This window comes from Candidatus Enterococcus testudinis, assembly GCF_002140915.1.
GTDB lineage: Bacteria > Bacillota > Bacilli > Lactobacillales > Enterococcaceae > Enterococcus_D > Enterococcus_D testudinis.
In genome coordinates this window covers 480,868-535,263 of record NZ_NGKU01000001.1, presented here as the reverse complement: position 1 = coordinate 535,263, position 54,396 = coordinate 480,868, and the positions used below count along the sequence as shown (strand labels likewise).

At 39.9% G+C, this 54,396-nt stretch carries 57 protein-coding genes and 1 pseudogene (1 of these 58 only partly in view); 7 read left to right on the top strand and 51 right to left on the bottom strand.

All coding sequences use genetic code 11. The annotated features are described in order from the left end of the window. Positions 1 to 433: 433 nt before the first annotated feature. The 19 genes from A5886_RS02675 to A5886_RS02590 all read right to left on the bottom strand — a co-directional run bounded on the left by A5886_RS02675 (position 434) and on the right by A5886_RS02590 (position 12,255). Positions 434 to 1,510 carry a PDDEXK family nuclease gene (locus A5886_RS02675; RefSeq protein WP_086273518.1) on the bottom strand — a complete coding sequence of 359 codons (1,077 nt, stop codon included), beginning with the start codon at positions 1,508 to 1,510 and terminating at the stop codon, positions 434 to 436. A 39-nt stretch (positions 1,511 to 1,549) separates the two neighbouring features. Further along, entirely contained in the window at positions 1,550 to 1,750 is a 201-nt protein-coding gene (locus A5886_RS02670; RefSeq protein ID WP_086273517.1) for a hypothetical protein, read from the bottom strand. Between the two features lie 121 nt (positions 1,751 to 1,871). Then, positions 1,872 to 4,253, bottom strand: a complete 2,382-nt coding sequence (locus tag A5886_RS02665) for a phage tail tape measure protein (RefSeq protein ID WP_086273516.1) — start codon at positions 4,251 to 4,253, stop codon at positions 1,872 to 1,874. Further along, positions 4,237 to 4,611 (bottom strand): hypothetical protein, encoded by a 375-nt coding sequence (locus A5886_RS02660; protein ID WP_086273515.1) that lies wholly within the window; start codon positions 4,609 to 4,611, stop codon positions 4,237 to 4,239. The genes A5886_RS02665 and A5886_RS02660 overlap by 17 nt, the downstream gene beginning before the upstream one ends. Before the next feature lie 13 nt (positions 4,612 to 4,624). Then, positions 4,625 to 4,984: a hypothetical protein gene (locus A5886_RS02655; protein ID WP_256926121.1), complete on the bottom strand. Its 360-nt coding sequence runs from the start codon at positions 4,982 to 4,984 to the stop codon at positions 4,625 to 4,627. A gap of 126 nt (positions 4,985 to 5,110) precedes the next feature. Then, entirely contained in the window at positions 5,111 to 5,740 is a 630-nt protein-coding gene (locus A5886_RS02650; protein WP_086273514.1) for a hypothetical protein, read from the bottom strand. Next, positions 5,737 to 6,021, bottom strand: coding sequence for a hypothetical protein (locus A5886_RS02645; protein ID WP_086273513.1), 285 nt, complete (start codon positions 6,019 to 6,021; stop codon positions 5,737 to 5,739). Before A5886_RS02645 ends, A5886_RS02650 begins: the two co-directional genes overlap by 4 nt. Next, a complete protein-coding gene (locus tag A5886_RS02640; RefSeq protein WP_010749674.1) occupies positions 6,005 to 6,277 on the bottom strand; it encodes a hypothetical protein in 273 nt (90 codons plus the stop codon). Before A5886_RS02640 ends, A5886_RS02645 begins: the two co-directional genes overlap by 17 nt. 22 nt (positions 6,278 to 6,299) lie before the next feature. Beyond that, on the bottom strand, positions 6,300 to 6,899 hold the full coding sequence (locus A5886_RS02635; RefSeq protein ID WP_086273512.1) for a hypothetical protein: 600 nt from the start codon (positions 6,897 to 6,899) through the stop codon (positions 6,300 to 6,302). Further along, entirely contained in the window at positions 6,899 to 7,357 is a 459-nt protein-coding gene (locus tag A5886_RS02630; protein ID WP_086273511.1) for a hypothetical protein, read from the bottom strand. Before A5886_RS02630 ends, A5886_RS02635 begins: the two co-directional genes overlap by 1 nt. A 290-nt stretch (positions 7,358 to 7,647) precedes the next feature. Next, positions 7,648 to 7,788, bottom strand: coding sequence for a hypothetical protein (locus tag A5886_RS15725; protein ID WP_086273510.1), 141 nt, complete (start codon positions 7,786 to 7,788; stop codon positions 7,648 to 7,650). Between the two features lie 12 nt (positions 7,789 to 7,800). After that, positions 7,801 to 8,130 (bottom strand): hypothetical protein, encoded by a 330-nt coding sequence (locus A5886_RS02620; protein WP_086273509.1) that lies wholly within the window; start codon positions 8,128 to 8,130, stop codon positions 7,801 to 7,803. 20 nt (positions 8,131 to 8,150) lie between these two features. Next, positions 8,151 to 8,420 carry a hypothetical protein gene (locus A5886_RS02615; protein ID WP_245791022.1) on the bottom strand — a complete coding sequence of 90 codons (270 nt, stop codon included), beginning with the start codon at positions 8,418 to 8,420 and terminating at the stop codon, positions 8,151 to 8,153. Positions 8,421 to 8,710: 290 nt separating this feature from the next. Then, positions 8,711 to 10,114: a DNA primase family protein gene (locus A5886_RS02610; protein WP_086273508.1), complete on the bottom strand. Its 1,404-nt coding sequence runs from the start codon at positions 10,112 to 10,114 to the stop codon at positions 8,711 to 8,713. Next, positions 10,111 to 11,016, bottom strand: a complete 906-nt coding sequence (locus A5886_RS02605; protein WP_086273507.1) for a primase alpha helix C-terminal domain-containing protein — start codon at positions 11,014 to 11,016, stop codon at positions 10,111 to 10,113. The genes A5886_RS02610 and A5886_RS02605 overlap by 4 nt, the downstream gene beginning before the upstream one ends. After that, positions 11,013 to 11,369, bottom strand: a complete 357-nt coding sequence (locus tag A5886_RS02600; protein ID WP_086273506.1) for a hypothetical protein — start codon at positions 11,367 to 11,369, stop codon at positions 11,013 to 11,015. Before A5886_RS02600 ends, A5886_RS02605 begins: the two co-directional genes overlap by 4 nt. Then, the gene (locus tag A5886_RS15720; protein ID WP_179189955.1) at positions 11,369 to 11,524 is read right to left on the bottom strand and encodes a hypothetical protein; all 156 of its coding nucleotides are present in this window, start codon (positions 11,522 to 11,524) and stop codon (positions 11,369 to 11,371) included. Before A5886_RS15720 ends, A5886_RS02600 begins: the two co-directional genes overlap by 1 nt. A gap of 138 nt (positions 11,525 to 11,662) precedes the next feature. Beyond that, positions 11,663 to 11,908: a hypothetical protein gene (locus A5886_RS02595; protein WP_010776730.1), complete on the bottom strand. Its 246-nt coding sequence runs from the start codon at positions 11,906 to 11,908 to the stop codon at positions 11,663 to 11,665. Positions 11,909 to 11,982: 74 nt separating this feature from the next. Beyond that, a complete protein-coding gene (locus A5886_RS02590; RefSeq protein ID WP_086273505.1) occupies positions 11,983 to 12,255 on the bottom strand; it encodes a helix-turn-helix domain-containing protein in 273 nt (90 codons plus the stop codon). 154 nt (positions 12,256 to 12,409) lie between these two features. Between A5886_RS02590 and A5886_RS02585 the strand changes: the two genes are divergently transcribed. Then, positions 12,410 to 13,243, top strand: coding sequence for a helix-turn-helix domain-containing protein (locus A5886_RS02585; RefSeq protein WP_086273504.1), 834 nt, complete (start codon positions 12,410 to 12,412; stop codon positions 13,241 to 13,243). Positions 13,244 to 13,284: 41 nt separating this feature from the next. Beyond that, the gene (locus A5886_RS02580) at positions 13,285 to 14,436 is read left to right on the top strand and encodes a tyrosine-type recombinase/integrase (protein WP_086273503.1); all 1,152 of its coding nucleotides are present in this window, start codon (positions 13,285 to 13,287) and stop codon (positions 14,434 to 14,436) included. A 96-nt stretch (positions 14,437 to 14,532) separates the two neighbouring features. Here the strand turns inward: A5886_RS02580 and sufB are convergent, their stop codons facing one another. The 21 genes and pseudogenes from sufB to A5886_RS02475 form a co-directional block, all read right to left on the bottom strand. Further along, on the bottom strand, positions 14,533 to 15,924 hold the full coding sequence (gene sufB / locus A5886_RS02575) for a Fe-S cluster assembly protein SufB (RefSeq protein ID WP_086273502.1): 1,392 nt from the start codon (positions 15,922 to 15,924) through the stop codon (positions 14,533 to 14,535). A 40-nt stretch (positions 15,925 to 15,964) separates the two neighbouring features. Then, positions 15,965 to 16,468 (bottom strand): Fe-S cluster assembly sulfur transfer protein SufU, encoded by a 504-nt coding sequence (sufU, locus tag A5886_RS02570; RefSeq protein WP_086273501.1) that lies wholly within the window; start codon positions 16,466 to 16,468, stop codon positions 15,965 to 15,967. Next, the gene (locus tag A5886_RS02565) at positions 16,446 to 17,690 is read right to left on the bottom strand and encodes a cysteine desulfurase (RefSeq protein ID WP_086273500.1); all 1,245 of its coding nucleotides are present in this window, start codon (positions 17,688 to 17,690) and stop codon (positions 16,446 to 16,448) included. The genes sufU and A5886_RS02565 overlap by 23 nt, the downstream gene beginning before the upstream one ends. After that, complete coding sequence (gene sufD, locus A5886_RS02560; protein WP_086273499.1) at positions 17,687 to 18,979, bottom strand: Fe-S cluster assembly protein SufD; 1,293 nt, start codon at positions 18,977 to 18,979, stop codon at positions 17,687 to 17,689. The genes A5886_RS02565 and sufD overlap by 4 nt, the downstream gene beginning before the upstream one ends. 13 nt (positions 18,980 to 18,992) lie before the next feature. Continuing rightward, the gene (gene sufC / locus A5886_RS02555) at positions 18,993 to 19,766 is read right to left on the bottom strand and encodes a Fe-S cluster assembly ATPase SufC (RefSeq protein WP_086273498.1); all 774 of its coding nucleotides are present in this window, start codon (positions 19,764 to 19,766) and stop codon (positions 18,993 to 18,995) included. Between the two features lie 232 nt (positions 19,767 to 19,998). After that, entirely contained in the window at positions 19,999 to 21,258 is a 1,260-nt protein-coding gene (locus A5886_RS02550; RefSeq protein ID WP_086273497.1) for a serine hydrolase domain-containing protein, read from the bottom strand. Between the two features lie 37 nt (positions 21,259 to 21,295). Continuing rightward, positions 21,296 to 22,555 carry a D-alanyl-lipoteichoic acid biosynthesis protein DltD gene (gene dltD / locus A5886_RS02545; protein ID WP_086273496.1) on the bottom strand — a complete coding sequence of 420 codons (1,260 nt, stop codon included), beginning with the start codon at positions 22,553 to 22,555 and terminating at the stop codon, positions 21,296 to 21,298. Beyond that, entirely contained in the window at positions 22,552 to 22,794 is a 243-nt protein-coding gene (gene dltC / locus A5886_RS02540; protein WP_086273495.1) for a D-alanine--poly(phosphoribitol) ligase subunit DltC, read from the bottom strand. The genes dltD and dltC overlap by 4 nt, the downstream gene beginning before the upstream one ends. A gap of 24 nt (positions 22,795 to 22,818) precedes the next feature. Then, positions 22,819 to 24,021: a D-alanyl-lipoteichoic acid biosynthesis protein DltB gene (gene dltB / locus A5886_RS02535; RefSeq protein WP_086273494.1), complete on the bottom strand. Its 1,203-nt coding sequence runs from the start codon at positions 24,019 to 24,021 to the stop codon at positions 22,819 to 22,821. Beyond that, positions 24,018 to 25,535 carry a D-alanine--poly(phosphoribitol) ligase subunit DltA gene (dltA, locus tag A5886_RS02530; RefSeq protein WP_086273493.1) on the bottom strand — a complete coding sequence of 506 codons (1,518 nt, stop codon included), beginning with the start codon at positions 25,533 to 25,535 and terminating at the stop codon, positions 24,018 to 24,020. Before dltA ends, dltB begins: the two co-directional genes overlap by 4 nt. A gap of 11 nt (positions 25,536 to 25,546) precedes the next feature. Beyond that, positions 25,547 to 25,651: pseudogene (locus A5886_RS02525) on the bottom strand (teichoic acid D-Ala incorporation-associated protein DltX); the annotation flags it as partial. A 297-nt stretch (positions 25,652 to 25,948) separates the two neighbouring features. Next, positions 25,949 to 26,650, bottom strand: a complete 702-nt coding sequence (locus A5886_RS02520) for a response regulator transcription factor (protein ID WP_086273491.1) — start codon at positions 26,648 to 26,650, stop codon at positions 25,949 to 25,951. Position 26,651: 1 nt separating this feature from the next. Continuing rightward, positions 26,652 to 28,112, bottom strand: coding sequence for a sensor histidine kinase (locus A5886_RS02515; RefSeq protein WP_086273490.1), 1,461 nt, complete (start codon positions 28,110 to 28,112; stop codon positions 26,652 to 26,654). 191 nt (positions 28,113 to 28,303) lie between these two features. Continuing rightward, positions 28,304 to 28,843: a GNAT family N-acetyltransferase gene (locus A5886_RS02510; protein WP_086273489.1), complete on the bottom strand. Its 540-nt coding sequence runs from the start codon at positions 28,841 to 28,843 to the stop codon at positions 28,304 to 28,306. Positions 28,844 to 29,027: 184 nt separating this feature from the next. Then, positions 29,028 to 29,693: a hypothetical protein gene (locus A5886_RS02505; RefSeq protein WP_086273488.1), complete on the bottom strand. Its 666-nt coding sequence runs from the start codon at positions 29,691 to 29,693 to the stop codon at positions 29,028 to 29,030. An 11-nt stretch (positions 29,694 to 29,704) separates the two neighbouring features. Next, a complete protein-coding gene (locus tag A5886_RS02500) occupies positions 29,705 to 30,577 on the bottom strand; it encodes a carbohydrate ABC transporter permease (RefSeq protein WP_086273487.1) in 873 nt (290 codons plus the stop codon). Between the two features lie 12 nt (positions 30,578 to 30,589). Further along, a complete protein-coding gene (locus A5886_RS02495; RefSeq protein WP_086273486.1) occupies positions 30,590 to 31,492 on the bottom strand; it encodes a carbohydrate ABC transporter permease in 903 nt (300 codons plus the stop codon). A gap of 88 nt (positions 31,493 to 31,580) precedes the next feature. Then, a complete protein-coding gene (locus A5886_RS02490; protein WP_086273485.1) occupies positions 31,581 to 32,852 on the bottom strand; it encodes an ABC transporter substrate-binding protein in 1,272 nt (423 codons plus the stop codon). Between the two features lie 45 nt (positions 32,853 to 32,897). Next, a complete protein-coding gene (locus A5886_RS02485) occupies positions 32,898 to 34,052 on the bottom strand; it encodes a glycoside hydrolase family 88 protein (RefSeq protein ID WP_086275961.1) in 1,155 nt (384 codons plus the stop codon). Next, complete coding sequence (locus A5886_RS02480) at positions 34,033 to 35,871, bottom strand: DUF2264 domain-containing protein (protein WP_086273484.1); 1,839 nt, start codon at positions 35,869 to 35,871, stop codon at positions 34,033 to 34,035. Before A5886_RS02480 ends, A5886_RS02485 begins: the two co-directional genes overlap by 20 nt. Further along, positions 35,868 to 36,254, bottom strand: a complete 387-nt coding sequence (locus A5886_RS02475; RefSeq protein WP_086275960.1) for a hypothetical protein — start codon at positions 36,252 to 36,254, stop codon at positions 35,868 to 35,870. The genes A5886_RS02480 and A5886_RS02475 overlap by 4 nt, the downstream gene beginning before the upstream one ends. Positions 36,255 to 36,503: 249 nt before the next feature. On the opposite strand from A5886_RS02475, the gene A5886_RS02470 reads away from it, so the two are divergent. Then, a complete protein-coding gene (locus A5886_RS02470) occupies positions 36,504 to 37,547 on the top strand; it encodes a LacI family DNA-binding transcriptional regulator (RefSeq protein WP_086273483.1) in 1,044 nt (347 codons plus the stop codon). Between the two features lie 84 nt (positions 37,548 to 37,631). Here the strand turns inward: A5886_RS02470 and A5886_RS02465 are convergent, their stop codons facing one another. The 10 genes from A5886_RS02465 to tgt all read right to left on the bottom strand — a co-directional run bounded on the left by A5886_RS02465 (position 37,632) and on the right by tgt (position 49,205). Continuing rightward, positions 37,632 to 39,308, bottom strand: coding sequence for a heparinase II/III family protein (locus A5886_RS02465; protein ID WP_256926120.1), 1,677 nt, complete (start codon positions 39,306 to 39,308; stop codon positions 37,632 to 37,634). Next, a complete protein-coding gene (locus A5886_RS02460; protein ID WP_086273482.1) occupies positions 39,298 to 40,134 on the bottom strand; it encodes a hypothetical protein in 837 nt (278 codons plus the stop codon). The genes A5886_RS02465 and A5886_RS02460 overlap by 11 nt, the downstream gene beginning before the upstream one ends. A 324-nt stretch (positions 40,135 to 40,458) precedes the next feature. Continuing rightward, positions 40,459 to 40,941 carry a hypothetical protein gene (locus tag A5886_RS02455; protein WP_086273481.1) on the bottom strand — a complete coding sequence of 161 codons (483 nt, stop codon included), beginning with the start codon at positions 40,939 to 40,941 and terminating at the stop codon, positions 40,459 to 40,461. Between the two features lie 118 nt (positions 40,942 to 41,059). Continuing rightward, a complete protein-coding gene (adhE, locus tag A5886_RS02450) occupies positions 41,060 to 43,651 on the bottom strand; it encodes a bifunctional acetaldehyde-CoA/alcohol dehydrogenase (RefSeq protein WP_086273480.1) in 2,592 nt (863 codons plus the stop codon). Between the two features lie 252 nt (positions 43,652 to 43,903). Next, positions 43,904 to 44,392: an NUDIX hydrolase gene (locus A5886_RS02445; protein WP_086273479.1), complete on the bottom strand. Its 489-nt coding sequence runs from the start codon at positions 44,390 to 44,392 to the stop codon at positions 43,904 to 43,906. Positions 44,393 to 44,504: 112 nt separating this feature from the next. Then, positions 44,505 to 45,425 carry a glycosylasparaginase gene (locus tag A5886_RS02440; RefSeq protein WP_086273478.1) on the bottom strand — a complete coding sequence of 307 codons (921 nt, stop codon included), beginning with the start codon at positions 45,423 to 45,425 and terminating at the stop codon, positions 44,505 to 44,507. 23 nt (positions 45,426 to 45,448) lie between these two features. Beyond that, on the bottom strand, positions 45,449 to 46,777 hold the full coding sequence (locus tag A5886_RS02435; protein WP_086273477.1) for a Sapep family Mn(2+)-dependent dipeptidase: 1,329 nt from the start codon (positions 46,775 to 46,777) through the stop codon (positions 45,449 to 45,451). 12 nt (positions 46,778 to 46,789) lie between these two features. Continuing rightward, positions 46,790 to 47,506 (bottom strand): GntR family transcriptional regulator, LSA1692 subfamily, encoded by a 717-nt coding sequence (locus tag A5886_RS02430; RefSeq protein ID WP_086273476.1) that lies wholly within the window; start codon positions 47,504 to 47,506, stop codon positions 46,790 to 46,792. A gap of 126 nt (positions 47,507 to 47,632) precedes the next feature. After that, the gene (gene yajC, locus A5886_RS02425) at positions 47,633 to 47,977 is read right to left on the bottom strand and encodes a preprotein translocase subunit YajC (RefSeq protein WP_086273475.1); all 345 of its coding nucleotides are present in this window, start codon (positions 47,975 to 47,977) and stop codon (positions 47,633 to 47,635) included. Positions 47,978 to 48,059: 82 nt separating this feature from the next. After that, positions 48,060 to 49,205 carry a tRNA guanosine(34) transglycosylase Tgt gene (gene tgt / locus A5886_RS02420; RefSeq protein WP_086273474.1) on the bottom strand — a complete coding sequence of 382 codons (1,146 nt, stop codon included), beginning with the start codon at positions 49,203 to 49,205 and terminating at the stop codon, positions 48,060 to 48,062. 196 nt (positions 49,206 to 49,401) lie between these two features. On the opposite strand from tgt, the gene A5886_RS02415 reads away from it, so the two are divergent. Further along, a complete protein-coding gene (locus A5886_RS02415) occupies positions 49,402 to 50,109 on the top strand; it encodes a DUF975 family protein (protein ID WP_086273473.1) in 708 nt (235 codons plus the stop codon). A 431-nt stretch (positions 50,110 to 50,540) separates the two neighbouring features. Here the strand turns inward: A5886_RS02415 and queA are convergent, their stop codons facing one another. Next, positions 50,541 to 51,572: a tRNA preQ1(34) S-adenosylmethionine ribosyltransferase-isomerase QueA gene (queA, locus tag A5886_RS02410; RefSeq protein ID WP_086273472.1), complete on the bottom strand. Its 1,032-nt coding sequence runs from the start codon at positions 51,570 to 51,572 to the stop codon at positions 50,541 to 50,543. 291 nt (positions 51,573 to 51,863) lie between these two features. On the opposite strand from queA, the gene A5886_RS02405 reads away from it, so the two are divergent. The 3 genes in view from A5886_RS02405 to A5886_RS02395 are tightly spaced (at most 3 nt apart) and all read left to right on the top strand, a layout consistent with a single transcriptional unit that may run on beyond the window. Next, the gene (locus A5886_RS02405) at positions 51,864 to 53,039 is read left to right on the top strand and encodes a betaine/proline/choline family ABC transporter ATP-binding protein (protein ID WP_086273471.1); all 1,176 of its coding nucleotides are present in this window, start codon (positions 51,864 to 51,866) and stop codon (positions 53,037 to 53,039) included. A 3-nt stretch (positions 53,040 to 53,042) separates the two neighbouring features. After that, positions 53,043 to 53,678, top strand: a complete 636-nt coding sequence (locus A5886_RS02400) for an ABC transporter permease (RefSeq protein WP_086273470.1) — start codon at positions 53,043 to 53,045, stop codon at positions 53,676 to 53,678. Continuing rightward, a protein-coding gene (locus A5886_RS02395; protein ID WP_086273469.1) for an osmoprotectant ABC transporter substrate-binding protein crosses the window boundary here: on the top strand, positions 53,678 to 54,396 show its 5' portion. 202 nt of this gene lie beyond the right edge of the window; only the first 719 of its 921 coding nucleotides appear in the window; its start codon is at positions 53,678 to 53,680; its stop codon lies off the right edge, out of view. The genes A5886_RS02400 and A5886_RS02395 overlap by 1 nt, the downstream gene beginning before the upstream one ends.

Here is a 54,396-nt window from a genome sequence, read left to right as displayed (position 1 = left end):
GAGCTAAAGCCTATGTTGTGTTATAGACTTTAGCTTATATTATTCAAAAAATAATTACTCTCTTATTGAATAGAGTTATTAGATTTATTTCTCAAAAAATAAATCTAGCAGGAGACAACAAATATGAATATACAAAGAACCAAAGCAATTGCTCTGTTTAGTAGCTCTACAACATTTAGTGTTGGTGAGCTCATTTCTTTTAACTAAAAAGCGCATGAAATGAACGGTTTTTCGTCATTTCATACGCTTTTTGGTTAGGGACTTATGTCACAACCCCTTTAAATTTATTACCCCACTGACCCTTCCATTTAACGATTTTCTATCTTAATACGCACAAATGCTGTTATATCAACAAAAAAACTCTAAAAGTTATCTTCTAAAATCCATATATTCACAACTATTTTTACAAATAGATAGTTTTTAGATAGCTTTTTTAGCTGGGGGCAATCAATTGTTTTATAAATCTTTTAGTTAACGGATCGTAATAATTGACTTTAATTAACTTAACTCCGTTATCATTGCAAATTTTTTCTTTCTTCTTATCGTTGGCACGTTGAATATTGAAACTACTTTCACCACCAAAGAAGTTTACAGGCTCAAAATGCTGCTTTCCTTGATATTCAAAACCTAATTTTAATCTAGGAATATAGACATCGATTTCTAAGTACGATAGCCATTCCGACCTATAGTGGAAAATAACTTCTTCTTCTGGAAATATTTCTTTGATAAGTGTATACATTTTAGTTTCGCTTATCCATTTCTCCCCGATTTTATGGTATCCATAATTTTCCCTAACTTCATTTTCTACTTCTCTCAAGCCCTCATTATCACACCATGGATTTATTCCTTTCTCGTAAGCTCTGCTATATACGTACCACCCATAATCTTGTAAAAATCTAGAACCATACATTCGGTTACAAAAACTTCTAATAGATGAACTACCATTGCAAGTAAAACAAAGATTTTTTTTGAATTTCCCGTCAAAAAAATTCTCTTTTCTATCAGATATTTCATAATCTTTACACACAAAATCAGGGAAATTTAGTCTCATATTATCAAATAATCTCATGCTTTCCATAACGGCATTTTTTTGGCAATCACAAAAATAATATGCTGAAGTATCTTTTTTATCCATAAAAACAAAAAAACAAGCCCACCAATCGTAGAAAACATATTTCATGGGAAGATTATCCTCAATTGTAAAATCCGACGACGGTAAGAAAGCATAGTTATTTCTTACATAAGATTCCAACTCTCTAAAATATATTTTATATCTAAAAGGGATCTCTTTTCCAAATATTGTAATTCTGACATCTTTCCATTTTACTAACGTATCATATAACATTTCTATTTCTTGATAGTTTTTCCAAAAATCATCGAAATCAATTATCTCGAAATAGATATATTTTCCTAGTTGTTCTTGAAAATTCGGCATCATTCTAAAAGTCTGTTCTATTTTATTAAAATGCCTGCTTTTTCTTTTTTTTACACTCATAGAAATTAAAGTCATAATTAACTCCGTTTTTTTGACTAGACTTTTTACACTAATTCACTTAAACAAATCCCAAAAACTAAATGTAGTTTTCTTATAAATTTTGTTCTTTACCGATTTGGTAGGTGATTTAACAAACCCCATCCCTTTTTTGCCGTACAATGGATTGACAGACTTTTTCACTGCTCTTTTTGCTTTCCCTGTAGTCCTTGCGGAAATTGATTTCTTTATGCTTGGTTTTCTCATGCCAATCTTCATAAAAATCCCTCCTTGTACTTCTTTACTTTCTCAATTACATAATACATCTTTACACATACGAAATTCAAACTTTATTTGCAACAAAAAAAGGCACCCAGCCGATAAGCTAGGTGCCTTGTATTTATCCTCCTATTCCGCCAAGCGCTTGTTTGCTGGCTCTAGATATATTCCTATTCAATTTATTCAGTTCACTTGGGTTATTCGCATCGACATGGCCAAAGTGATTATGTTGCTCAACGGTGATATTGCCTTTGTATTTTCCACTAATTCCCTCACGTTTCTCAGCATCTGATAGTGGCGTAACAGTTGTCTTACCGTTTTTGTTCGTAAGCAATTCTGGTCCAGCTTCACCAACGATCGCTTGGCCATTTAATACATGACCGCCTTTCGCTAGATAAGGTAATTCTCCAATACTGAAGGTTTTACCACCAACACCAGGTACCCATTTAGGAACCTTGATTTTATTCAGCCCTCGAATAAATCCGTTGATCAGTCCGATCATGTTGTTTAGTGGCATTTTCGCAATCGCAACAATTCCATCGAAGATACCACCAAAAATGTTTACAACGCCATTCCAAGCTTTTCCCCAATCCCCTGTGAAAACTCCAGTGATAAAATCAATAAAACCAGTGAATATGCGTTTCCCAGCTTCGAATACGTTGGAAATATTTGTCCAAATCCCTTCGAATACTCCACTAATGTATCCCCCAATAAATTTGAATACCTCAACTGCGACATCCGATATACCTTGAAACGCTGCGTTCACACCGTTCCTAAACCATTCTACGTTGTTATAAGCATGAACCAAGCCTGTTATAAGCAAGGCAATACCAGCGACAACTAATGTAAAAGCTCCGCCAGAAAGGCTCAACATTTCAGCACCTTTCATCCATACGCCAAAGAATCCACTAGCCGCTGAAGCTATTTTCGTGATAGATCCAGCGATAGTTCCAAAGGCAATCAATGTAGGACCAACAACTGCAGCTATACCCGCAATAGTCATAATAGTTTTCTTTGTATCTTCATCTAAACCTCTAAACCATTGTGCTGCTTCTTTGACTGCATCTGCCACCCTACTAATTGTTGGTGCCAGCTCCTCACCGACATCTTTAGCCGCCATCATCAACTCATTCATGGCTGATTGATACGTGACAGATTTTTCCACACCGTCAGACAATTCTTTTGCTGCACCGTTTGCGTTTTCGTAAGCTTCCTTGTTAGCTTCAAGCGCTCCATTAGCTTGACCCATTGCCTCTACAACTTTTATGCCAGCGTCTTCACCTTGAGAGCCAAATAGTGCAGCGATCGCTGTAGCTTTTTCTTGGTCGCTGTTTAGATTACTGATTTCACCAGCTAATAGTTGGAACGCATCTTTTGAAGAAAGATTTCCGTCTTGAATCTGTTTATACAGATTAACAAAATTACCACCAAGACTTTCAACTGCTGTCTGTACATCTCCACCAACTAATCGATTGCCAAACTCTTTTACTAGGTCATTCACCTTATCAAGGTTGTATGCGCCCGAATCTAGTCCTGTTTCTAAGATTGCAAACATGTCTTCTGCTGAATACCCAGCATCTTTGAAGTTAGTCGCATACTCGGCCAGATTATCTCCTAGTTCATCAGTCTTATCCAGACCATTCTGTCCAGCTTTTGCGATTAAATCAATTGCTTCTTCGCTTGATAAACCAAATTGCTCCATTAAACCATTCACACCACGCATAGTTTCAGTCATATCGGAATCTAAGGTTGTTTGAATAGCCAAAAACTTCTTGGTCATATCAGTGATAGTCTCAGCGCTCGCATTGCGTAAATCTGGAAACTGATTCGCCAATTCCATTACTGCTGTTTTTGATTCGTCAATGCTTGTAACCATGCCAGAAGTAAAAACATCTTCAATCGATTGGTTCAAGCTTTCCGCTTCTTTCTTTGTTAGACCAAAAGCCGCTTGTACTTGGGATTGTGCGGTAGATAGATCGCTATACATTTTTGCGCCAGCCGTTGCGATACCTACAACTGGTGCAGTAAATGCAGCGCTCAATCCTTTGCCGGCGGTTTTTATTTTCTCGCCAGCTTTTTCAATTTTTTCTAGTTTCTCGGCAGTCGTTAATGCCTTATCTCCTTGCGCATCCAATGCATCATTAGTGCTTTCTAATGCCTTACGAAGATTATTTTCGCTAGTTTCAGACTTTAATAACATCTCGTATAACTTTCTAGTCTTTTCCGAATTCTCGCCTGTTTCCTCAGCGGCTTTTTTGTACTCTTCTCGCAAACCTTCCGTTTTAGCAGTTGAAATATCGAGTTGTTTTTCAAGTTTTTGTTTAGCTGCTGCTAACTTTTCGGTAGCACTCGCATTCTTGTCCATAGCAGATACTTGATTTTGATATTCAAGTTTTGCCAGCTTCATATCATTATTGATCTCTTTGATCGTCTTTGAATAAGCAACTTCACCATTCATCCTAAAATTGAGGACTACATCAGATTCTTTAGTATTTTTTGCCATGGTTCAAATTCATCTCCTGTCTCCTAATCAGAACAAAATCATTTTGCTTTACTTTCATTTCCTGTATTAGTTTATCGTATTTATCTGCATCAACTTTTATACTTATTTGAAGCTCACTGATTAAAAATTTACAAATTTCCATCCTTTTAGAAAGCAATGAACAATAGCTATTAATATACTTTCGATTAGAAATTTTGTTTTTCTGAATCAATCTTATCTCTCGTTCGATTGGTTTTAATTTCCGAAGCAACTCTTTATAATTTAAAATTGAATCAAAAGAGTTTCCCAAGTCTGTTTTTAATGTGTGTTGATACCAAATGTTATCCGCCTTATCCCGCAAATATTCTAATCTATCCATTTTTTTCCCCCGATCATTCTCTTTTTGATAGAAAGTTCATAAATTCATCCATATCAGGATCGCCTTGTCTTCCACGGTCGTTTTCAATTACCAATCTAAGCAATTCTTTAACTGCGGCAGTATATCTATTGATCATCGTGTTATATGTCTTGACTGAAGCCGATTCTTTGTAAAATTCTTGGCTGCCATTCTTGAAAAGTTCAATAGACCCATTTTTATTGATATCTTCTTCAAGTTCTGACAAAGTAACATTCATAAATGAAACTCGCTCAATCAAACCTTTGACTACTTCAGCGCTACTACTGGGTACTCCGTCCATCAATGTTGTTAGTCTTTCTTTCTCAGCCGCTATTCTTGCTTCTTTCTTTTTCAATGTTTGCCCCCCTCCCGTGTATGGTCCTGTGTGTTTTTCGGAGTTCCATCCCCGATTCCTAACCAATTTATTTTTTATAAAAATAACGGGGGGGATAAATCAATCCCACACCGTTAATCATTTAATTTATTTTTTAATTTCAAATTTATTATTTGGCATGCCATTCAGTCTAATGATTTCATCTAAGTAGTTACTCACTAATCGTTTAACATTATGGAAATAAGAACCCAAGGCTGAGGAGTAACCATATCCTCCTTTATAGTATTCTCGTTGAACTCTCTCCAATATGTTTTTGTTCTTAATGCCCAACACATCTATAAGTTGTTTCATTGAGCTGTTATGCGATTTGATTAACTGACCACTTAATTGAAGCAGTCTAGTGGTTTCTGTTCCCAATAAAACAGTTACTTCAGCGAATCCCTTATTGTCAAATAGTTCTTTTGTTTCAGATAACAGCGCTGCTTCTTTTCGGTTTGTTTCATTTCTCAACTGATTGATATAATTCAGATAGATACTATCGGCAATCTCTGCACGCTCTTGATACGCCTCGGCAATAACCTTCTCAAGATCTTCAATATCCTTATTCGCTTCTTTGTTAGCCTTGAATGTTTCTAGACTATACTTACCTTTTGCTGAAGCATTCTTCTCTCTCTTTTCAACCAGACTATCTAACTCTTTCTCCAACTCATTGATATTGATATCGATCTCTTTTAATTCTTTTACCTCTGGTGTGGTTACTGTGTACTCTACTGTCATGCTTGATTCGCTCCTTTGATTTTTTCTTTGAGTTTACTTACAACTGTTTTCTTAGGTTCTTTGATTTGTGTTACTCGTTCTTTCTTATATTGAGCCAACAACTCTCTGCGGCGCTCGATGGCAATTTCATTTGTACTGTCTTCCTCGATCAACTTATTTAATTCGAATAACGATAGCTTTTTAATTTCATCTGGGTTTTCTTCCAGCTCTTGCTTCATTTGTTGTTCTTCAAGGTATTTCTCCCATTCTCTATAGCTAAAGAAATCATCTTCTGTTTTCATTTGCCAACTCCTCTACTTTCTTACGAGTACCAGGATCTAACCCGTTTGTATTCTTTGCTACCAAGGTGAGCATTGCTTTGCGTTTAAACTCAGCGGTACAAATGCCTTTAAGCAAAACCAACTTCTTCTTATCAGATAACAGTCCATCCCGATCCTCATTTAGAGCATTCTCCACTTGTTCAGGACTTAACCCTGTGACTTCACACAAATGCTTCTGTTTGATTTTGCGTGTCTTCATAATCTCTACAATAGTCATTTACACTTTCCTTTCTGCTTAATCAGTCAAACCATATATCAATAAATTTTATATACTCGTCTCGAGGTTCCATTTTCTTTAATCGAAGGTACATCTTTAGCTGGCGACCCTGTGTAGAGTCCTGTTTGAATCTTTTCGCTTTGGACCTATCTTGCGTGAAGATATAAGAATCTGGATCCGCACGCTTTCCCTCGATAATTTGATAATCCTTCAAATAAATAGTCCCAACGCCTAGAATGTATTCCTCAAGTTCGTCAGCATCAATTTCAATAAACTCTTTTCTCAACCGATTGAGAATAGCCTGTAATTTCGCCTCTGACTTGCTCCTGATTTTTCGATATTCAAGAACAGATATTCCTCTTCGGTCAGCCAATACCTTATCTGTTATAGGTATATAAGTTCGATAACCGTTATGCATATAACTAAAGTTGGCACCTTGTTCAGTTTCGTAATACTTCTCAGAAAGAATTAAAACATCTTCTTTTGGCAGCTCTTTTAAAGCAGTAAATAGCAAACGAGCATATCCTGCTGTATTCCCTTCTTTTAAATGATTTCTATTTACCACAAAGGCCTTCCATTGAGTGAGTATCCATTTTGGGCGAATGTCATAATCATAAACCACTATCCAAACACCTCCGCCATTAGTGCAATATTCGAAAACAAATCGTCTGTTAATTCAACCTTTTCTTGCGGAACTTCCCATTCATATCTGAACGCCATAGCTGTTTCTATCTCGTATATTTCATCGAGTGCTTTCTGTTTCAAAGATAGGCTTTCAACCCCTTTTAAAAGGCTCTCACGTTCAGTTACAGGCAATTCATCTAAGAAGTGCATAAAATGCTTGTGCCTAAATTTCCACCGCTCTATCCGCTTGTCAATGAGCATACACGCTTCTACGTTATCTGCTACTAAATAATCAATCTTGGGAGCTTTTGCATGGATAGCAATTTCATCATAGGCAATTCCTGTGCATAGGCTTTGACAATAAAGTTCTTGCCTGATTAATCGTTTTTCTTGTTCCAGCTTTCTGATATAAGCCTCTATGTTCAAATAGCGGTTTAAATTGTATTCACTATCCATGCTTCCCTCCTAAAAAACAGTATTCTATTATGTTGCGGTTTTGATCGTTGGTCTAGCTTGGGATTGTCATCATCTAGGACGGCTTTTTCAGCAACCGCAGTATAAAGTTTTCAAAGGACAACTAATAATAAAAAACGGACACGAGACGTCTGCCATATTACTGGCTTTTTTCGTCTCATATCCGTTGGTTCTTCCTAATCAGACATTATTATTTAGTTGTCTTTATTATACCATATTTGAGCGATAAAATCTTTATAAAACGTTGATATATCAGCTTTTAACACACTTTTTCATTCTAATTTATTTGTTGTTTTCGTCTCATATCTGACTACTTGACCATCTTTTACGATCAGGATAACTTCGCCATATTCTGGTAGTGTAAGTTCTACCGTTTTCGTTGGTTTGTTAACGTATACTTTGTCTGTGTTCATCGTTCCATCTCCTTAGTTAGCAATTTTTATTGTTTCTTGCCAGTTTTTTAGATCTGCTTGTTCGATATTCGTGATTGTTTGTTCCATACTCTTAAATTGGTTTCTAAACGCTTTAAGGCCAATAGTCCGTTCAGCTTCATTAGTAGCAATGAACATGCCGCCTTCATATCCTCTGACAGAAACAATAGGCACTCCTTTTGCTCGCAGCATTTGAATAACTGCTTTTACGTCTCGTTCGTCCAGATCAATAATAGAGCATATATCAGGCACTTTAATTTTCCTTTCAAACCCTCTCGGAATTAATTCAAGTACCGATTGTTCAATAATCGTAAGTTCTTCCATTACATGCCTCCGCTCATTTTTTATTTTTCCTCAAACATTGGATAGTCATTTGGATAGAGATTATGACTTTTGAAATCCAAATCATTTCTTGTGGCCAGCTTGATAATATAACCAGTTTTTTTAAACGGTGAGTGTGGGTTAGTGCAATGCGCCACCCTCATTCCATCTTTCTTTCCGTGAAAATGCCATTTCGAACAATACGGACACCAAACTGCATATTGTGATCCTGTATCATAAGCGATTAAAATTGGGTATTTTCTTTCATTTTTATTGGTTTTCAGTGTTTTCACTCCTATCTTCTTTGCGTGTGTATTCCTTAGATAAATATAGCCGAACCGTCCGAACCGTTAGTACAAAACCCTGATTTATCAACATTTCCACTGCTGTTTATTATCGAACCACTAAGTACCTAAACCGAACCATACCGAACCATTAAGTACCTATTCATTTGTTCGAAAATTCTGGTTCGGGTTGGTTCGATTTTTTTTTTGGTTGGTTCGACTTCAGAACACTGCTATACCAACGTTTTCCAAAACAGGTTCGGATGGTTCGGTATTTTTCACTTCTTCCAGACACACACTCAGTCTTCGATCGAAATATATTGCTTCAAAAACAAATGAATGTAACGTTTCATTCGCTGATTTTCTACTCTTGGGTTCTTTTTATAAATCCCTATTTTTTCAAGTTGCTTAGTAAACTTCGGTTGAGATAGTTCTTTGAGGTTTTCCCTGAAACAAAAATTTCTATATTCTTCGTATATCATTTTAGAAGAATCTCCCTCACTTGATTCCATGTCAACCTCGCACACTTCTTCAATGAACCTCATGATATGATTCGATTCTTTCAACCATTTATCTTTCGCTTGATTCATCTTGTCTGATACAGTCAGTTCTTTGCGGTCTAGCGCTTCTTTAAACATACTTATGCAATAGGTGGCGAATAGTGGAATCTCTTTCTCAATGGCCTTCAAGTCGTGCTTAGTTTTAAAGCTTTCGTCTATCACGCAATCAAAAGGAACTACATATAAGCGCCTCTCAAAGCCGTGTGTGAAGTCATTAAACGCTGGCAACTCATTGGCTGAAAATATCAACTTCGCAAAATTCACAAACATAAAGTGATCTTTTCCTTTAAACTCAGCAGATAAACGATCCCCACCAGTTAGGGCTTTGAGTAATCCTGTTGACTTGAGAAACTCGGAATCAACATCCGCAAATAGATTGGCTTCTTTCTGAAATAGGTTGGCACCAGCAAAACGATTCTGTTTGTTCCCTAATTCTTGAAGCGTCATATTGCTGGTATTGTCCTTTCCGATGACTTTTGTTAGAAAATCTAAGAAAGTGGATTTACCATTCTCGCCGCTCCCTTGCAAAATCGTTATGGTTTGAAAAGGTGCATAACTTCGATAGAAACAGTATCCTATGATTTCCATTAAATGCTGTGCGCTTTTTTCATCACCAGTCAAATCTCGCAGCCATTCGATTGCCTTCTCTGGCTTCAAATTTGATTTCGGATCTACAACATAATCATGACTTTGAAGAATATAGTCTTTAGTATCGTGCGGTTTCAATTCGGCAGTTTTAATGTTGTAAGTTCCATTTTTAAAATTGGCCAGATACGGCTTGCTATTGTTAAAGGGATTTTCTTTCATAGTCGGGTCAAAAATCTTAATCATGATAAACTTTTTTGTTTCGCCTAGTTTTTGCTGGCTCCACTTATTGAAAGATTCCAATTTGTCAGTGATATAACCGTCTAAAAAGTCGCTTAAACTATCAATTCGCCATGATCCTGTTTTTTTATCAAACCTCGCACCGTAGAGCAAACCATTTGTTCGGATCATTGGTATCTCGTTCATAATTTCATAACCTAACTTAGAAGCATTTACTTTAGTGTTTCCTTTTTCATCTGTGTAAATCCAATAAGGCAGTTTCTTTTCTTCGCCAATCTTCTTTTTTTGTAATTCTTGTAACTCAATAATTTCACTCAATTGGCTCCCAACTCCTTTTTCGCTATCGAATAGAATGTTTCCTCCACTTCTTTTTCGGATAGTGGTTCTGTAAAATATTGATTGGCGACTTTAACTAATTCGAATACTGCCTTTACATCTACTGCTCTTGCCAACAACCCCCCTGTGATTTGTGCAATGCGATTATTGCGATTTCCCTCTTCACATCCGCACACAATGCTTTCGAAAAGTTCAGTAGTTGTATTCCTATATCTTGACCCGCCTTTTTTGAATTGGCTTGTGTTTTTGTACAATTTTCTTGAAGTTACGCCTCCTGTGTCTTGCTTGTAGTCTTTCAGCCAACGTTTTGCGGCATCTAAGCCATCAGATATAGGAAATAATTTTTCTCCGCCATGGACAATAATTTGTTCTTGCTTAGAATATTGTGTCAACACTGGTAGTAACTGTATTTGCGACCAAGTGAGGTTTGATTGATCCGCATTGTGGATAATGCCATCCAGTATTTTATTTGAAAAAAAGTAAATCAGTAGCTTGTACTCTTGTTCATTCACTGGTTTATCCAGTGGAATTACTAACCGATAGCGTACGCCTTTTAACCCATGACTAACACTTGGATAAAGAACATAAGCAAACTTGGCTAGTTTTTGTTTGATGGCAGCTATCAAATCAATTTCAGATACGGTCACATCATCTAAATCTAAAATTAGGCAATCTCGATTGATTAAATTTTCATTTTTTCGTATCAAGGCCTTCATTTCACCAGCTATGAACCCATCAATTACAATCGTTTTTAATTTCTTCTGTTCTTCAGGATTATCAGAAACATTAACTTTAATCGGTGTATATTCTGAAAAGAATTGAATAATGCTTTTATCAATTGGTGGTTCCATGATGGATGGTCGGACTTTTCCTATATAAATCATTGCGTCACTTCCCCATATAGTTCTTTTAACAACGCATCCCTTACAAAAACTTGCCCTTTGCCTTTGTTGTGGTAAAAGACCCAAATATTGTAAAGCTTAGCACTAGCGCAAGCATGGTCCATATTTTTTTTATATTTATCAATTAGCGCTTGTTTTAAATCATGGACTTCTTTATCAAGTAATTTTTTTTCGGCGTTTTCTGCTAAAATATATAAAACTTGCTGAAGGTTATCGCAACTTTTTCCAAACCACACACGTCCTTTTTGCGTGTTCACTTCTTCAATAGCTTGCTGAATATCTTCCAAACTAAAAGAATCTAATGTTTTAAGTACATCCGATTTTAAATTATCCATTATTCCATGCCTCCAAATTTGTTTTTATAATCGTATTCATCAAATTCGATTACAAGTGCTGCAACGATCGGTAGCGCAATGAGTGCCTTCACCATCGAAGGAAGTGCTGACACAGTGACACATAGCGCAATGATTAATTTTAATTTTCTGTTCATTTTTCTTTATCTCCAATCCAATTATTGATATAATAGAGAAAAGAAATAATAGGGAATATCCTATCGTGTAGCCATTTGCTGAACTCGCCAAAGTTCTTTACAGCAAAGGCTTTTTTCCTTTTCTCCATCCATAGTTTTTTACTCCACTTCTTTTAAACTTGGAAACTGACTTTCTAGCCATGGGATCATGACCGCTAAATTTTTTCTTGCTTGTTCTTCGGTTAAATTAGCTATTTGATTTTGAAGAACAATTAGATCAGCGTAAAGTCGTGCATTCTCTTTTTCAGCTTCTTTACACTCTTTCAAAATACTTTCTGCTTCTTCTACAATTTCACGTACAGAAAAATTCTTGTACTTCTTAGGTATCCAAACTAATTTCAGCATTTCTATCCTCCTTTAAAAATCCTATTGCGACTACCATTTGACTAACCTACCTTCTTTTTGCCCCCAGCAACTAATTAAATTTCAAATTGTGCCATCCATTCATCTACTCTTTTTCGATTGCAACGCTTCGTCTGATTAATGGTAGAAACTGGAAAATCCAATTCTTTAATAAATTTAGATAAGTTGGATCGTGATACTTGTAAATAATCACAAGTCGTCTCCAAGTCCATCCACTCACCATAATTCCGTTTCTCAACTTCACGCTGCATTGTTTCCGCCCATACACGACTAGCAACTTCCGTTAGTTGTTGCTCGATAGTCGGGCTTAAATCTACTTCTAGCTTCATTAACATTTACTCCTTCTTTTGAACATTTAGTTTACACATATAATTTTATATTGTAAACTATACATACATAGTAAAACAGAAACGAATACCTGTCAACTATATATTCTATTTTTAGAAAAAAACTGCAATGTAGACATTCAGAAAGGGGAAAATAATGCTCTATTTCAAACTAGATAAAATAATGGATAAAAGAAAATTAAGTATTAATAAAGTTTCTTCAGAAACGAAAATTTCCAGACCAGCTCTTACCGCTATGTATAATAATGAATCTAGAGGTGTACAGTTTGAAACTCTTGAGAAACTGATGGAATATTTCAAAGTACCTTTAGAAGAGTTAATAGGCGACAAAATTAATAAAAATTTGTTTATATTTAAAACTATCACTTCAAAGGAAAACTTAGTCAAAGCAGAAAATGGGGAGCTCGAATCTAGAGATGATGGTTTTGTCGAGGTGAAGCCTTCTCAAACTTTGCCCTACGATGCAGTTTTGATGGAAAATGAAAAAATAGGGGATAAGTTTAGCTTCGTTGTGTACCCAATTGATAATTTAGGACAATCTTCTCCCCTGCTTTTTAAACAGGAGAAAAGAATAACAACTTTATTGATTGCATTTTATAGAGCTGATGAGAATGGGAAAAAAGTTGAAATTAGCGACATAAATACTTTCCTAGGTAATCTGAATACAGAAGCTGCAATCACTTTAGCGCAAAATATATTCAATTCTTGGTTCTCAATATACAGACTATTGAAAAAGGAATCTGAAATTGCATTCTCAGATTTTTTACTTTTCGATATTGGGCTCATGGGAAGAAAAACTAGGATTCCTTTAATTGCTAAAGTTGAAAAGAAAAACAAAGGATTCGGTATATTATTGAATTTTGATACTTTTAAAAAAGAATCTAAAATTCAAGGAAACGATAAATATTCTTCTTCATTAGAATTCAAAGAGATACCAGGCGACATGCAAATACCAAAAATAGAAAACTAACCTCCACCACTTGCCCCCAGCAGTACCAGGAGGGAATAATATTGGCAAAATTTGAACAATACAAAGATAAAAACAATAAAAGAAAATGGTTATTCAGTGGATATGTTGCTACTGATCCTATTACAGAAAAAAAGATTGTCACCACTCGTAAGGGTTTTGACACCAAAGCAGAAGCAAGTCTTGAGTTTGATAAATTGAAAGCAAGCATTCTAAAAGGTTCTAAAAAGAAACGTACAATCACATTCCAAGAGCTGTATGACGATTGGTTGGAACAACACCGAAAAAGCGTTAAATCTTCTACAGTCGCCACCAATAGACGGTTTATTGAAGGTCATGTATTGCCAAAATTCGGCAAGTTAACACTAGACCAAATAACCGTTTCTTTTTGTCAAAAATGTGTGAACGAATGGCACGACAAATACAAGCAATATCACTATATAAGACGTGCTACTGCTCAGGTCATGAATTATGGCGTATCCATGGAATTAATGGAAAGTAACCCCATGAAAAAGACGATTCTTCCACGCAAAAAAGAAGAGGAAAAGAAACCTAACTTTTATAGTAAAGATGAATTACACGAGTTTATGACATTCGTTAAAACACTTGATAACTATAAATACTATGCGTTCTTCCGTTTGCTTGCTATTACTGGCATGCGTAAATCAGAAGCGTTAGGGCTGTATATTAAAGACTTGAACATATTCAACAAAACACTAACAATCGGTAAAACAATAGCCATTGATGAATACGATCAAGTTGTTTTACAGACCCCCAAAACAAAAAATTCATACCGCACCATCAGCTTAGATGATGAAACGATACGAATTTTACAAAAATGGTTCAGTATTCAAAAAGAAGATTATTTTAAACTTGGGTTTAATACTTCAAAGGCAAAGCAGCTCATGTTTAGTAATATGAGTAATGATTTATATTATCCGCAAGTGGTAAACGATTGGCTTGATTGGATTTATGACAAAGCAGAAAAAGAAGGCTTAACTCTAAAAAGAATAAGTCCTCATGGTTTCCGCCATACTGCTTGTTCGCTTATGTTTGAATCTGGCGCAACGATTAATGAGGTTCAGAAGCGCTTAGGTCATAAGGATGTAAAAGCCACAATGAATATTTACGCTCATGTTTCACCACAACAAGCAGAAAACACCAGTCAGAAGTTAGCAAACTATTTAGGTTTCTGACAAATAGATAGTTTTTCGGATAGTATTTATGAGATTGAAGGCAAATAAAAAGCCAAGAACGCTATAATATCAACGTTCTTAGCCTATAGTTAGGTTTTAACCTACACTGCCTTCCATCTCATAACTAATCAACCGATTCAACTCAACCGCATATTCCATCGGCAGTTCTTTCGTAAATGGTTCGACGAAGCCCATGACGATCATTTCGGTTGCTTCTCCTTCTGTTAAGCCGCGGCTCATCAGATAGTAGAGTTGTTCTTCTGAGATTTTGGAGACTTTGGCTTCGTGTTCTAAGGACACTTGGCTGTTGTGGATTTCATTAAATGGAATCGTATCGGATTTCGATAGGTCATCCATGATGATGGTGTCACATTCGATATGCGAGATGGAGCCTGCGCTCTTCTTGCCGAAGGTGACTTGTCCGCGATAGTTCACTGCGCCGCCGTCTTTTGAAATTGATTTTGAGACGATCGAGCTAGATGTATTGGGTGCGTTGTGGATCATTTTGGCACCGGTATCTTGGACTTGGTTGGCGCCTGCAAAGGCGATTGACAACATCGTGCCGCGGGCACCTTTGCCGTCTAAGTAGACACTTGGGTATTTCATAGTGGTTTTGGCACCTAGGTTGCCATCGATCCATTCTACGGTTGCGCCTTCTAATGCTTTCGCGCGTTTGGTGACAAGGTTGTAGACATTGTCTGACCAGTTTTGGATCGTGGTGTAGCGGCAGTAGGCATCTTTCAAGGTAAAGATTTCTACGATGGCCGCATGTAGACTATTGGTTGAATACGTTGGAGCGGTACAGCCTTCCACATAATGGACGCTGGCGCCTTCGTCTACAACGATCAAGGTCCGCTCGAATTGACCTGTGTTTTCGGCATTGATCCGGAAATAGGTTTGCAATGGCACATCGACCCGTACACCTTTTGGTACATAGATAAAGGTACCGCCAGACCATACGGCTGAGTTCAACGCTGCCAATTTATTATCGGTTGGCGGCACAAGTTTAGAAAAGTATTGTTTGAAGATTTCAGGATATTCTTTCAATGCGGAATCCGTATCGGTAAAGATGATACCCAATTTCTCAAACTCTTCTTTCATGTTGTGATAAACCACCTCTGATTCGTATTGCGCAGAAGCACCGGCTAGATAAGCACGCTCAGCTTCAGGAATCCCGATCCGTTCGAAGGTTTCTTTGATTTTATCTGGTACGTCATCCCAATCCCGGGCGGGACGATCACTTGATTTTTGGTAGTATTTGATGGCATCGAAGTCGATGTCAGATAGATCTGGTCCCCAGTTTTGCATGGGCATCTTGTTGAATGCTTCTAATGATTTCAAACGGAAATCCAGCATCCATTCAGGTTCTTCTTTGACCCGTGAGATTTCACGAACGATGTCTTCAGTCAAGCCTTTCCCAGTACTAAATACTGGTTGTACGTCATCGTGGAAGCCAAATTTATATTCTTCTAATTCAGGTACACCCATGATTCTCACTCCTTTGATTTGTGACTAGGTGATTATTTGTCTATTGGTCTAGTGATTGGCTCGTGTCATTGGTGTCATTGGGATGGTGCAGTTGACCGGCAGTTGCTTGGCCTTGGTCATCTTTGATGGCTTTTTCCAATGCTTTCCATGCCAAGGTCGCACATTTGATTCGTGCAGGAAATTTGGCTACGCCGCCTAACATGGATGCATCGCCGAGGCGGTCGCTTGTTGCGACTTCTTGCCCTTGCACCAGTGCAGAGAACAGTTGTGACAACTCTCCGGCTTCGGTCAGTGTCTTGCCAATGACCGCATCACCCATCATGGATGCACTGGCCGTGCTGATGGAGCAGCCTTCACCTGTGAAGGCGAGATCTTTGATGGTTTCTCCTTCAACCGCCAGCTCCAAATGGATCACGTCGCCGCAGGTTGGGTTGTTCAATTCGACTTTATACGTAGATGCTCCTAGCGTTCCTCGATGATGGGGATGACTGGAATGATCTAGAATGACTTGTCGATATAAATTATCTAATCGTGTCAGTGCCATGTTGAAAAAACTCCTTCGTTAGCTTGATGGCGTCAACCAAGCGATCGGCGTCCTCTCTTGTATTATACAGGTAAAAGCTCGCCCGTGCAGTCGCCGGCACTTGCAAGTACTGCAAGAGGGGCTGCGCACAGTGGTGCCCCGCTCTTACGGCGATGCCTTCCATGTCTAAAGCAGTTGCGACATCATGGGGATGGATGCCGTCGATATTGAAGGCAATCACACCCGTACGTTTGGCGGCTTCTTGTGGACCGTAAATCGTCAATCCATCAATGGCTTGCAATTTGGGCAACGCATAAGAAACAATATCCGCTTCGTGCTGATGGATCTCATCTAAGCCGATTTCTTGCAAATAATCCACCGCAGCACCTAAACCAATCGCGCCGGCGATATTCGGTGTGCCTGCTTCAAATTTCCAAGGCAACTCTTTCCATGTGCTTTCTTGCAAGTGGACAAAATCAATCATTTCGCCACCAAACTCGACAGGCTCCATCTTTTCAAGCCATGTCCGTTTGCCGTATAAGACACCGGTCCCGGTCGGCCCACACATTTTGTGTCCAGAAAAGGCATAGAAATCGCAATCCAATGCTTGGACATCAACAGACATATGCGGCACCGCTTGGGCACCATCCACTACCATCACTGCTTGGTTGGCATGTGCCAAAGCGGTTAGTTCAGCGATTGGGTTGATCACACCTAAGACATTCGACACGTGGGCAATCGAAACAATCGCTGTTTTTTCGGTGATTTGTTTTTTGGCATCTGCCATATCCAATGTACCTTCTGGCGTCAATTGAATATATTTTAAAGTCGCCTGTTTGCGTTTGGCCAATTGTTGCCAGGGGATGATGTTAGAGTGATGTTCCATATAGGAAATCACGATTTCATCGCCTTCATGCACAAATTGATCCCCGAAACTACGGGCGATCCAATTCAAACCGGTAGTTGTTCCTCTCGTAAAAAGGACTTCTGCCGTTTTTTTGGCGTGGATAAATTGGCGGACTTTTTCTCTGGCTGCTTCATAAGACTGTGTGGCCCGTTCTGCTAAGGTATGCACCCCGCGGTGGACATTGGCATTGTCTTGATGATAATAAGCGGCCACTGCGTCTAAAACGACCTCTGGTTTTTGTGTGGTTGCCGCATTGTCTAGATAAACCAACGGTTCATCGTTGACGATTTGATCCAAGATGGGAAACGCGTGTTTCACTTTATGGCTATCGATCATGCAAGCAACTTCCCTTCAATAACGTCCACCAATTCTTGTTGGACTTCTTTGACTGGAATGGCTGTCAAAACAGACCCTAGGAAACCGCGGATCACCAAACGTTCCGCATCTTCTTTACGCAAGCCACGGCTCATCAAATAGTACATTTCTTCTGGGTCGACCCGGCCAACACTGGCAGCATGACCAGCTGTGACTTCATGCTCATCGATCAAAAGAATCGGATTGGCATCGCCGCGGGCTTGGTCAGACAGCATCAAGACACGACTTTCTTGTTGTGCATCGGCACCTTTCGCCCCTTTTAGGATGTGGCCGATTCCGTTGAAGGTCAAGACTCCTCGTTCACGAATGACCCCATGTTGCAAGATATGCCCGATAGAATGCGGTGCTTTATTGGTCACACGGGTATCGATTCCTTGGGTTTGACGGCCAGCACTGATGGCCACGGCTTTAACTTCAGAGTGGGCGCCTTCGCCGACTAGATCAGAATCAAAGTCTGCTACGACATCGCCATCATTCATCACGCCAATCGCCCAATCTACCATCGCATCCCGTAAGACATAGCCACGACGATTCATGTAGGTGGTGATATTGACACCTAATTGATCGATCGCTGAAAACTTGACTTTCGCCCCTGCTTTAGCGATGACTTCTACAACGATATTGCCTGATATTTTTTTGGCTTGATCGCCCTTGGTTTGGAAACGTTCCAAGTAGCTGAACTCGCTATGCTCATCAGCGACAATCAAAACATGTTTGAAGAAATGCGCTTGGCTGTTGCCATTATGATAGAAAATAGCCTCCAATGGTTCTTCAATGACCACATTCTTCGGTACATAGAGGAACAATCCGCTGTTCATAAAAGCAGCATGAGCGGCCGTCATTTTGTCTTCGTCGACTGCGACGGCTTTCGACATATAGTATTGGTTGACCAATTCAGGTACTTCTTGCATCGCAGTAAATAAATCGGTGAAGATGACCCCTTGATCTGCCAAATGCTGCGGCAATTGTTCAAACACCGTTGTTTGATCGTACTGAACGACCGTTGGATGGCTGTTCATTGCATCAAAGGCGGGCACAGCATTTAACGCTTCTGCTGCTTCGCCTGCAAGTGTTGCTTCATCGATATTAAATAATGGCCAACGTTCATAACGGACGCGCTCGATTTTTGGAAATGGCAGCTCATCGACTTTTGCCAATGCTGCTTGACGCATCTCCAACATCCATTCTGGTTCTTCTTTCAATGCAGAAAAAACGTTGACTTGTTCAAGATAATCATGTAATTTTGCCATTTACCTTGCCCCCTTACGCTTCTTCTTCTTTGTAGTCGATCCCTAGTTCTTTACTGATTCCTGCATAGCCTTCTGCTTCTAAACGTTTCGCTAAATCAGCAGAACCTGTCATCACAACACGGCCTTCCATCATGATATGCACCACATCAGGGGTGATATAATTCAACAAACGTTGGTAATGGGTAATGATCAACGCACCAAAACCTTCGCCGCGCATTTCATTGACCCCTTTCGCCACAACTTTCAAGGCATCGATATCTAATCCCGAATCGATCTCATCCAAAATGGCAAAAGTTGGTTCTAACATCAACAATTGCAAAATTTCATTCCGTTTCTTTTCACCGCCAGAGAAGCCTTCGTTCAAATAGCGTTCTGCCATTTCTTCCGGCATGTTCAAGAGATCCATTTTTTGGTCTAATTTTTTCAAGAAATCCATGACAGATATTTTGTCATCTTCCTCACGTTTGGCATTGATGGCTGCCCGCATGAATTCAGCATTGGTGATACCTGGAATTTCACTTGGATATTGCATCGCTAAGAATAAGCCAAGACGTGCCCGTTCATCTACTTCCATCTCAAGCACATTTTCACCGTCGAATAAAATTTCGCCTTCGGTTACTTCATAGTTGGGGTTTCCCATGATGGCAGCAGATAAAGTAGATTTCCCTGTTCCATTTGGTCCCATGATGGCATGGATTTCTCCGGTTTTCAGTACTAAGTCAACGCCTTTTAAAATCTTTTTGTCTTCGATTTGAACATGTAGATTTTTGATTTCTAAAACTGACATTCTATTCCCTCCATTATCTTTTCTTTCTCACTATTCTAGACTAGTTGAGAATGAACTTCAAACGCTATTCTCGTCTTTGATCAATTTATTCTAATCCTTACATTAGAATTATTATAAACTATTGCCCATAAATTTGAAAGCCTCGGATTTGATCCCACAGATCCACAAATAAATAAAAAAACATGCGTGATATAGAAAATTTTCTATATCACGCATGTTTTTTGCGTATTTCTTAAAAGGCTGTTTCGACACCTGTCACCATGTGATAGAGGGTGTCCATAAGTTGGGCGTCAGATTTGCGGCCACGGTTGGATAGTAAAATCACACTTGATTGATTGTCTTTACTAAACAAACCATATGACTCAAATCCCCCTTTGCCGCCATGGGCACGGATATAATTTCCTTTGTCATAGAAGCCTGCAGCATACGTACTGCCAGAAACGGGGGTCCATAATTGTGTCAACTGCTCCTTGTTCAGTAGTTTTTCATGGAGCAAACAATCGAAATAATGGTATAGATCCCCCACAGACATATAGACATTGCCCGTACCAATCTCTGAAGCAAGCGTTGCGTAACTCAGGGTATTTTCCTGCGCATAAGGATCCGCTTCACCCTCTGTTTTATAATTGGCTGTGGGTAGCTTTTCTTGCAGATACGTTGTGAAGAGTTGTGTTTGGCTGAATCCTTGCTGCTGGATAAAGTAATCCGAAAACAAGGAGGCATAGCTCTGACCCGTGACTTTGGTCAAGATGCCTGCCAAAAGATTGTAATTGATGGGGCTATAATGAAAAACCCCTTGGCTTTGGTCCATTGCGGTATGGGCCACATCCCAGGTCAGGACATCCGTTTCTGTGCTAAGATCGCTAGGATTCTCAGTCAATTTCAATCCTGAAGCCATTTGCAGCATCTGTTGCAGCGTAATATTGTCGGCATTGGGTATATCAGGATAATACTTCGCCAATGTGTCAGACAAGGCTAATTGTCCTGCTGCCGCAGCGCGCATGACCAATACACCGGTCATGCCTTTTTGGATAGAACCGATATTGAATAAGGTGTCTGGTTGATTGCGCACATCTTTTTCTTTGTTTGCATAGCCATAGCCTTTATGAAGAATGATCTGCCCCGCTTTGACGATCAACGCACTTCCAATAAAGCCACTGTCTTGTAATACCTGATCTAAGTCCTCCCCTTCATCGGTGACGGTGGTTTGGTTGCTTGTCAAATAACGATCCTCTGCAGCCGAATGATTGCTTTTTTCGACCGTACTTTCGGTGGTGCTTTCATTGGCTTCTTCGCTGGTGCTTTGACGGATGCTTTCAGTCGTGGGTTGTGCCTCGCTTGGTGTACTTGCCGACATGTTGCTGACTTTCGACGCAAGGCTGGGCACTAAAAATAAGTATACCAGCATCGCCACGCCGCCGATGATCACTGTGATATCAAGTACGATCAAGCATTTTGATAGGCGTGATGGTTGTTTCCTGTGCTTAGCCATTGGTACGCAACTGCCTCCGTTCCCTAGACCTGGCTGTTTATTCTAGCGGGTCTTGTTCTTGCCATTCTTTGGATAAGAACTGATTATTGATTTTATAGCTGGGTGCCTGACGCGGCGCTTCAAGAAATGTCTTGATTTGCGCATCAGCAGTGAGCCATCCTTGCCACCCCAAATGGATCGTATCTTCCATAAAATAATCAACATTCCCTTGATCAGACAAATCATCGATCGATGTGAATCCTTGACTCTCCAATTGGTGGCGAATTTTTTGGGCAAACCCACTTAAGACGGATTGAGGCAATCCGGTGTAGTCCATCCATTTTTGATTGATTGGCGGGATGATAAATAAGACATCTACCTTATTTTCAGCAAAAGCATTCAGAACCAATTGAAAATCACTATATTCTGGTCCATAGCGATACTCCCACTCGGCTTGTGAGCCTGCCATCTTGCCGATTTTATTTTTGAGGTGCGCATTATAAAAGCTGTTTTTGATACCAAATGTATTGTTATTTGTTTCTTGTTGTCCTTGTTCATTGGCTAGTGCATACAATTGGTCCCTATCATCCTTGTCAGGCAACAGAGTAGCGGCTTGATCAATCTTGCCTTGCAAATTGTGCTGCAACCCAATCCCACTGAACAAATCGTCTTCTCTTGTCAACAACAGCAGTTGCAGCTTCATCTGGGTCACTTGCCAAGCGGTTGGCAAATGCCCGACTCGCACTTCTTTGAGGGCGGATGCGGTCAAGTTGTCTTCTGCTACTTTACTAAAGGATAGCAAACGATTGGCATAATATACGTCCGTGTCCGATACATGCGTCATCGCAATCAACCAATCGTACACCTGTTGTTCTGAGTAATGGTGGTTAAAATAGGACTCTTTGATGCCTTTGGGCACGAACCATTGCGGCGATACAATGAAGACCGCTTTTTTTCCAGTCAACTCTTTGGCCATTGACCGAATGATGCTATATTGCGTCAAGGACTGGGTCCCTGCTGCACCCAGCAGAAACGGCGTGTAGCCGCGGTTGTATTTTTGTGCCAAGACAGAGGGATGAAAGGAACTGATTCGGTTCAATTCTGATGAGCCGAAAAAAGGCACATATTGCCCAGATGCTATGGCTTCATTTTTGATCGTGTCTCCTTGAAAAACCGCATCGGTCATGGCTGTCGATGCATGAGCCAGTGTTGCAGGGTTATGGCTGTTGATCTTCCAGGGCCCAAGAAACAGTCCTGCCAAAAGCACCAGTGCACAAATAAGGGGACCGAAAATAATACCTAATCGCTGTTTGATCATATGGTTTCTAACGCAGCTACTTTCGCCATGATTTTCGCTGGCGTGGCCCATTCTGTACGCTCAAATTCTGAAACAGGGAATTGAATCCCCAACTGCCCTTCTAATTCTACGAGTAATTGCACTGCGCCTAGAGAATCCAATAACCCTTCCTCAAATAAGTCGATCTCGGTATTTTCTCTTACTTCATCACTACCTGTGATATCTGCTAAAATTGCGGCAACTGCTTCATTTGTATGCATATTTGTATGCTCCTTTTAGTTATATTATTTACACCCTAGTTGTGCCAAGATCCCTGAGAAAATCAAGAAACTGAAACAAACGGCATGAAAAGTAATCCCTATCCCAAGGGCCTTGGTCCATCGATTAGATGGAAGCGGTTGGGAACGTTTCTTTTTCCAGCGCAGCCACGCATCATTGATACAAATCAAACTTGCGTGATACGCGCCATATAATAAGTAATACCATGTCAGCCCATGCCAGACACCCATCAAGAGGAAGAGGGCAAAATAGCCGACATTTGAGGCGAGGATGCGGCTTTTGAAGACTTTCTTTTTGAGCAAAGTGAACATCAATCGCATATATACATAATCTCTAAACCAAAACGATAGACTCATATGCCATCGATTCCAAAATTCTTTGATATTTGGAGATAGGAACGGTTTATTGAAGTTAGCCGGTGTGTCATACCCCATAAAATTGCTTATGGAAATGGCAAATAGGCTGTACCCGGCAAAGTCAAAGAACAAGTATAAACTGTAAACATACATATACCCCAACATGCCCCAGGATAAGAAGCCATGGTCAAGGGCCTCGCGGGTAACGACCGGCAGCAATACTTGTCCGAAAAAGTATCCCAAAATGAATTTATACAATAAACCGAGCATCAGTTTGCTGACACCTTTTTCTAAATAAACCAGATAGTCTTCTTTAGATGGCGGATGCAGCAAGTCTTTTTCAAATCGACGATACCGGTCAATCGGTCCTGACGAAATCGTAGGAAAGAATAGTAAAAATTGGATATACCGCCAAGGATGATAGGTTTTGACCATCCCGTCACGCATCTCCATGATCAGCTGAACGGACTTGAATGTCAGATAGGAAATCCCTAAAAAATTCATGATCGACCCATGCCCGGTCATGAACGGTGTGACTTTCACGAACGTAAGGGGCAGGATGGCTAGACAAACAGCTGCATAGAAAAGACCACTGCTGTTTTTTTGTTGTCTTAATTTGTGGTACCCATAGACCAAAAGCGTTTGAAAGAGGACATAGCCAATCAAAGCCACGCCTTGTTGCCATAATGCACCGCCAAAACTCACATACAATACAGCACAGGTCACAAGGATTTGATACCATTGCCATCGTACGCCTTTAACAAGCAAGAGGACAACCATAGGGATCATTGCCACTAACAACCATAAAAAATACCCCGGATTTGCATATGGAATCATATGGGGAATCATCATGATGGGTTCACCTCATGAATCAACGTTTTGCGATCGATTTTGCCATTAGCTGTTTGCGGCAATCGTGGGACATAAACCATTTTTTGCGGAATCATGTAAGCCATCAATGTTTGACCAATCGATGCTTTGACGGCTTTGGTCAATTGGTATTCTTTCTCGAAGGTGTGGTCTGCCGGTACAACATAGGCAATCAATTGCTCGACTTTGTTTTCTCGATACTTTGGTACGACAACTGCTTCTTTGACCCAGGGGCTTTCACACAAATGGTGATCAATCTCTTCTAATTCCATCCGATAGCCATGGAACTTGATTTGAAAATCTAAGCGTCCTTCGTAAAGCAACAGGCCCTCTTCCGTCAGCTGACCACGATCGCCTGTGCGATAGGCCGGTTGCCCATCGATCGTAACGAATGCTGCAGCTGTCTTCTCGGGATTGTTTAGGTACCCTTTGGATACACTCGGTCCGCTGATCACGATTTCTCCCAGCTGCCCTGCGTGTAACAGCTGCCCATCCTCCATGATCGACACGACAGTATCTTCTTTGATATAACCGATTGGTACACGCGAATAGTCCGCTAAGATCTGCTCGGTGATTTCGACCTGAGAAATAGCTACGGTTGCTTCAGTCGGGCCATAGGTATTAAATATTTTGGCTTGCGGGAATCGCGTCAATAATGCGTGTGCTGTTTTTTTAGGTAGTTCTTCCCCGCAAAATAAGAAATGGGTCATTCCCGGCAAATGAGATTGATCGAAGTTCGGTTCCATTAAACAGATATTCACAAATGATGGCGTAGAGACCCACACATTGATGGGCAATGTTGGTAACACTTGAAACAACTGCTTGAAATTATTGACGACTGCTTTCGTTAGTGGAACCAAACAGCCACCTGAAGTCAGCGCAGGATACAGATCCATTACCGAAAGATCAAAAGAATAAGGGGCTTGAGCCAAGTAGGCCATACCCGTTTGCAAATCAAAATCTGACAGCGTCCAATTCACAAAACTCAACAGATTGCTATGGCTGATCTGCACCCCTTTGGGTACCCCAGTCGTTCCTGAGGTAAAGATAATATAATACGTGTCATCCTCTGATCGCGGGACATTTTGCCAACGTTGGGATGGTCCCTGATAGATGGCGTGCAATTGCTCTAAGTCGACTTGCTTCACATCGACTGTTGGACCTTGCCAGTCACCGATCGTCACCATCATTTCAGGTTGCGCAACAGACAGAATCAACTCAATTCGTTCTTGCGGTGTGGTGGTTTCGATTGGAATATATGCCCTGCCGGATTTAGATGCCGCCAAAAAAGCCACCAACATATCAAATTCCAATTCACCAAAGACAACGATGGGGCTGTTGGTTGTCAGGTTTTCCTCAAAATAATGAGCCAACTGGTTGGCACGATGCACCAATTGATGATACGTATACACCCGCTCTGATTCTCGGTAGACTTCTCTGTCAGGCGCATTAGCAGCCCACGTATCAATGGCTTCGATTATTGCATTCACTTTCATCGTGCTTCCTCCTAAAATTCATTGTAGATAAAGGTACCACCTTGTACATTTTTGTAATGGTACAGATAGATCAGTAAGAGGAAAATACAAAAGTAAAAAAGTGTCTTTGCGATAAAGAGACTGATACCCTTTACTCGGCTATCTTTTGTGCGTGATTTCACCAAACTCCTCCTTTTTGCTACATTCATTTTAGAGGGAAGGAATAAATTAAATAGCGCCAAAAGATAAACAATTGTTAAACTGGTTATAAACTTTTTATTTCAAATATTAGCTTTTTTTTAACCTGCTTACATTTTTGTAATCTAACATTTCCGTGATTCGATTGCGCTTTTTTTCGCATAAAAAAAAGACCATTTGTCACAAAACAGTCGTTTGTTTTGTGACAAAAATCGTCTCTCTTTACTTGATCGATATTATGCTTGAAAGCGATAGCCTGCGCCCCAAACAGTTTGGATATATTTAGGGTTGGTTGGATCTTCCTCCACCCGTTCGCGTAATCGATTGATATGCACGGCAACGGTGCGGATATTGCCTAACGCATCCATCCCCCAAATTTTTTCATATAATTGTTCTTTGCTAAACACAATTTCTGGATGTTCCATCAAGAAGAGCAGCAATTCGTATTCTCGATGCTTACATTCAACCTCGATGTTGTCGACAAATACACGATGGGTTTGTGAGTTAATGCGAATATTGCCTAAAGCAATTTCCCCTTCGATTTTTGGTTCAGTCATCATCGTACCCTTGATTCGTTTGTATTGGGCAATATTGGCTTTGGCCCGCGCCACCAACTCCGTCGGAGAAAACGGCTTAGAGATATAGTCATCTGCACCTATCCCCAATCCCCGCAGTTTTTCGAGCTCTTCAGACTTTGCTGTGACCATAATGATCGGGATATCGACTTTTTGTCGAATCCTTCGGCAAATCTCATACCCGTCCATTCCCGGTAACATGACATCTAACAAAATCAGCTGATAGGTTTGCGAGAGGGCCTCTTGGTACCCTTCGAGCCCATTGTTTGCAATATAGACTTGGTAGCCTTCCATTTCCAAGAAATCTTTTTCGATCATTGAAATATCTTGATCATCCTCGATAATCAGTACGTTGGTACACATCCTATTGGTCGCCTCCTTCGATTGGCAAGACGATAACGATTGCCAAACCGCCATCTGCTTGATTGTGGGCACAAATACTGCCATTGAATCCTTCAATGATTTTTTTGGAAATGGCAAGTCCTAGACCATTCCCTTTGCTTGGATTTGAGCGGGCATGGTCGTCCCGGTAAAATAGTTCAAATAAGTTCTCTAAATTTTCTGGTGCGACACCAGGCCCATTATCCACGATTGATAAGATCAAATACCTTTTTTCCATCCGATAACTGACAGTGACTCGTTTATCCTTATGCGGTACATACTTGCGGGCATTTTCAAAAATATTCGTCAACACGGTTCTGAATTGTACAGAATCAACAGCGAGCAGCACATCGATATCTGGTACAGACAAGGAGATGGTTAAGCCCTTTTCAGCATATTCCGCTGCAATTTGTGTCACATAATCATCAATCAACTTCTTATTGCTGGTTTTTACGATATTAAAAGGAAATTCATTGGTATCCAGCTTTGAGAATAAAAAGAGTTGCTCAATGATTTGATTGAGATCGGCAATTTTTTTCTTGATGATCTCATAATATTTGGCCTTCATTTCTGGTGTATTGGCAATTTCCAACTCCAGTCCTTCAACATAGGCTTTGATCGAGGTGAGTGGCGTGCGTAAATCATGAGATATTCCAGCAATCAATTCACGGCGGCTGCCCTCTAATTTTTTTTGCGTATCCATCATTTGTTTCAACTGACTCGCCATCCCGTTAAAGTCCCTGGCAACAGACAGAAATTCATCTTCTTCTCTATAAAATATCCGATAACGCAAGTTCCCCTCGCGAATTTCTTCAAAGCCTACTGTCAGCAAGGTCAACGGTTGCGTGATACTTTTCAACATGTAGCGGGTTAAATATCGGCTCGTCAATATAATGACGCCTATGACACCAATCACTATCGCACCTATGATCCATGTTAACGTTGCTTGATAGTCACGATCCCACAATGGATCCTTATAGTATAAGTCATTATAATAATTTGAATTGACCAAAATCACTTTATACTGATTGACATAAAAGCTTTTCAAAAAAGTTTCGTCTTTCAAGTAACTGTGTTCGCCCGGTTCTCTCAACGCGACATCTTTCATCTTTTTGTCTTTTACCACACCTGCAGAAGCAACCAATTCATCGCCATCATAGACGAATAAGGCAATATCATCACTCAAACTTGTTCTTTTGAAATGGCGCACATCATGTTTGATCATTTTGTCGGTTCCCTCATCACCAGACCATTTTCTGATAAGACTTTCGACCGTCGCGTATTGGACACGAAACTCTGTGTTCTTGGCCATCGCACCTTCATCAACGCCCCAGTAATAATGCCAAACCAGAAAGAAAGTCAAAGAGGATACCACGATGCTCAAGATCACAGGCACGATGATCATTAAGATATGTGAGATGTATAACCGTTGCTTAATCGTCATGTATTGGCCTCTTTTCCTTTGCTCTTTCGGTCGTTACCGATGATTTTAACTACATGGGGTCAGAGCGTTATCTCCCTTTAACTGCTGATGAAATAAAAAGTGAATGCATACACCATTTATACTAACAAAAATAAATAAACAAAGAGTAAACAATTTCTAAAATATCCATAAAAAAAGACGATCCAATCGAATCATCTTTTTTGTTGCCATTCTTCCCGCAACACCCCGTATTTTATCGAATCATAATACTGTCCTTGCCAAAACCGGACTTTCCGAATCTGCGCTTCTTTGGTCATGCCGAGCTTTTCACCAAGCTTCATCATCCGATGATTTCCCGACCATGTGGTGTAGCCAATTCGTTGAATATTGGGGGTACGTTGAAATAAATAGCTGACCCATTGTTTGATTGCTTGACTGCCTACCCCTTGATTCCAAAGCTGCGGGTCGTAGATGGCAATCCCAAATTCCAACCACTGGCGAAGATCATTATCTTCCCAATACGCCGTCACGATACCAACCAAACGATTGTCTGCATAGATGGCATTGCGCAATGGATTGTCAATACAACTCTTGCCGAACCCGGTTCGAAAGTCTTCCCATGTCAAAACTGGATCTTGAAAATATGGGCCATCCCACTTCATCCATTCTAAATCAGCTAGTGGGCCATAACTCACCGCCCAAAGCTCAGGGAGATTGCCTTCTGTGATTGGTCTTAAAACGATTTCAGTCATTGTGCACCTCCAAAAAAAGCCGCCTGAATTGGCGGCTCGCTTTTTCATATTGTACTTGATGCTTCGTTTGGTTTCAATCGATACAACTTAAATACATGACATTCGTTTCTCGTTGTTCACTTTAAATTGTCCTCATATATCTTATCCCATAAAAGCCTATTGTCCAGTTTTTCAAAGTAAAAGACTAATTACTTTTTGGCCGTCCTGTTTGATAGAGGTTCAAATAAATCAAACCAGTCAATAAGATCGGTGAAATCAGAAGACCGATTTGTGGTTTGATAAAAATCAGAACCACTAGAACAGCAAATAGAACGAAATTGATCAAACTGAAATACCATTTCCTGACTAGATAATAAAATGACATCATCAATACAGCTTTCACTTGCGCTTGAGGATTCCTCACTTGAAAATACCAACTATAGGTACTTAAGCCAATTGATAAGAAAGCTAAAACCAAAAAGAAAGGGTAAGTCCAATGGCCATTAGAAATATAACTGAATGCACGCATATCAACAATAGCGATCATTGTTCCGGACCAACCAATCAGCCAATACAAAAAGCCTTTTATACCAAATGATTTCATGGAACGAAAATAAGTTTTGACAGGTGCAATGTCTTTTTCTCTGATCCATTGATCAATAAACGCAATCAAGCTAATCATGGCTGAGCCTAACCACAAACTTGACACGGCAAACCAAAAGATATTTCCTGGATTGATAGCCAAAAAGAGCGCCACTACCGAAAGTGGGAAAATAGCTACCCAAAAACAAAGATTGGCAATCAATCCCGTATACAATATTTGGAATACCTTCATATAGATATTGTTATCAAATGTTGGTTTTGTAAACATCCGCTTTCACCTCAGTTTTTCATACCAGAAGTTGCAATACCTTCAACAAAATACTTTTGCATAGCCAAAAATACTATCCCTACAGGTAGAATTGATACCACAGATGCTGCCATAATCAATGCATATTCAGCATCGTATAAACCAACAAACATTTTCAATCCCAACTGAATCGTTTTGTTTTCAGTTGAAGACAAATAGATGAATGGTCCCATATAGTCATTCCACGTATTTACAAATGTGATGATTGTTAAACTCGCCAAAGCTGGTTTAGTAAGAGGTAATATGATTTTCCGATAAATTCCCCATTCGCTCAATCCATCGATTCGCGCGCTTTCACACAAAGAATCCGGTATGCTGCTGTAATACTGCTTTAATAAAAATACTCCAAAAGCACTAAACGCTTGCAACAAAACTAATGACCATAATGTGTCTGTCAGTCCAAATTGCCTCATCATAATAAACTGAGGAATCATATAAGACTGCCACGGTATAGCAATCGTACCAATATACGTCAAGAATAATAGATCCCGACCTTTAAAATTCATTTTTGAAAATCCATATGCTGCAAAACTTGATGTAAACAATTGAATCAAGGTAATGACGATACTTAAGAATGCAGTATTCTTAAAAAATGTCAGCAATGGAATTCTATCCCAAATCACTTGATAATTTTCAGGATGCCACGTTTTGGGAATCCATTGGATTGGTACACTAAATACATCATTATTTGTTTTGAACGACGCTGAAAGCATCCATATAAAAGGGACCAATGTCACTAATGCTAAAATCGATAACACGATGATCAACACTATACTGCTAAGTGTCACTTTTTCTTTGGCATTCTTTTTGATTTTTGTTTCTTCCTTAGTAAGTGCATTTTCCATTATAGTCCCTCCTTACACTCTTTCTTGTCGTTGATTCCATTTAAATTGGATTACTGTAATACCCAAAACAATAATAAATAAAATCATCGCTATCGCTGAGGCATATCCAAAGTTAAACTTTACAAATGCTTCGTTATAAATGTTATAAACAAGAACATTCGTTGCACGTCCCGGTCCCCCAGCAGTCATCACTTGAACCAAATCAAATATTTTAAAACAATTGATGACTAACATGATTGATACAAAGAATGTCGTCGGCCGTAATGATGGCAAAGTGACGTTAAGAAATTGCTTCCATTTATTTGCCCCATCCATTGAAGCTGCTTCATATAATTCTTTAGGTACACTCTGCAAACCAGCCAAATATAAAATCATATAATAGCCCATTCCACGCCATACACTAACGATAACGATTGCGGTCAGTGCCCAATCTGAACTAGATGTCCAACCTGGAGGATTTTCTATAAATATTTTTAAAAATTGATTGATTGGTCCCATTGTTGGATGAAACAGCATATTCCATACTACCGCGATTGCAACCAACGAAGTAACATAAGGAAAGAAAAATGCAGTTCTGAAAAATTTGATGCCGCGGATTTTCTTATTCAATAGAATTGCTAACCCAAGTGAACAGACCAAAGTCAAAGGTACAACACCTATTGTGTATAGAAAGGTATTTTTCAATGAAATCCAAAAAGTCTCATCGCCTACCATTTTTGTAAAGTTCTTAAAGCCAACAAATTCAGGTGCACTAAATGAATCCCATTCCATAAAGGCTAAAATCAAAGAAAAAACAACTGGGATCAATGTGAACAAAAAGAAACCAATAAAGTTTGGTGCAATAAATGACCATGCGGTCCAAGTATTTTTACGCCGTAAACGACTTGCTGTTTTTGTTTTTGAGGTAATTTCCATATTTGCTCCCTACTGTATGACCAGCAGGTGCCCCCTTTCATTTCTACCAGAGAAGAGGCGAATAGCACGCTCTCTTCTCTAGAAAAAGTTATTCGATTTCAGACTTTACACGTTTTTCCATATTTGCAATACCTTCTTTAGGTGTTTCGTCACCAACCATAATCAAATCATGCTCTTCTTGTAACACTTTATCAATCGCTGGCCCATTTTCATCCACTGGAAATTCAATTGCAACTTTTTCAGGATTAAAGGCTTTTTTTGACACTTCATCAGCAGGCATCCCTTCACGTGAGAAGTATAATTCATCGATTGCATCGGTTTTATAAGAAGGTACAACTCCGACTTCCGCTAATACTTTTGCGCCTTCTTCTCCAGAACAAAAGTCTAAGAATTTTTGAGCAGCTTCTTGATTTTTAGAGTTTTTGTTGATTGCATAGGCAGTAGGTGAACCAAATGTCGTCACATCACCTTTTTCATTTTGTGGTATTTCAGCAATTCCCCACTCAACATCAGTTTTACCATCGTCGATATTTGTCATTAGAGCACCCATGTACCAAGTACCCATATACATCATAGCTGCTTTGCTATTTTCAAATTGTGATTGATACGTTACCTTCGTTGATTTTGCAGTACCAAAATCCATTTGTGATTGGCTGTCTTGCATTCTTAAAGCACGATCATAATAACTTTCTAAATAATCGTAAGACGGATCAACAAGATTTGCATCATTTTGAGCAGCAGCAATGGCTTGGGTCGTTGAGCGCCATGTATGTTGGTATGCCCCATATACTTGGTCATCAGGATTAGATAATTTTTTGGCTAATTCTTCGTATTCATCCCAAGTAATATTGGTAGGATAATCTAATCCCGCATCGTCAAACATTTTTTTGTTATAATATAGAACCCAAAAATCTGTCCGATAGGGTTGTGCATATGTTTTGCCATCTACATCATACATTTCGTAACTTGCTTGTGCTGGATCTGTATCAATTGATGATATGTGATCAGTTAAATCAACCAATTGATCACGCAATGCATAGTTAGAATATGACAATAAATTCTTCATGGTTAAAATATCTGTGGTATCACCGGAGGAAAGCATGGTCGTAAGTTTTGTATCGTAATCATCAGAAGCAATATCAACCGGCTCCACAGTAATCCCAGGGTTTGCATCTTCAAAAGCACGAAAAAGTTTTTCAAACTCAGGTGTCGTATCATAATTCCATGTTGTGACTGTCAACTTGATATCGCCGTCTGCCGATGAATCGTTATCCGAGGATGAATCTCCACCACAAGCTGCTAAAGTTGCGACTGCACCAAACATTGCGACTGCCATAAATCCTTTTTTCCACAATTTCATTTTAATTCCTCCATTATATAAATTTTTTGGGGATATCCCATTGAATTACCAATACATATACCAAGATTGTGTTAGGCGTGTTAGCGCTTCTAGGTAAAAATAATCTCCCCAGATCATGCACTCATCCACACCTTTGTTTGTATTTTTGTCATAGACGCCATGCAATAAGAGCCCGTTAGATTGTGGCGTATGTTTAGTTGTATAGTTTTCTGCTAATACTGCCATCATTTCTAGTGCAACGCTTTGATATAATTGGCTTTTTTCATCTGTGAGTGGCAAGTGTTTTGCTAATTCCAATAATCCGCAAGCGGCGATTGCAGCCGATGAACTATCTCTTTCCTCATTACTTCCGTCGTTAAAAATCAGATCCCAATAACAGACTTTATCTTCTGGTAAATTTGCAATGAAATAATCCGCTACTTGTTTTGCAGTTTCTAAAAAGCTGTAATCTCCAGTATAGAGATAACTGAGAGTAAAGCCATAAATTCCCCACGCTTGACCACGTGCCCAACAGGATTCATCGGAAAAGCCTTGTTGTGTTTTTCCATATAGCGGTTCACCAGTTTCTGTATCAAAATAATAGGTATGAAATGTTGTCGCATTGTCCCTCACAATATATGTTTGTGTTTGTTTCGCATGAGCGTAAGCCGCTTCTCTATATTTAGGATCTCCCGTTTCTCTGGATGCAAAATAAAGCAACGGCAAATTCATTAAGCAGTCGATGATCATCCGTCCTCTTTGTTCCGGATCATTCAGATCACCCCAAGCTTGAATGATTCTTGCCTTTGGTGAATATCGTTCCATCAACAAATCAGCAGCTTCTAAAGCCATATCTCTTGATGATTCACGACCATTGATCTGATAATCAGCCAATGCTGATAAAATGTAGAGAAAACCAATGTCATGCGTTTCTAATGCTATCTGATGATCTAATCGATGTTGAAAGGCTCCTATCTGATGGTCGATGACATGATCAAAGTCATCCCCTTGACTCAATTCTTTGCATAAAAACAACATGCCGCTCCAAAAACTAGCCGTCCAATCTGTATTTTCCTCAGGTTGATATACTTGATCAACACTTGCAGCTGTCGGAACCAAATCCGTGAAAGAATTTAAATTTCTTTCTACCTTTTCTAATACAAACGCTACTTCTTCTTGTAACCACTCTTTCGTTATTCTTTCACTTGTTGCCTTGCTCATCTTCATCTTTTCCTCCCGCCAAAGCAACGACGATTTTCGTTTCAGACTGCTTGATCGTCAATTGCCCACTGCTTTGTTTTATTTCTACTGATTGTGCGTTCTCATGAGGTAGCAAACCAGTAACAACTGATACCAATAAATAATTTCCACTAGCTTTCTTTACCTTCAAATGAGGGAGTAACGTTGCTGGGAAAAACAGATTCGTATTTGGTTCTGTCCTAACTACGCTACTTTCTTCAAAACCAAAGATAGATTCTATTTTCGAGTAGCCTATAGCATTTGTAACAGAGGCTGTACCCTTGCGTTGTACCACATCACTATTTTTTTGTGGCGTGGAGAAACCACCCTCATACAAATATAAAGAACGCGCTGACTGCACTTCATGAATTCTCACATGGCAACCTTCCAGAGGAATGATCGTGGATTTGATATGAACATCTGACCAAGGAGACCATTCGTGAACAATACGATCAGGCTTTATATCAAAGAAATTCCCCAATTCTTTTGTTCGGAAATAATGATCATCTTCTGACAAAGCTAAGCAATTATCAAAATTACCTTCGTAATACCAATAATTACTTTTTGGTACGCTATTGCCAAAAATGGAAGAATAGACAAATTTACTGTACTTACTATTTGCATGACTCTGATTATTGATGAATTGACCTGCTGGAAACATTAGTGCATGGGTCAAATCCGAACTATATTGATAATAATTTCTACTAATTGGATGGGGATACTTTTTCGCTTTCACTTGCAATGGTTGTGATTTCGCTTGCCAATATGGATGCTCTTTCGATACCGCTAATAAAAGAAATGTTTTAAATGCCCAATAAGGAGATCCTGGAGCGTTATAGCCTTCAGCAAAGACCAAATTTTGATAATAGTACCCCACAGACAGTAAACCCTCTGGTGTAAAAATATCTTGTTGCATCCAATGATGCAGATGGCGACTAATGATTCCTTTGATTTCGCCCCAAGGTAACGCTTCCACACCTGCGAATACCAAAGCACTGAAAAACGAAACCTGTGCGAAGCGATAAGATAAGCTTCTACCGAAAGGAACTGCTGCTCCTGTTGCAGAAAACCAGTATTTAAAAGTTTGGGCAAACTGAATCGCACGTTCCTTAAAACGTTGACCACGCGCTTCATCTTCTGGCACTAATTTGTAATAAAGCAAACTATAGTAGTGTATGGCAAAGGATACATAATAATCTATCTGTGTTGGCACACCATCAAAATACCAGCCATCCCCCAAATAAAAAGTTTCAATCATCGCAAAATCTTTATCAATCTGTTCTTGAGAGTAGGACATGTCACATTTCTTCATTGCAGAATTGACTAATATACGAAAAAAATGCCAATTGTTCGCAGGTATCTCGTGATCATTCGCTTGAATCAGCCAAGCATGTACATTTTTTTGCTGCTCTTGACTCAGCTTCATCCACGTCTTTTCCTTGTTTAATAAGAACAATGTACTTAATGAGGCCATTTCGACGATTCGCTGATCAGAATCTTGGACTATTCCCCAATAGTTTGGATCATTAGGATCCGTACCAGCTATGATTCCCTCCATATACTTTGCTAAGAACGGACTATCATTTTGCGTAAGAAATGGACCTAATCCCCAAAGAGGCCTTAAAAAAGCTTCCATATTTTGAATTTTTTTGTCATATACACTTCCGTGGGTTCCTAAATCTAATCCTCCCGCAGTTTCTGAATGAAAATATGGATGTAAAACATCCAACATGTCATTAAACCCTTCCGCTACTTCTTCATATTGTTCAAATGGATTACCCTTAATTCTTTTATTGATCATCGTCCAGTATTCCTTTCTATCAACGTTCCTTTAATAAATCCATAGTATTCTCCATAAACAGTGACTTCATCATTAAGATACAGCGTTGTTTCTTGTTGATTAAATATTTGGTATTTCGCCGAATCTGTTTGTAGAACAAAGCGATCTCCTTTCCGGATTTCTTCACTTTGACTATCCGTATCAGTAATTTTTCCAGTCATTTGAATCCATTCATTTAAAGGAACTTCCCCATCTTGATACGCACGGTCAGGATATATTGTCGCTGCTGTTTTCAATTTCGTTGTTGCCTCTAGAGAAAATTCTCTCACCTGTGTTTCTTCATTTTGGATACCGCATCCACTCAGTATAAGTATCGCCACAAATAAAAATAACAATTTATACATTTTCAAAATGAATCACCCCACAAATTAAAACGCTTTCTTCAAAAATCATCATACTTAATTTTAGGAAAAAAATCAATACTTTTCCTAAAATTAAGTAAAATTTTTCTTCGGACGCGATTTAACTATTGGTTTTTTTAGTAAAAAGAAATATACTAGAGAGATGTGTATAAGAGACAGATTTAACTATTGGTTTTTTTAGTAAAAAGAAATATACTAGAGTTATTAAGTTATTTAGAAGGAGGTATTTGTTTGGCCACGATTACTGATATAGCATCCATTGCTGAAGTTTCAATCTCCACTGTTTCGAGAGTCTTAAATTATGATCCTAGCCTTTCTGTGACTGAGGAAACCAAGCGCAAGATATTCGAAGCTGCTGAGAAGTTGAATTATACCAAGTACAAAACCAAACAAAAGCAGAAAGTCATTGCGCCAATCAAACAGCAAAAAAAAGAAATCTCGATTGGGATCGTTCAATGGCGTATCGATGACGAGGAACTAGAAGATATTTATTACATGTCAATTCGCATGGGTGTGGAAAAGCGTGCAGCTGAATTAGGCTGCGACTTATTGAAAATTTCTCAACTAGATCCTAATGTGATTCAAGGGTTAGATGGATTATTAGCGATTGGAAAATTCACACAAGAAAAAGTTGCCGAACTCCATTCATTACATCCTAATCTTTGTGTGATTGGCAGTAACTTTCCTTTAGATGATTATGATTCTGTCAATACTGATTTTGCCCAAGCGACAGAATTAGCTTTAAACCACTTAATTGACTTAGGGCATCAAAAAATTGCCTTTATCGGCGCCGAAGAAAGTCAAAATATGTACGGCTATCGACGTTACAAAACACCAACAGTCAATACATATTTAGATATGATGAAACATTACGATCTGTATGACGATTCTTATTTTATTGTAAAAGAAAATAGTGCACTTGATGTGAAAACTGGTGAAGAGTTGGCATTACAAGCCTTGGACGCGTGGAAAGAATCCCTGCCTACCGCAATCCTTGCCGCAAATGATGCTTTTGCGATTGGGATCATTCACACGTTGACCGCAAAAGGAATTGCTGTACCAGAAGAGATCAGTGTGATGGGCATCAATGATATTTCTGTTTCTCGCTATGTTTCTCCACCTCTCTCCTCTGTCCGTGCGTTTACAGAAGAGATGGGCGAAACTGGAATTGAATTACTTTATAATCGCATCTCTAATCCTAGTGTTGCCCGTCGGATCTTTTTGAGTACCTACTTGATTGTCCGCGAATCTACTGGAGAACCGCGGAAAACCTAGAAATATAAACACAAAGCAACCTGTTCCTCTCCGTTTGCCTCTTTGGCACGAGAGAGAAGCAGGTTGCTTTGTATTTACTCTGTACTATCGCTTATTCCAAGAAACAACCGTTTTAATTTGATCGTCATTCCCATGCTGACTAACTACTTGAATGACATAAGCTATATGTTCAACGCCATAATGATTCTTATATGCAACAGACTGAACAGAAATTATGCCTGTAGAAAAATGCAAATGACAAACATTTTCCTCATGAATCAACCGAACAGACTGTCCTGAGACGAGCGGCTCAATTTCCGTAATGAATTGTTCCTTGACCACGTTATCCGACTGTTGAAATCGAAACTGATCAACAATGGTCATTTTATGTTCTTCTATATCAAAGGAACGAATATATGAGCTTAGATTTGCCTGCGGATAAAAATCGGTTAACCACAGAACAAAACGGCTATTTGTCACCTCTTTGACAAGGGCACGCTCTCCATATTCCTGTTGTGTGACACCATTGATCACTGGAATTGAGTGGCTACCAGCGGAAGGTACAAAAAACTGATATCTGTGCGCCTCGTCAAAATATTCTTTTGTGTATTCACCTGCACCTAAATCACTTAAAAATAAGGTGCCATCAAGTCCCAAAATAAAATGACCAACATCTAAATGATTATGACTTTCTTGATTGTGTCCACCCTTCGCAGCAAAGAATACATTTGATTTTTTGACAATCAGCCATTGCGCTGATTCATAGTAATGAAAAACATCGGCTGTAGCTTTTTTGACAATAGCGTCGTCATACCATATCAAATTCCGATACATTTGAGCGAATCGATAACAATGATCACTTTCTAAAGAACTGACACCACCAGCTAACTGTGGTACAGGAACGTGAAATTGTTGATGACAATAACTGACCAATCCACTCGATAATGAGCTGACTGCATAGTCAGAGAAAGGTACATACTTATCCAAATCAATCATCGTGTAGTACGGAAACGCCGCGATTGCTTTCACTTTTGGAAGTTCTAAATATCGCTGGTCTCCTAGCACTGCACTCAGTTTTTCAGCATAATAAATAAAGTAACCAAACCCATAATTCCAGTAGCCAACTCCCTCAACACACGCACCATCTTCGCCAAAACCATTCAGATAACTAGCCATTGACCGATCCAATCTACTGATGATTGCTGACAATCGTGCGCTATCATCAACCACATCTATAGCTGTCATTCCTATACACCCACCTATTACTGCTGACCAATTATTTTCTTTATCTTCCCATTCCCTGTTCTTACCTTCAAACGGACGTAAGATACGATACTCGATTTCCTCCAATATCCTACATTTAATTATCGGGTCAAGCCTATCACCAATCAATGTCAATAGTTCACTCAACGCCTGTCCGGTTTCAGCTGCAAACAAATCGATGGTTGTTTTGGCTTCATGGCTATAACATCCTTCTGATACTGGGAGATGTGCCGGTAAACTCCAGGTATACTCATTACATATTTCCCATAATAATTGCATAAGTAAAGTTTTCGTTTCTTCCTTTTTTTCGAGGTAATAGCCTAGACCCAACGCCACTAATTGTCTACGACGCTCAAAGTAAGCCTTCTCAAAGGTCAACCGCTCACCCGTTTCTAAAAAAGTAATGTATCCTGTATAAGGCAAATTTGGAATCACACCTTCAGAAACATATTTATTAGCTGCTTCGATTACTTCATTTTCTAATGATTTCACACTCATTCTTTTACGATTATTCCTCATAATAGCCAAATACCTCCACTTGCGTTAGCGCAGGGAATGGTGATGGATCATCTGATTGAATCAATTCACACAGCGTGATACAGGTTGTTTCTCTCTTTTCAAAATCAAATGATTGTCCAATATCCGTCTTTTTAGTTTCAAAAGTCTCACTACTGCCGTCAGAAAAGACTGCTGTTACTTTTTTCCAATAATTGTCGTGAGGAAAATCAGCTCTTAATGTCAGACGAACACGATCAACTTGAACCTCTTTTCCAAATTCAATCGTCAAAGCAGCATCTGCCTGCTGGTTGATTCCCCATGAACCGTAAGGATAGTTTCCGTGTGAGCGATTGGCAAAAATACCATCAATTGCATTACAGGCAAAGAAGGTCGCATCCTCTCTTGTTTCTACATTAGCTCGAGCATGAGGGTAAGCACCACTATCATTTTTCTGATCATGGGGGTTAAGAGCAATATTACGATAGGCACGAACTTCTGCCAAGGTAGCTACCCGTGCTTGCAAATAATGACAGTTACCTGCAAAACGAAACTTTGGTGCCGCTTCAAGAGCATTTTGCGTACGTTTTACTACATACCGCCACTCTTTCTCTTTTATATAAATCATTGTTGAATCCAACGTCTCGTCAAGTTTTACAACCAGGAAAGTATCCGCCCTATCTAATGTCACCTTGATTTCATCACCCTCTTCATAAAGATAATTCTGTAACGCAAGCTGAACAAAATCTTCTCCCGAAGCACTAATCTCTTGCTGCTTTGTATCATGAGAAAACTGACCTTCTTTTATTCTCCCCTTTTTATCTAGTATTGCCATGGTTATTCTTATCATAGATAAAACTCCTCTCTTATCATCTCTATTATAATCAACTGAGAAAAAAAGAAAACGCTTTTCTGTATTTTTTTACCTTTTTTTACTTAAAAAAGTATAAAATGATGAAAGCTTTATTTTATTTTTTTACTAAACAAAATAAAATAACAATTTTTCTGTTTATACTGCAAATACTTTTCTCATCTCTTCTAATTTTAGATACTACAACACGTTGGATATCTACCGCCTACACTGTGGTTCCTCAAACAAAAAAATAGAATCGAGTCATTTCGGATAGAAAAACTACTTCTCTACGAAATGACTCGATTCTCTTGAACGTAACTACTACTTTTTTTTGAATAAACGCTGTAAAAAACTAGTTTTTTCTACTTCTGTCGAAACATCTTCTTGGATACCCCCGGCTTTTTTAATCACTTGTTGAAAAGCCGGATTCTCTTGAAGCAGTAAACTGTTCAACTCAAGAATACCTTGCAGACTGCCATACATCCGCCGAATTTCTCCCTCTGATGCATCAAAAAAGCGGTCTCCATCTTCTTCAATTTTTTTAAGTGCTTGAATCAACCGATGAAGCGTTCCTTGTTGCTCACCTAATGTTGATGCCAATTCTTCAACTACTATTCCTTCGGTTTCTTGTTTCGGTACTAAGTCTGTAACCACAGCCAAGCTATCCAAATAATCTTTTAAATCATAAATAAAAGTTTGGGCTTGTTCATTTTTCATGAGCTGGCTATGACTTAACTCCAATTGTAACGCTTCCATTTGTGCTTGCTGCGCTTTTAGCGTTACAACTAATGCTTCTACTGACATTTAAGTCACCTCCTATATCCATTGTTACGTTTTTCTTTTGATTCGTCAAGAAAACGTTGAAAAAAGAACCAGCCCTTTGGCAGCTAAGATACCGCGGGGCTGGGTCTATTTCATTTGCTTAGCCGTTGTAGGCATCCACAATGATTTGTTTCAATTCAGAGATCAATGGTTCTTTAGGATTTGCTGTTGTACATTGGTCTTCGTATGCCAATTCAGCCATGCGATCAACCGTTGTATCTAATGTTTCTTGTGTCACACCTTGTGCTTTCAAGTTCATGTCGATACCAACAGATTTTCCTAATTCATAAACTGCTGTAGCCAACGCATCTACCAATTCAGCAGTCGTTTCTCCTTTAAGGCCTAAGAATTTCGCAATGTCTGCGTAATCTGTATCGGCACGGAAGAAATCATATTTCGGGAACATCGCATGTTTTTGCGGATCTTTGGCATTGTAACGGATGATATGCGGCAATAGAATCGCGTTTGTACGTCCGTGAGGAATACCATACTCTCCACCGATTTTGTGGGCTACAGAGTGACAAATACCTAAGAATGCATTGGCGAAGGCCATACCTGCCATTGTTGATGCATTATGCATTTTTTCACGAGATTCCATGTCTGGTGTCTTCACTGATTTTTCTAGGTATTCAAAGACCAATTTGATGGCTTGTAAGCTTAAGCCGCGGGTGTAATCAGATGCCATGACTGACACATAAGATTCAATCGCGTGTGTTAATACGTCCATACCTGTATCTGCAGTAACAGAAGCAGGAACTGACATCACGAATTGTGGATCAACGATCGCTACATCTGGTGTCAACGCATAGTCAGCCAATGGGTATTTCACATGCGTTTCGCTGTCTGTGATTACGGCAAATGGTGTCACCTCAGAACCTGTACCAGACGTTGTTGGGATACATACGAATTGTGTTTTTTCTGGTTTATCAATTTTGTATGTCCGTTTACGGATATCCAAGAATTTTTGTTTTGCGCCGAAGAATGATGTGTCTGGGTGCTCATAGAACATCCACATGCCTTTCGCTGCATCCATTGCTGAACCGCCGCCTAATGCAATCACTGTATCTGGTTTGAAATCAACCATCATTTTTGTTCCGGCATAAACGGTATTTGTTGATGGGTTTGGTTCTACATCTGAGAAGACTTCGATTTTCACATCGTTTTTACGACGGGCAAGGACTTCGCGCACGGTATCACAGTAGCCAAATTGAACCATACCTGGATCACAAACGATCATCACACGCTCAACGTTTTCCATTTTTTCAAGGTACATCAATGAATTTTTTTCAAAGAAAATTTTTGGTGGCAATTTGAACCATTGCATATTATTTCTCCGTTTCGCTACAGTTTTTACGTTGATCAAGTTTACAGCTGATACGTTGCGTGAAACAGAGTTCTTTCCGTAAGAACCGCAACCCAATGTCAATGAAGGAATCATTTCGTTGTAAATATTTCCGATTCCGCCTTCTGCTGAAGGTGTGTTGACTAAGATACGGCAGGCTTTCATGCGTAGACCAAAGGCCAATTGCAAGTCTTCGTTTTCAGTATGGATAACGGCTGTATGGCCCAATCCGCCTAAATCAAGCATTGCTTCACATTTTTGGAAAGCATCTTCTGTATTGTTGGCTTTGATCATTGCCAATACTGGAGACAATTTTTCACGAGATAATGGATAATCTGCACCGACACCCTCTAATTCTGCAATCAATAATTTCGTGCCTTCAGGAACTTTAATACCTGCTAATTTCGCGATATCCATTGCTGAATGACCTACGATTGCTGGGTTAACTGCATATTTGCCTTCATTCATGACCGCATCTTCAAGTTTTTGCAATTCTTTTGGTTTCACCACATAGACTTGATGTGCTTCGAATTCTGCTTTGACTGCTGCATAAACTTCTTTGTCGACGATCACTGCTTGTTCAGAAGCACAGATCATACCGTTGTCAAACGTTTTTGAAACGATCAAATCGTTGACCGCACGCTTTACTTTGGCTGTTTTTTCGATATAAGATGGTACGTTACCTGGTCCCACACCTAAGGCTGGTTTTCCAGTTGAATATGCTGCTTTGACCATGCCAGCACCACCAGTTGCTAATACGATCGCAATACCAGGATGGTTCATCAAAAGACCCGTTGCTTCAATAGATGGATGTTCGATCCATTGCACACAGTTTTCTGGTGCGCCTGCGGCAATCGCTGCATCACGGACGATACGTGCGGCTTCTGCTGAACATTTTTGTGCAGATGGATGGAAAGCAAATACGATTGGGTTACGCGTTTTCAATGCGATCATCGCTTTGAAGATCGTTGTTGACGTTGGGTTGGTTGTTGGTGTCACACCACAGACAACGCCCACTGGTTCTGCAATTTCAATCAGACCTTTTTGTTTGTCTTCATTGATTACGCCCACTGTTTTATCATGTTTGATGCTGTTCCAAATATATTCTGATGCATACATGTTTTTGATTGCTTTATCTTCATAAATACCACGGCCAGTTTCTTCGACTGCCATTTTCGCAAGAGGCATATGTTTGTCTAGTGCTGCCATTGCCATTTCATGCACAATGTGGTCAACTTTTTCTTGATCAAAGTTTTCCATTTCTTTTAATGCAATATTTGCTTTGGTTGCTAAATCGTCGATCATTCCTTGTACATCGATGGTTACTTCTTTTTCCAATGTCTTAGCCATTGTTGTTCCTCCTAGTTCTTAAACAAGTTTTTGTTTGTTAAGTACTTCACATATAGAATGATACAACATCTCTTTTTATTTGTAAATAGTTTTTTGTGATTTTTTTCACAGTTTTTGATATTTATTTAAATCAAGCGTTTTCATTCATTATTGTGTTGTTTTGATTGCTTCCAGTTATAGGTTTTAGTTATTATATTACATGTGTTTTTGTGAGCATGATTTCCAACGGACAACTTTATTTACATTCAATCATCAGAATATATCCTCTGACAGTACGTGCCACTCATATAATCTACTGCTATTTGTACAAAACTGCCCTTTTTGCACATAATCTACTGCTTTTAGCACTGGCAAAGAGGCATTGGTTTCGTTTAGTGCATTCAATGGAATAAATGAAGCCCCTAGGGAATCCTGTCCTTCAAAATCAACGGCTGTTTCGCAAATTTCTCCCAAAAGTTCTTCTATTTTGTAAAACACACATATATGATTATTCTCTGTTGTATCTTGATAGGTCCACGGATACAAAAAATTGACTACACCTAATTGGCTCCATTGCTTTACATGCGCGCCGGTTTCCTCTAAAATTTCCCGACAAAGGGCTTCTTCTAGCAACTCATCTGTTTCCAAACTGCCGCCAGGCAAATCGTATCGATATTGATAAGGACCAGCCTTCTTTTTGATAACCAATAATGCTTCATTTTTGACCATGATGCCATAGACACCAAATGCTGTGTGTTGCATTGTCACATTCCCCTTTCAGTGCCGTTGGCTTCATCATTTGTCTTGCACGCAATAGACTGCTGAATTTTTACTTTCTACATTCTACTTATACCGGCGCTTTGATTCTTGCTTCTTAAGCATCCAACCATTCTTGCGTGATGGGTTCGATCACTGTAGTTTGATTAGGTCCGGGGGTCGCCATAAAGATACTTGGGGCTTGTCTTTCAGTGGCTACACTAAAGGTAAATTCTACATTTGTTGCTACGCCCCACGCCCCTTGATTGTTCATTGCAATCAACGAAAAAGCGCCTGCTTTGCCCAAACGATTCCGTAACTGCTGATCAAAGCCATACACTGCTCGGTCACATGCGGCTTGGGGCGTGTGTCCATCCCCCATCAAGCGAACGATTTCATAGGATAAACATCCTTTCATCAAATCTTCGCCTAAGCCTGTTGCTGCTGCGCCGCCAATCGCACTATCTGCATAAAATCCTGAACCTGACAACGGCGAATCACCTACGCGACCAGATTTTTTCATAAACAATCCTGAACTAGATGTGCCAACAGCCATGCTTTGTTTTTGGTCCAGTGCGACAGCACAGACTGTATCATGTCCATCATAAGGATTCAACTTTTTGTCCGCAATCTCTGCCAAACGTTTTTCCCATATTTTTTTCGCCCGCGGCGTCAACATATTCTTACGTTCAAATCCTTCAAGTACGGCGTATTCAGTTGCCCCTTGCCCGACGCGAAAGCTATTGAAGGTGTCCAAGCTTAATTTTCGTGCCACGGCGATTGGATTTGCGATATCTGTTATGCCTGCCACAGCACCTATTTGGAATGTATCGCCATCCATAAACGCTGCGTCTAATTCTACGATACCTCTTTCATTGGGCAGACCGCCAAACCCTACAGATTTATAATACGGATAATCTTCTACTTTTCTGATCGCAGTTTCCACGGCATCTTTGCAGTCACCATTCCCTGCTAATATGTCTTTAGCTGCGATGACGCCATCGTGTGCCATACGCCAGGTTGCTATTGTTCCCCACATAGGTACGTTCCTCCATCATTTGATTATTTCATTGCTTGTATGATCGTTTCATCCTCGATTAAAGCCGCTATCGCTTGCATATAGATGGCAAGGTTCTGTTTTAAATCATCGACAGCCATATATTCATCTTCACGATGTGCAATCCCCTTTTGTCCCGGAAAAGATGGACCAAATGCAACAATATTGGACACTTTACGCGCGTAAGTTGCCCCAGTTGTCGTGACTGGTGGGCTATACGTTCCTGTCATTTGGGCATACACCTCTGACAAAAGCGTAACGCCAAGGCTGTGCTTATCACGGCAAATACTAGGCAAACGTCTCGTTACATGGATAGACGCATTTGAGGGTAGCGCGTTCTCCATGCAGGTCAGTACTTCTTCTTCTTTTGTATTGACTGGATACCTCACACTGATTGCCAAAGACAAACCGGTAGGTGTTTTTTGCAAAATGACAGGCGTCATCAGCAATTGATCTGTGGTTTCAGTGCATTGATTCAGCCCAAACCCTGCCCCAGTGTGCTGCTCATGGAGCTTCTCTACGATCCAAGCAAATGCTGCCTGTCCTTTTGCAGACAATGCCTCTTGCTGCTGAAGTTGAATGGCCAGTTGCGTAATCGCGTTCTTTCCCAGCTCTGGGGCATTGCTTGGTGCGCGCTTGCCATATCCTGTCATCTTCTCACCTGACAAGGTCGTCGATACGCAATCGGGTACATAGGCTGTGGACTGCTCTCCTTCAAAAGTCCCTAGCATGTGCAGGTCTTGTTCTGTCAATGAGAATGCAAGAAGAACGTGCACGATGCCTCGTTCTCCATACACCACTGGATACTTACAATCAGGCGTAAAGCCAAAGACTGGTGCTGGTTCTGCTGCAAGATAAGCTGGTATATCTGACATCCCACTTTCTTCATCAGAGCCAAAGACGATACGGATCGTGTTTTTTGGTTCGATCCCAGCATCTTTCAGCAACTTCAATCCATAGAGACAACTCATGATTGGTCCTTTATTGTCCAAAATCCCTCTACCATAGAATCGACCCGCTTTTTCTGTCAAATCAAAGGGCGAAACCGACCAGCCAGCGCCAGCCGCAACCACATCTACATGACCAAAGATGCCGATGTAGTCAGTGGATGATTGGCCCCATTCTACATAACCGATTTTCCCATCGATCATTTTGGTTTTAAAACCGTACATCGTTCCAAATGCCAAAGCTTGTTTCAAAGCGTTCAACGGGCCTTCTCCATAGGGTGCTTCCGCTGTCGCTGTTCCTTTCACACTTGCGATCTGCATCATTTGCTGCAAGTCCTTTAAGAAGTCTGGCCAATGATTGGTAATGCTTTGTTTGAATGAATTCATTCTTTTCTCCTTTTAACGTTGGCGACTAGTTATTTGTTTGAAGGTATACTTATCACCACGATAATACGATGTTTCGTACATGATCGGGCGGCCGTCCGGCGTATAGGTGATTGCTTTCAAGAAGAGCACGGGTTCATCCGCCGCAATAGACAATAATTTGGCGATCGTTGCTGGACATTTGATTGCTTCGATTTCTTGCTGGGCATAGCCGATCGCACCGACTTTTTCGATTTCATCATACAAAGAGCCCGAGAAATCGATCAGGTTCTTATCATCGGACAATCGTGTACGAGGAATATAGATATTTTCTAATGTCATAGGTTCATGTGCTAAAGAACGCAAACGGACCAAATGAATCATTTCTTTGAGATCGCTTTTCAAAAAAATCTGACTGATTTGACTTGGTACATCTGTCAGCACGTCTATCTTCAAGATGTCTGTTTGTGCTGTTTTCCCTTCAACACGGGCCCGTTCAGTAAAACTTTGTAAGCCATTTGCACCGCTTTGAATCTTTGCGTGCTGCATGACATAATTGCCCTTACCTGGATACTTCACAATCTTTTGTTGTTGGATCAATCCATCAATCGCTTTTCTAATGGTCAGTCGGCTACATTGGAACATCTCTGCCAATGCATAATCTGATGGTAGTTTTCGATTTGGTAAAAACGTGCCATTGGCTATTTGTTCGAGAATCTGTGTCTGTACATCTTGATACTTCATTTTATTCATTGCCGTCTCCTTTCTTATCTACAGAAAATATCAATCAATAGACCGCACCTCTAGTATATACCAAATGGTATATACTAGTCTAATTTTTTCGAAAAAAAAAGGAATGCGTGATGCATTCCAGTTTCTTTATTCTTTTGTTTCATCGTTCACATCGATGACTTCTTCAGTCACATCTGCTGGTTCGATGTCAGTAACAGTTGAAGTTGTTGTGTTTGGTGTCACTGTACGGATCGCTGAACGGTCAAATTCTAAGAAGATGCCTTCGCAATCAATGATCACTGTACTTTTTTCAGTGTTGATTTCAGAAATCACACCATGAAGTCCGCCGATCGTCACAACGTTATCGCCAGCTTTCATGTTTTCAAGTAAGTTTTTGCGTTCTTGTTGTTGCTTTTTTTGTGAACGGCTCATGAAGAACCACATTGCAACTAACGCCACCAACATAAAGAGCATTGGTAAAGATTGTGCCATTTTTTTCACCTCGATTATTATTCTTTCCTATAAATACTTTATCAGAATATGCTTGATATTCCTACCTATTTGGCGATAAAGTTTAGAAATTCTTCGCGTTTTCTTTATTGAATCCATACTCTTCGATGAAGTGTTGACGGAATTCTAACAAGTTATCATCCATAATGGCTTGACGCACTTGTTTCATCAGGTTCAATAAGAAGTAAACATTGTGATACGACGTTAAACGCATGCCAAAGGTCTCGTCACATTTGATCAAATGACGGATGTAGGCACGAGAGTAATTCTTGCATGTATAACAATCACAGTTCTCATCAATTGGACGGAAATCCCGAGCAAATTGCGCATTTTTTACGACCAAGCGTCCCTTAGATGTCATACATGTGCCATTACGTGCAATACGAGTCGGCAAGACACAATCAAACATGTCGACACCGCGAATCACACCGTCGATCAATGAGTCTGCAGCACCAACGCCCATTAAATAGCGTGGTTTATTTTCTGGAATCCATGGTGTGGTGAATTCTAAGACACGGTTCATCTCAGATTTTGGCTCACCAACAGATAGGCCACCGATTGAATATCCAGGAAAATCCATACTGATCAAGTCTTGGGCGCTTTGTTTGCGCAAGTCTTCAAAACCTGCACCTTGGATGATTCCAAAGAGTCCTTGACGGTCTGGATTGGCATGAGCTTCTAGTCCTCTTGCTGCCCAGCGAGAGGTTCGTTCCACAGATTTTTTGACATAGTCATAACTCTCATCGAATGGCGGACATTCATCGAAACTCATCATGATATCAGAGCCTAATTTGTTCTGGATATCGATGGCTTTTTCTGGTGAAAGGAACATTTTTGATCCATTCAAGTGATTCTTGAAGTGGACCCCTTCTTCAACGATATTTCGCATGTCTGCCAAAGAAAAAACTTGGAAACCGCCCGAGTCGGTCAAGATTGGTTGATCCCAATTCATAAATTTGTGTAAACCGCCTGCTTCTGCAACGATGTCTTCTCCAGGGCGTAACCATAAATGATAGGTATTACTCAAAATGACACCGGCACCCATTTCTTTCAATTCTTCTGGTGCCAAGGTTTTAACAGTCGCTAACGTTCCTACCGGCATAAACATTGGTGTTGGGAATGTGCCATGGGGGGTGACCAATTCTCCTAAACGTGCACCTGTGTGTTTTTCTTTTTTGATTAGACGATAACGAATGGCTGGTTCTGTCATTCATTTCCCTACTTTCTTTATATACTCAAGTTACTGTGCAACGCTATCTATGATAAGCGCTATGCAGTCAATTTGCAAGGAAGTTTGAGGATTCTATCCTTATTTTCTCCGATATATGCGAATCATTCACTTCTTTTTTTTGAAGATTCAATGAATGTTTGCTATCATGTTATTTATATTGAAAGGAGGTTTTTTTATGAAAACGATTGGTGAACTAAAACGTGAAGCGAAACAAATGCTGAGTGGCCGTTGGAAAGATAGTGTACTGATGTGTCTGGTGCCAACTTTGATTGCCATTGCTATTACGGCTGTATTGTTCGTGGTGGCTTTCTTGCCTGTCATGCACTTATTGCAAAGCAACGGACCAATGGATCAAACGGCACTTGATCAGGTTAGTTCTTCGGGCAACGGTGGGGGCGGATTGATCAACGGTTTGTTTGCAGCACTGTTTGGCGCGGGGATCTCTTGGACATTCTTGGATATCCTTCGAGGGAAAAGGACTGAAATCAAGCCATTTTCAGATGTTTTCCGTGGATTCCAAGGGACTGTTGTATTAGGTATTATTGTAATATTCATTTTAACAACGATTTTTACAACACTATGGACACTCTTGTTTATCATCCCGGGCATCGTCAAAGCCTATGCGTATTCGCAAGCTTACTTTGTTTATTATGATACCTATGAGCAAACTGGTATGCGTCCTGATTTTCTTAGCTGTATCACAGGCAGCCGTCATTTGATGAAGGGCTATAAAGGAAAATTATTCTTACTTGATCTAAGTTTTATCGGCTGGCATATCTTAGCTATTATGACTGCTGGGATTGGCTACTTATGGTTGACGCCTTATATCAGTGCAACGAAAGCTGCTTTTTATGAAAACTTGCCGAAACAAACATTTGCTTAAAGACCGTGTCTGCGGTCTTTTTTTTTGAGCAGTTATTTTGCAAACGGTTTCTATCCGTGGTATATTATGAGTGTAAGGAAGGTAGCAACTCTGATGGTGGTTACGTAATAAACGCAAACTCAATCTACAAAAAGTTGTTGAATGTACAAGTTTCACCTAATATCAAACGTGTAAAGTAACAAGAAGAACCACGTAACAAAGATCGAACATTTCCATATCGAAACATGATACGTCTCATTTTGTATCAGATTACACGAAACATGTGTAAGTTTGTAAATGAAAACAAATTTTCGAACCATTGCTTTGCATGCTATACCAAAAGCGACCACCACTTATATCTTCCTCAAGTATGAAGCTGGGCGACAAAAAAGCAGTTCTAAAGTTGAGAAATCATCAACTTATGAACCGCAATTGTCGCTCAGTTTTTTTGTTTACTTCAAGAACATGGCATCACCGAAGCTAAAGAAGCGGTAGCGTTCATCGATGGCATGTTGGTACGCTGACAAGGTGAGATCACGACCAGCAAAGGCACTGACCAGCATCACCAATGTTGATTTAGGCAAATGGAAATTGGTTGAAAAAGCTTGTACGACTTTGAATGTGTATCCTGGTGTGATAAAGATACTTGTCCAGCCGCTATCAGCTTTGATCTCCCCATCAAATTTACTGCCAATCGTTTCTAACGTTCGAATCGAGGTTGTCCCGACAGCAACGATCTTGCCGTCATTGGCACGGACATCATTTAATTGCGCAGCAGCGTCTTCCGTCAATCGATAAAATTCGCTATGCATTTCATGATCTGCAATATTATCAACACTGACAGGTCTGAACGTGCCCAACCCTACATGTAATGTTAAATATACCAGTTTAACACCTTTGGCTTCGATCTGCGCCAACAATTCAGGCGTAAAGTGCAAGCCAGCTGTCGGTGCCGCAGCGGATCCATTTTCTTTGGCATACACCGTTTGGTAACGATCTGGGTCTTCCAATCGTTCTTTGATGTAAGGTGGCAATGGCATTTCGCCTAGCGATTCCAAAATTTCTAAGAAAATCCCATCGTAACTAAAACGGATGATCCGTCCGCCATGATCTAGTTCTTCCTCAACCACTGCTTCAAGACGGCCATCTCCAAAGGTGATTTTCGTGCCGACTTTGGCTCTTTTGGCTGGTTTGATCAATGTTTCCCAACTATCGCCTTCAATATTGTTCAATAATAGGATTTCTAAATGGGCGCCTGTTTCTTGCTTTTCGCCATAAATGCGGGCTGGCAGCACGCGTGTATCGTTCATGACCAATGCATCCCCCGCGTTCAATTCATCAATAATATTATAGAAATGCTTGTCTTCAAAACCACCTGTTTCGCGGTCTACTACCAATAAACGTGAACTTGAACGGTCACTTAGGGGTGTTTGGGCAATCAATTCTTCTGGTAAATCAAAGTCAAAATCTTCTGTTGTTAACATATCGTTCCTCTCTTCCTTTCATCTGCCCATCTATTTTAGCATGTTTTCTCTTGAAAATAAAAAAAGAGTTCTTATTTTGACAATTCTAAAAAATAACAGGTCCTGATAAATGGTGATGACATTTATGCGAGAACATGTAATGTCTGAATGGATGCGCTATTATATTTCCCATTGTTTATACATTTATGAATATTTCGGGCAGATAATTTGAATAACACATGACTTTTCGGCATACTTAGGACAGATTATAAGTCAAAATAATTGACTTAAATAAACGTAGAAGGTGAAATCATGATTGAGTTTCAGCAAGTATCCAAAATTTATAAAGGCGGCAAAGTCGCTGTTGAAGATGTAAATCTATCTTTTGACAAAGGAGAATTCATTTGTTTTATCGGTACAAGTGGTAGTGGAAAAACCACCTGTATGCGGATGATCAACCGAATGACTGACCCTTCAAAAGGGAAGATTCTGATCAATGGAAAAAGTGTTACCGATATCAACCCCGTTGAATTGCGTCGTAAAATCGGGTATGTCATTCAAAGTATCGGCTTAATGCCTCATATGACGATTCGTGAGAATATCACATTGGTCCAAAAACTATTAAAGGTCAGCCAAGAAGAACGGAACAAAACCGCAGAGAAAATGATCGATTTAGTTGAACTGCCCCGAGAAATGCTGGATCGTTATCCAAATGAATTATCTGGTGGACAACAGCAACGGATCGGTGTTGTTCGTGCCTTGGCAGCCGATCAAGATGTCATTCTAATGGATGAACCATTCGGCGCATTGGATCCAATCACCCGAGACTCTCTGCAAGATTTGGTCAAAGATTTGCAAGAACGCTTAGGTAAAACAGTGGTATTCGTGACCCATGATATGGATGAAGCGTTGAAGTTAGCTAGCAGAATCGTGATCATGAGTGAAGGAAAAGTCATTCAATTTGATACCCCCGCCAATATTTTGCAAAATCCAGCAACACCATTTGTCGAAGAATTGATTGGTGAAGACCGCTTATTACAAGCCAAACCAGACACAACACCAGTGAAAGATGTCATGTTGAATACCCCAATTGCGATTACTCCTGAAAAATCATTGCAAGAAGCAATTCGCTTGATGCGTGAAAAACGGGTCGATACATTGCTGGTCACAGACAACAGCAATGTCTTAAAGGGCTACATCGATGTTGAATCCATCGACCGCAATCGCGGAAAAGTCACAAGTGTTGGTGATATCTTGAATAAGGATGTCTTTTTTGTGCGGGAAACAGCTTTGTTGCGCGATACATTGCAACGCATCTTGAAACGCGGCTTAAAATATGTACCAGTTGTTGATGCAGACAAACATCTTGTTGGGATTTTGACCCGCGCGTCGTTAGTGGACATTGTTTATGATGTCATTTGGGGTGATGAGCCTTCTATTACAGACGCCATCGAATCAGTAAAACCCGCTGAAACAGAGGAGGTCTAGTTCATGCAAAGCTTTATCGATCAATATGGCGGACAAATCGTCAGCAAAAGTATTGAACATTTATATATCTCATTTGCTGCACTGCTCCTTGGTATCATCGTGGCTGTCCCTGTCGGCGTGATTTTGACTCGTTTTCCAAAGGCGGCGTCTATCGTGATTGGCATCACCAGTGCGTTACAGACAGTCCCTTCGTTGGCTTTGTTGGCATTGATGATTCCTATACTCGGTGTCGGAAAAGTGCCAGCGATTGCTGCCCTCTTCATCTATTCATTGCTGCCGATTTTGCGGAACACGTATATCGGTATGAAAAAAGTAGATTGGAATTACCGCGATGTCGCGAAAGGCATGGGCATGACGAATGTCCAATCGATCATTAGTGTCGAATTGCCGCTAGCGATCCCAACGATCATGGCAGGGATTCGCTTATCTGCTGTCTATGTATTGGCATGGGCAACATTGGCTTCATACATTGGGGCCGGTGGTTTAGGCGACTTGATTTTTAGCGGGTTGAATAACTATCAACCACCATTGATTTTTGCCGGCACGATTCCAGTAACGATTTTTGCCTTATTGGCTGACTGGTTACTTGGTTTACTCGAAAACAAATTAACACCAGATGCGTTAAGGGGGGATGCTTAATGAAAATCAAAGCAAAATTAGCCCTGCTTTTCTCTATGGGTATCATGTTGTTATCTGGTTGTTCTTTCCCAGGACTGGCATCGACATCGACAGATGATACGATTGCCATCACAGGTGGAATTACCTCAGAAGCGCAAATTTTAGGTGCTATCGTAGCAGGTATGGTGGAACATTATACCGATAAAAATACAACAGTGATCAATAATTTAGCGACAACAACTATCAATCACCAAGCAATGATGAATGGAGATGCGTCCATTTCATCTGCTCGTTATACCGGAACAGATTTAACGACCACATTAGGTTTAGAACCAGAATCAGATCCAGATGCCGCTTTTGACAAAGTGAAATCTGAATTTGAAAAACGCTATGACCAAACATGGTTTCCTTCTTACGGTTTCGACAATACGTATGTATTCTTGGTCCGAAAAGATACAGCTGAAGAATATGGCTTAGAAAAAGTCAGCGATTTGAAAGACGTGGCTGATCAGTTGGTGGCTGGTGTCGATACAGCTTGGATCACTCGTGTCGGTGACGGGTACGATGGATTCCAAGAGGCATATGGTTTTTCATTTCAAAATATTTTGCCGATGCAAATTGGCTTGGTCTATGATGCTGTGGACAATGGCAAAATGGACATTGTTCTAGGGTACTCCACCGATGGGCGGATCGGCAGTTATGATTTGGTGATGTTAGAAGATGACCTGAACTTCTTCCC

Coding starts and splice junctions, on each gene's coding strand:
- A5886_RS02495 (WP_086273486.1), bottom strand. CDS start 31,492: ATGGAAATTACCTCAAAAACAAAAACAGCAAGTCGTTTACGGCGTAAA.
- A5886_RS02400 (WP_086273470.1), top strand. CDS start 53,043: ATGCAAAGCTTTATCGATCAATATGGCGGACAAATCGTCAGCAAAAGT.
- sufC (WP_086273498.1), bottom strand. CDS start 19,766: ATGTCAGTTTTAGAAATCAAAAATCTACATGTTCAAATCGAAGACAAA.
- A5886_RS02500 (WP_086273487.1), bottom strand. CDS start 30,577: ATGGAAAATGCACTTACTAAGGAAGAAACAAAAATCAAAAAGAATGCC.
- A5886_RS02590 (WP_086273505.1), bottom strand. CDS start 12,255: ATGAAGCTAGAAGTAGATTTAAGCCCGACTATCGAGCAACAACTAACG.
- A5886_RS02665 (WP_086273516.1), bottom strand. CDS start 4,253: ATGGCAAAAAATACTAAAGAATCTGATGTAGTCCTCAATTTTAGGATG.
- A5886_RS02430 (WP_086273476.1), bottom strand. CDS start 47,506: ATGAATAAAATGAAGTATCAAGATGTACAGACACAGATTCTCGAACAA.
- sufD (WP_086273499.1), bottom strand. CDS start 18,979: ATGGCAAAATTACATGATTATCTTGAACAAGTCAACGTTTTTTCTGCA.
- A5886_RS02475 (WP_086275960.1), bottom strand. CDS start 36,254: ATGTATAAATTGTTATTTTTATTTGTGGCGATACTTATACTGAGTGGA.
- A5886_RS02640 (WP_010749674.1), bottom strand. CDS start 6,277: ATGACTATTGTAGAGATTATGAAGACACGCAAAATCAAACAGAAGCAT.
- dltA (WP_086273493.1), bottom strand. CDS start 25,535: ATGAAAGTGAATGCAATAATCGAAGCCATTGATACGTGGGCTGCTAAT.
- A5886_RS02485 (WP_086275961.1), bottom strand. CDS start 34,052: ATGAGCAAGGCAACAAGTGAAAGAATAACGAAAGAGTGGTTACAAGAA.
- A5886_RS02600 (WP_086273506.1), bottom strand. CDS start 11,369: ATGGATAATTTAAAATCGGATGTACTTAAAACATTAGATTCTTTTAGT.
- A5886_RS02490 (WP_086273485.1), bottom strand. CDS start 32,852: ATGAAATTGTGGAAAAAAGGATTTATGGCAGTCGCAATGTTTGGTGCA.
- tgt (WP_086273474.1), bottom strand. CDS start 49,205: ATGACAGAACCAGCCATTCGTTATCGTCTAATCAAAAAAGAAAAACAC.
- sufU (WP_086273501.1), bottom strand. CDS start 16,468: ATGGCACTGACACGATTAGATAATTTATATCGACAAGTCATTCTAGAT.
- A5886_RS02565 (WP_086273500.1), bottom strand. CDS start 17,690: ATGATCGATAGCCATAAAGTGAAACACGCGTTTCCCATCTTGGATCAA.
- A5886_RS02660 (WP_086273515.1), bottom strand. CDS start 4,611: ATGGATAGATTAGAATATTTGCGGGATAAGGCGGATAACATTTGGTAT.
- A5886_RS02620 (WP_086273509.1), bottom strand. CDS start 8,130: ATGGAAGAACTTACGATTATTGAACAATCGGTACTTGAATTAATTCCG.
- A5886_RS02440 (WP_086273478.1), bottom strand. CDS start 45,425: ATGTGGGGAACAATAGCAACCTGGCGTATGGCACACGATGGCGTCATC.
- A5886_RS02650 (WP_086273514.1), bottom strand. CDS start 5,740: ATGACAGTAGAGTACACAGTAACCACACCAGAGGTAAAAGAATTAAAA.
- A5886_RS02480 (WP_086273484.1), bottom strand. CDS start 35,871: ATGATCAATAAAAGAATTAAGGGTAATCCATTTGAACAATATGAAGAA.
- A5886_RS02510 (WP_086273489.1), bottom strand. CDS start 28,843: ATGACTGAAATCGTTTTAAGACCAATCACAGAAGGCAATCTCCCTGAG.
- A5886_RS02595 (WP_010776730.1), bottom strand. CDS start 11,908: ATGCTGAAATTAGTTTGGATACCTAAGAAGTACAAGAATTTTTCTGTA.
- A5886_RS15725 (WP_086273510.1), bottom strand. CDS start 7,788: ATGAACACAGACAAAGTATACGTTAACAAACCAACGAAAACGGTAGAA.
- dltB (WP_086273494.1), bottom strand. CDS start 24,021: ATGATGATTCCCCATATGATTCCATATGCAAATCCGGGGTATTTTTTA.
- dltC (WP_086273495.1), bottom strand. CDS start 22,794: ATGCATACAAATGAAGCAGTTGCCGCAATTTTAGCAGATATCACAGGT.
- A5886_RS02515 (WP_086273490.1), bottom strand. CDS start 28,112: ATGACGATTAAGCAACGGTTATACATCTCACATATCTTAATGATCATC.
- A5886_RS02630 (WP_086273511.1), bottom strand. CDS start 7,357: ATGGATAGTGAATACAATTTAAACCGCTATTTGAACATAGAGGCTTAT.
- A5886_RS02645 (WP_086273513.1), bottom strand. CDS start 6,021: ATGAAAACAGAAGATGATTTCTTTAGCTATAGAGAATGGGAGAAATAC.
- A5886_RS02670 (WP_086273517.1), bottom strand. CDS start 1,750: ATGAAGATTGGCATGAGAAAACCAAGCATAAAGAAATCAATTTCCGCA.
- A5886_RS02445 (WP_086273479.1), bottom strand. CDS start 44,392: ATGCAACACACAGCATTTGGTGTCTATGGCATCATGGTCAAAAATGAA.
- A5886_RS02465 (WP_256926120.1), bottom strand. CDS start 39,308: ATGAGGAATAATCGTAAAAGAATGAGTGTGAAATCATTAGAAAATGAA.
- A5886_RS15720 (WP_179189955.1), bottom strand. CDS start 11,524: ATGAACAGAAAATTAAAATTAATCATTGCGCTATGTGTCACTGTGTCA.
- A5886_RS02405 (WP_086273471.1), top strand. CDS start 51,864: ATGATTGAGTTTCAGCAAGTATCCAAAATTTATAAAGGCGGCAAAGTC.
- queA (WP_086273472.1), bottom strand. CDS start 51,572: ATGTTAACAACAGAAGATTTTGACTTTGATTTACCAGAAGAATTGATT.
- A5886_RS02520 (WP_086273491.1), bottom strand. CDS start 26,650: ATGTGTACCAACGTACTGATTATCGAGGATGATCAAGATATTTCAATG.
- A5886_RS02505 (WP_086273488.1), bottom strand. CDS start 29,693: ATGTTTACAAAACCAACATTTGATAACAATATCTATATGAAGGTATTC.
- sufB (WP_086273502.1), bottom strand. CDS start 15,924: ATGGGTGTACCTGAATTAGAAGAATATAAATTTGGCTTCCACGATGAC.
- A5886_RS02455 (WP_086273481.1), bottom strand. CDS start 40,941: ATGTCAGTAGAAGCATTAGTTGTAACGCTAAAAGCGCAGCAAGCACAA.
- adhE (WP_086273480.1), bottom strand. CDS start 43,651: ATGGCTAAGACATTGGAAAAAGAAGTAACCATCGATGTACAAGGAATG.
- A5886_RS02675 (WP_086273518.1), bottom strand. CDS start 1,510: ATGACTTTAATTTCTATGAGTGTAAAAAAAAGAAAAAGCAGGCATTTT.
- yajC (WP_086273475.1), bottom strand. CDS start 47,977: ATGGCACAATCTTTACCAATGCTCTTTATGTTGGTGGCGTTAGTTGCA.
- dltD (WP_086273496.1), bottom strand. CDS start 22,555: ATGATCAAACAGCGATTAGGTATTATTTTCGGTCCCCTTATTTGTGCA.
- A5886_RS02550 (WP_086273497.1), bottom strand. CDS start 21,258: ATGGCTAAGCACAGGAAACAACCATCACGCCTATCAAAATGCTTGATC.
- A5886_RS02605 (WP_086273507.1), bottom strand. CDS start 11,016: ATGATTTATATAGGAAAAGTCCGACCATCCATCATGGAACCACCAATT.
- A5886_RS02435 (WP_086273477.1), bottom strand. CDS start 46,777: ATGAATTCATTCAAACAAAGCATTACCAATCATTGGCCAGACTTCTTA.
- A5886_RS02460 (WP_086273482.1), bottom strand. CDS start 40,134: ATGATAAGAATAACCATGGCAATACTAGATAAAAAGGGGAGAATAAAA.
- A5886_RS02415 (WP_086273473.1), top strand. CDS start 49,402: ATGAAAACGATTGGTGAACTAAAACGTGAAGCGAAACAAATGCTGAGT.
- A5886_RS02585 (WP_086273504.1), top strand. CDS start 12,410: ATGCTCTATTTCAAACTAGATAAAATAATGGATAAAAGAAAATTAAGT.